48 protein-coding genes (1 of these 48 running past the window's edge) are annotated in these 57,671 nt (G+C 63.5%); 29 read left to right on the top strand and 19 right to left on the bottom strand.

Going from position 1 to position 57,671, the window contains the following annotated elements; translation table 11 throughout:
* The 3 genes from dnaX to hrcA all read right to left on the bottom strand — a co-directional run.
* Positions 1 to 1,203 (bottom strand): DNA polymerase III subunit gamma/tau (gene dnaX, locus JHD59_RS10875; RefSeq protein WP_233164003.1); only part of this gene is annotated, 1,203 nt, incomplete at its 3' end.
* 96 nt (positions 1,204 to 1,299) lie between these two features.
* Positions 1,300 to 2,340, bottom strand: a complete 1,041-nt coding sequence (mltB, locus tag JHD59_RS10880; RefSeq protein ID WP_199154248.1) for a lytic murein transglycosylase B — start codon at positions 2,338 to 2,340, stop codon at positions 1,300 to 1,302.
* Between the two features lie 52 nt (positions 2,341 to 2,392).
* Positions 2,393 to 3,412, bottom strand: coding sequence for a heat-inducible transcriptional repressor HrcA (hrcA, locus tag JHD59_RS10885; RefSeq protein ID WP_233164004.1), 1,020 nt, complete (start codon positions 3,410 to 3,412; stop codon positions 2,393 to 2,395).
* A 161-nt stretch (positions 3,413 to 3,573) separates the two neighbouring features.
* Here hrcA and recA point away from each other — a divergent pair, with 161 nt between their 5' ends.
* The 6 genes from recA (at position 3,574) to JHD59_RS10915 (ending at position 10,078) form a co-directional block, all read left to right on the top strand.
* Complete coding sequence (recA, locus tag JHD59_RS10890) at positions 3,574 to 4,629, top strand: recombinase RecA (RefSeq protein ID WP_071110136.1); 1,056 nt, start codon at positions 3,574 to 3,576, stop codon at positions 4,627 to 4,629.
* On the top strand, positions 4,629 to 5,084 hold the full coding sequence (gene recX, locus JHD59_RS10895) for a recombination regulator RecX (protein ID WP_199154249.1): 456 nt from the start codon (positions 4,629 to 4,631) through the stop codon (positions 5,082 to 5,084). Before recA ends, recX begins: the two co-directional genes overlap by 1 nt.
* A 3-nt stretch (positions 5,085 to 5,087) precedes the next feature.
* Positions 5,088 to 5,546 carry an SRPBCC domain-containing protein gene (locus JHD59_RS10900; RefSeq protein ID WP_199154250.1) on the top strand — a complete coding sequence of 153 codons (459 nt, stop codon included), beginning with the start codon at positions 5,088 to 5,090 and terminating at the stop codon, positions 5,544 to 5,546.
* A gap of 63 nt (positions 5,547 to 5,609) precedes the next feature.
* Positions 5,610 to 8,243: an alanine--tRNA ligase gene (gene alaS, locus JHD59_RS10905; RefSeq protein WP_199154251.1), complete on the top strand. Its 2,634-nt coding sequence runs from the start codon at positions 5,610 to 5,612 to the stop codon at positions 8,241 to 8,243.
* Positions 8,244 to 8,355: 112 nt separating this feature from the next.
* A complete protein-coding gene (locus JHD59_RS10910) occupies positions 8,356 to 8,838 on the top strand; it encodes a GNAT family N-acetyltransferase (protein ID WP_103318761.1) in 483 nt (160 codons plus the stop codon).
* A 487-nt stretch (positions 8,839 to 9,325) separates the two neighbouring features.
* Positions 9,326 to 10,078 carry an ABC transporter substrate-binding protein gene (locus JHD59_RS10915; protein WP_199154252.1) on the top strand — a complete coding sequence of 251 codons (753 nt, stop codon included), beginning with the start codon at positions 9,326 to 9,328 and terminating at the stop codon, positions 10,076 to 10,078.
* A 6-nt stretch (positions 10,079 to 10,084) separates the two neighbouring features.
* On the opposite strand, the gene JHD59_RS10920 is transcribed toward JHD59_RS10915, so the two are convergent.
* Positions 10,085 to 10,852 carry a sulfite exporter TauE/SafE family protein gene (locus tag JHD59_RS10920; protein WP_103318758.1) on the bottom strand — a complete coding sequence of 256 codons (768 nt, stop codon included), beginning with the start codon at positions 10,850 to 10,852 and terminating at the stop codon, positions 10,085 to 10,087.
* Positions 10,853 to 11,202: 350 nt separating this feature from the next.
* Between JHD59_RS10920 and JHD59_RS10925 the strand changes: the two genes are divergently transcribed.
* The 7 genes from JHD59_RS10925 to kdpE all read left to right on the top strand — a co-directional run bounded on the left by JHD59_RS10925 (position 11,203) and on the right by kdpE (position 20,133).
* Positions 11,203 to 11,391, top strand: coding sequence for a hypothetical protein (locus tag JHD59_RS10925; protein ID WP_011135152.1), 189 nt, complete (start codon positions 11,203 to 11,205; stop codon positions 11,389 to 11,391).
* Between the two features lie 410 nt (positions 11,392 to 11,801).
* The gene (gene kdpF / locus JHD59_RS10930) at positions 11,802 to 11,891 is read left to right on the top strand and encodes a K(+)-transporting ATPase subunit F (RefSeq protein WP_021476355.1); all 90 of its coding nucleotides are present in this window, start codon (positions 11,802 to 11,804) and stop codon (positions 11,889 to 11,891) included.
* A 2-nt stretch (positions 11,892 to 11,893) separates the two neighbouring features.
* A complete protein-coding gene (gene kdpA, locus JHD59_RS10935) occupies positions 11,894 to 13,702 on the top strand; it encodes a potassium-transporting ATPase subunit KdpA (protein ID WP_103318755.1) in 1,809 nt (602 codons plus the stop codon).
* Positions 13,703 to 13,803: 101 nt separating this feature from the next.
* Complete coding sequence (gene kdpB, locus JHD59_RS10940) at positions 13,804 to 15,849, top strand: potassium-transporting ATPase subunit KdpB (RefSeq protein WP_199154281.1); 2,046 nt, start codon at positions 13,804 to 13,806, stop codon at positions 15,847 to 15,849.
* A gap of 127 nt (positions 15,850 to 15,976) precedes the next feature.
* The gene (kdpC, locus tag JHD59_RS10945; protein WP_368671574.1) at positions 15,977 to 16,555 is read left to right on the top strand and encodes a potassium-transporting ATPase subunit KdpC; all 579 of its coding nucleotides are present in this window, start codon (positions 15,977 to 15,979) and stop codon (positions 16,553 to 16,555) included.
* Positions 16,556 to 16,708: 153 nt separating this feature from the next.
* Positions 16,709 to 19,396: a DUF4118 domain-containing protein gene (locus JHD59_RS10950; RefSeq protein WP_103318751.1), complete on the top strand. Its 2,688-nt coding sequence runs from the start codon at positions 16,709 to 16,711 to the stop codon at positions 19,394 to 19,396.
* Between the two features lie 20 nt (positions 19,397 to 19,416).
* Positions 19,417 to 20,133, top strand: a complete 717-nt coding sequence (gene kdpE / locus JHD59_RS10955) for a two-component system response regulator KdpE (RefSeq protein ID WP_199154254.1) — start codon at positions 19,417 to 19,419, stop codon at positions 20,131 to 20,133.
* 25 nt (positions 20,134 to 20,158) lie between these two features.
* Here the strand turns inward: kdpE and JHD59_RS10960 are convergent, their stop codons facing one another.
* Positions 20,159 to 20,752 (bottom strand): TetR/AcrR family transcriptional regulator, encoded by a 594-nt coding sequence (locus tag JHD59_RS10960; RefSeq protein WP_199154255.1) that lies wholly within the window; start codon positions 20,750 to 20,752, stop codon positions 20,159 to 20,161.
* A 1,044-nt stretch (positions 20,753 to 21,796) separates the two neighbouring features.
* Between JHD59_RS10960 and JHD59_RS10965 the strand changes: the two genes are divergently transcribed.
* The 9 genes from JHD59_RS10965 (at position 21,797) to JHD59_RS11005 (ending at position 30,930) form a co-directional block, all read left to right on the top strand.
* Positions 21,797 to 22,876 (top strand): hydroxymethylglutaryl-CoA synthase, encoded by a 1,080-nt coding sequence (locus JHD59_RS10965; protein WP_199154256.1) that lies wholly within the window; start codon positions 21,797 to 21,799, stop codon positions 22,874 to 22,876.
* Positions 22,877 to 22,899: 23 nt separating this feature from the next.
* Positions 22,900 to 24,096, top strand: coding sequence for a thiolase family protein (locus JHD59_RS10970; RefSeq protein WP_199154257.1), 1,197 nt, complete (start codon positions 22,900 to 22,902; stop codon positions 24,094 to 24,096).
* An 11-nt stretch (positions 24,097 to 24,107) separates the two neighbouring features.
* The gene (locus tag JHD59_RS10975; RefSeq protein ID WP_199154258.1) at positions 24,108 to 24,548 is read left to right on the top strand and encodes a Zn-ribbon domain-containing OB-fold protein; all 441 of its coding nucleotides are present in this window, start codon (positions 24,108 to 24,110) and stop codon (positions 24,546 to 24,548) included.
* A gap of 89 nt (positions 24,549 to 24,637) precedes the next feature.
* The gene (locus JHD59_RS10980) at positions 24,638 to 25,687 is read left to right on the top strand and encodes a type III polyketide synthase (RefSeq protein WP_199154259.1); all 1,050 of its coding nucleotides are present in this window, start codon (positions 24,638 to 24,640) and stop codon (positions 25,685 to 25,687) included.
* A gap of 165 nt (positions 25,688 to 25,852) precedes the next feature.
* Entirely contained in the window at positions 25,853 to 27,133 is a 1,281-nt protein-coding gene (locus JHD59_RS10985) for an MFS transporter (protein ID WP_199154260.1), read from the top strand.
* Positions 27,134 to 27,440: 307 nt separating this feature from the next.
* Complete coding sequence (locus JHD59_RS10990) at positions 27,441 to 27,740, top strand: hypothetical protein (RefSeq protein WP_199154261.1); 300 nt, start codon at positions 27,441 to 27,443, stop codon at positions 27,738 to 27,740.
* A 69-nt stretch (positions 27,741 to 27,809) separates the two neighbouring features.
* Positions 27,810 to 29,207 carry an MATE family efflux transporter gene (locus tag JHD59_RS10995; protein WP_199154262.1) on the top strand — a complete coding sequence of 466 codons (1,398 nt, stop codon included), beginning with the start codon at positions 27,810 to 27,812 and terminating at the stop codon, positions 29,205 to 29,207.
* A complete protein-coding gene (gene murB, locus JHD59_RS11000) occupies positions 29,204 to 30,229 on the top strand; it encodes a UDP-N-acetylmuramate dehydrogenase (protein ID WP_199154263.1) in 1,026 nt (341 codons plus the stop codon). Before JHD59_RS10995 ends, murB begins: the two co-directional genes overlap by 4 nt.
* A 92-nt stretch (positions 30,230 to 30,321) precedes the next feature.
* Complete coding sequence (locus JHD59_RS11005; RefSeq protein ID WP_199154264.1) at positions 30,322 to 30,930, top strand: HAD family hydrolase; 609 nt, start codon at positions 30,322 to 30,324, stop codon at positions 30,928 to 30,930.
* 28 nt (positions 30,931 to 30,958) lie between these two features.
* On the opposite strand, the gene JHD59_RS11010 is transcribed toward JHD59_RS11005, so the two are convergent.
* Both JHD59_RS11010 and JHD59_RS11015 read right to left on the bottom strand, forming a co-directional pair.
* Entirely contained in the window at positions 30,959 to 31,342 is a 384-nt protein-coding gene (locus tag JHD59_RS11010; RefSeq protein WP_199154265.1) for an MAPEG family protein, read from the bottom strand.
* An 11-nt stretch (positions 31,343 to 31,353) separates the two neighbouring features.
* Complete coding sequence (locus JHD59_RS11015) at positions 31,354 to 32,028, bottom strand: energy-coupling factor ABC transporter permease (RefSeq protein ID WP_199154266.1); 675 nt, start codon at positions 32,026 to 32,028, stop codon at positions 31,354 to 31,356.
* A 119-nt stretch (positions 32,029 to 32,147) separates the two neighbouring features.
* Between JHD59_RS11015 and nadC the strand changes: the two genes are divergently transcribed.
* Together nadC and JHD59_RS11025 are read left to right on the top strand one after the other, a co-directional pair.
* Positions 32,148 to 32,990, top strand: a complete 843-nt coding sequence (gene nadC, locus JHD59_RS11020; protein ID WP_199154267.1) for a carboxylating nicotinate-nucleotide diphosphorylase — start codon at positions 32,148 to 32,150, stop codon at positions 32,988 to 32,990.
* 83 nt (positions 32,991 to 33,073) lie between these two features.
* A complete protein-coding gene (locus tag JHD59_RS11025; RefSeq protein WP_199154268.1) occupies positions 33,074 to 34,942 on the top strand; it encodes a diguanylate cyclase in 1,869 nt (622 codons plus the stop codon).
* 88 nt (positions 34,943 to 35,030) lie between these two features.
* Here the strand turns inward: JHD59_RS11025 and JHD59_RS11030 are convergent, their stop codons facing one another.
* The 4 genes from JHD59_RS11030 to trxA all read right to left on the bottom strand — a co-directional run bounded on the left by JHD59_RS11030 (position 35,031) and on the right by trxA (position 38,053).
* Entirely contained in the window at positions 35,031 to 35,630 is a 600-nt protein-coding gene (locus JHD59_RS11030; protein WP_103318723.1) for a CoA pyrophosphatase, read from the bottom strand.
* A 13-nt stretch (positions 35,631 to 35,643) separates the two neighbouring features.
* Positions 35,644 to 36,255 (bottom strand): trimeric intracellular cation channel family protein, encoded by a 612-nt coding sequence (locus JHD59_RS11035; RefSeq protein ID WP_233164005.1) that lies wholly within the window; start codon positions 36,253 to 36,255, stop codon positions 35,644 to 35,646.
* Positions 36,256 to 36,346: 91 nt separating this feature from the next.
* Positions 36,347 to 37,603: a transcription termination factor Rho gene (gene rho / locus JHD59_RS11040; RefSeq protein WP_103318719.1), complete on the bottom strand. Its 1,257-nt coding sequence runs from the start codon at positions 37,601 to 37,603 to the stop codon at positions 36,347 to 36,349.
* Between the two features lie 123 nt (positions 37,604 to 37,726).
* Entirely contained in the window at positions 37,727 to 38,053 is a 327-nt protein-coding gene (gene trxA, locus JHD59_RS11045; protein WP_043625554.1) for a thioredoxin TrxA, read from the bottom strand.
* Between the two features lie 194 nt (positions 38,054 to 38,247).
* Between trxA and fabI the strand changes: the two genes are divergently transcribed.
* Entirely contained in the window at positions 38,248 to 39,033 is a 786-nt protein-coding gene (fabI, locus tag JHD59_RS11050) for an enoyl-ACP reductase FabI (protein ID WP_043625557.1), read from the top strand.
* A 14-nt stretch (positions 39,034 to 39,047) separates the two neighbouring features.
* Here the strand turns inward: fabI and JHD59_RS11055 are convergent, their stop codons facing one another.
* The 3 genes from JHD59_RS11055 to JHD59_RS11065 are packed head-to-tail and all read right to left on the bottom strand — an operon-like array spanning position 39,048 to position 46,824.
* Positions 39,048 to 41,453 (bottom strand): response regulator, encoded by a 2,406-nt coding sequence (locus tag JHD59_RS11055; protein ID WP_199154269.1) that lies wholly within the window; start codon positions 41,451 to 41,453, stop codon positions 39,048 to 39,050.
* The gene (locus JHD59_RS11060) at positions 41,450 to 43,150 is read right to left on the bottom strand and encodes a chemotaxis protein CheB (RefSeq protein WP_199154270.1); all 1,701 of its coding nucleotides are present in this window, start codon (positions 43,148 to 43,150) and stop codon (positions 41,450 to 41,452) included. Before JHD59_RS11060 ends, JHD59_RS11055 begins: the two co-directional genes overlap by 4 nt.
* Positions 43,147 to 46,824, bottom strand: a complete 3,678-nt coding sequence (locus tag JHD59_RS11065; protein WP_199154271.1) for a response regulator — start codon at positions 46,822 to 46,824, stop codon at positions 43,147 to 43,149. Before JHD59_RS11065 ends, JHD59_RS11060 begins: the two co-directional genes overlap by 4 nt.
* A gap of 125 nt (positions 46,825 to 46,949) precedes the next feature.
* On the opposite strand from JHD59_RS11065, the gene JHD59_RS11070 reads away from it, so the two are divergent.
* Both JHD59_RS11070 and JHD59_RS11075 read left to right on the top strand, forming a co-directional pair.
* Positions 46,950 to 49,094, top strand: a complete 2,145-nt coding sequence (locus JHD59_RS11070; RefSeq protein ID WP_199154272.1) for an EAL domain-containing protein — start codon at positions 46,950 to 46,952, stop codon at positions 49,092 to 49,094.
* 73 nt (positions 49,095 to 49,167) lie between these two features.
* The gene (locus tag JHD59_RS11075) at positions 49,168 to 49,908 is read left to right on the top strand and encodes a 3'(2'),5'-bisphosphate nucleotidase CysQ (RefSeq protein ID WP_199154273.1); all 741 of its coding nucleotides are present in this window, start codon (positions 49,168 to 49,170) and stop codon (positions 49,906 to 49,908) included.
* Positions 49,909 to 49,929: 21 nt separating this feature from the next.
* Here JHD59_RS11075 and JHD59_RS11080 read toward each other — a convergent pair whose 3' ends face one another.
* Together JHD59_RS11080 and metE are read right to left on the bottom strand one after the other, a co-directional pair.
* Positions 49,930 to 51,399, bottom strand: coding sequence for a cobyric acid synthase (locus JHD59_RS11080; RefSeq protein WP_199154274.1), 1,470 nt, complete (start codon positions 51,397 to 51,399; stop codon positions 49,930 to 49,932).
* Between the two features lie 138 nt (positions 51,400 to 51,537).
* Entirely contained in the window at positions 51,538 to 53,832 is a 2,295-nt protein-coding gene (gene metE, locus JHD59_RS11085; protein WP_199154275.1) for a 5-methyltetrahydropteroyltriglutamate--homocysteine S-methyltransferase, read from the bottom strand.
* A gap of 111 nt (positions 53,833 to 53,943) precedes the next feature.
* Here metE and JHD59_RS11090 point away from each other — a divergent pair, with 111 nt between their 5' ends.
* Together JHD59_RS11090 and bluB are read left to right on the top strand one after the other, a co-directional pair.
* The gene (locus JHD59_RS11090; protein WP_233164006.1) at positions 53,944 to 54,837 is read left to right on the top strand and encodes a LysR family transcriptional regulator; all 894 of its coding nucleotides are present in this window, start codon (positions 53,944 to 53,946) and stop codon (positions 54,835 to 54,837) included.
* 55 nt (positions 54,838 to 54,892) lie between these two features.
* The gene (bluB, locus tag JHD59_RS11095; protein WP_199154277.1) at positions 54,893 to 55,534 is read left to right on the top strand and encodes a 5,6-dimethylbenzimidazole synthase; all 642 of its coding nucleotides are present in this window, start codon (positions 54,893 to 54,895) and stop codon (positions 55,532 to 55,534) included.
* A gap of 74 nt (positions 55,535 to 55,608) precedes the next feature.
* On the opposite strand, the gene JHD59_RS11100 is transcribed toward bluB, so the two are convergent.
* From JHD59_RS11100 to JHD59_RS11110, 3 genes are all read right to left on the bottom strand, one after another.
* A complete protein-coding gene (locus JHD59_RS11100; RefSeq protein ID WP_368671575.1) occupies positions 55,609 to 55,941 on the bottom strand; it encodes a cysteine-rich CWC family protein in 333 nt (110 codons plus the stop codon).
* 76 nt (positions 55,942 to 56,017) lie between these two features.
* Positions 56,018 to 56,440, bottom strand: a complete 423-nt coding sequence (locus tag JHD59_RS11105) for a hypothetical protein (RefSeq protein WP_199154278.1) — start codon at positions 56,438 to 56,440, stop codon at positions 56,018 to 56,020.
* Between the two features lie 106 nt (positions 56,441 to 56,546).
* Positions 56,547 to 57,671: the 3' portion of a branched-chain amino acid ABC transporter substrate-binding protein gene (locus JHD59_RS11110; RefSeq protein ID WP_199154279.1), read on the bottom strand. It continues 99 nt past the right edge of the window; 1,125 of the gene's 1,224 nt are visible here — the last part of the coding sequence; its start codon lies beyond the right edge, outside the window; its stop codon occupies positions 56,547 to 56,549.

Genomic DNA, 57,671 nt, shown 5'->3' on the forward strand with positions numbered 1-57,671 from the left:
CCCCCCCCCCCCCCCCCCCCCCCCCCCCCCCCCCCCCCCCCCCCCCCCCCCCCTTTTTGAGTCTCGTGGGCTCGGAGATGTGTATAAGAGACAGGGCGCGGCGCTTTCCGCCGGCGCGCGGGCCGGATGGAAGGCCAGCATGCGCAGCAGCGTCATATTGAAGCCGGCATGTTCGTCCGGCGCCAAGGCCAGGTCTTTGCGGCCATGGATGGCAATCTGATAGTACAACTGCACGTCTTGCGGCGCGATGGCGTCGGCCAGCGCGAAAATCGCCTCGCGCTCCGGCTCGTCGTCGGCCAACGCGGCCGGCACCGTCTGCGCCAGCGCCAGTTGCTGCAGCAAAACCGCCAATTCGGACAAGGTGGCGTCAAAGCTGATGCCGCGCTCTGCCAGCTTGTCGGCCTCAGCCATCAGCGCCGCGCCATCGGAGGCGGCCAGCGCCTGCAGCAGGCTGAACAGATAGCGGCGGTCCACCGCGCCCAGCATGGCGCGTACGCCGTCTTCCCTCACTTCGCCCAGGCCATAGGCGATGGCCTGATCCAGCAGCGACTGCGCGTCGCGCATGGAGCCGGACGCGGCGCGGCCCAGCAAGGCCAAGGCCGGCGCCTCGTACGGAATGCCTTCGACTTCCAGCATATGGGCCAAGTGCGTCGACACCTGCTGCGGCGTCATATTGCGCAAGGAGAACTGCAGGCAGCGGGACAGCACCGTGACCGGCACTTTTTGCGGATCGGTGGTGGCCAGGATGAATTTGACGTGGCCGGGCGGCTCCTCCAGCGTCTTCAGCATCGCGTTGAAGGCGCTTTTCGACAGCATGTGCACTTCGTCGATGATGTAGACCTTGAAGCGGCCCATGGTCGGCGCGTACTGGGCGTTTTCCAGCACTTCGCGGATATTGTCGATGCCGGTATTGGACGCGGCGTCGATTTCCAGCAGGTCGACAAAGCGGCCGGCGTCGATCTGGCGGCAGGCCTGGCACTCGCCGCAAGGCTCGGCGGTGGTGCCGGTTTCGCAGTTCAGGCTTTTCGCCAGGATGCGGGCGATGGTGGTCTTGCCTACGCCTCGGGTGCCGGTCAGCAGATAGGCGTGGTGCAGCCGCTGCTCTTTGAGGGCGTTGGACAGGGCGCGCACCACATGCTCTTGGCCGACCAGGTCGGCGAAGCGCTTGGGACGCCACTTGCGGGCAAGGACTTGATAGCTCATGGGGGCGGATTTTAATGGCAATTGCCGCGCAAGGCGACAGGTTTCGCCGGCGCGGCCGCGATGGACGGCGCCGGTGGAAAAGAGAGCGGCTGCGGCTTACATGCCGGCCGAGGCCGGCTCCTGCTGCCGCGCCAGTTCGGCGAAGTAGCGCTGGCGCAGCTGGCTGGCGATCTCCTGCACCGCCTTGGCGTACAGCGTGCTGCGGTTGTAGCGGGTGATCGCGTAGAAATTGTTCAGGCCCAGCCAGTACTCGGTGACGCCCGGCGCCGACTCCAGCGAGAACAGCACGGCCGGCACGTCGTCGGCCAACGGCGCCTGCGGCGCCACGCCCATCTTGCGCAGATCGCCCACCGTGTAGTGCAGATTGAATTTGTCGGCCAGCAGCTGATCGATCTGCGGACCGGCCACCACGCTGGCCGGCACCACCACGTCGTCGCCGGGCTTCCAGCCGTGCAGCTGGAAGTAGTTGGCCACGCTGCCGATGGCGTCGTGCGGATTGTTCCAGATGTCGCGGTGGCCGCTGCCGTCAAAGTCCACCGCCCACTTGCGGTAGCTGGACGGCATGAACTGCGGCAGGCCCATCGCGCCGGCGTAGGAACCCTTCAGCGTCAGCGGGTCCTTGCCCTCTTCCTTGGCCAGCAGCAGGAATTGGGTCAGCTCGCCGCGGAAATACGCGGCGCGGCGTGGGTAGTCGAAACCGATGGTGGACAGCGAATCCACCAGCCGGAAGCTGCCGGTGTTGCGGCCGTAATGGGTCTCCACGCCGAGGATGGCGACGATCACCTCCGGCGCCACGCCGTATTGGCGCTCGGCGCGCGCCAGCGCGTCGGCATTGGCCTGCCAGAAGGCCACGCCGTCGGCGATCAGCCTCTCGTTGACGGTGGTGGCGCGGAATTGGTACCACGGCCGCGAGGTGGACGGCTTGTCCAGAATGCGGATGATATTCGGCTTCAGTTCGACATTGGCGAACACCGCCTCCAGCTCGGGGCGGTTGAACTGGCCGCTGGCCACTTGCTCGTCGATATAGCGCTGCACATCGGGGCGGGCGAGGAAGTCGGCGTCGGCGAAAGCCGGGGCGGCGGAAAACGCCAGCGCGGCCAGGGCAGCCGCGGCGGCTAGTTTCTGCATGATTTTCATGGTGTATTGTTTTCCAGTTGGATATCCCAAATTCCGGGCGCAGGCGCCAAGCTCACTCACGGAACGACAACGCGTTGCTGACCAGCCGCGCGGTGATGTCGACAATCGGAATGACGCGTTCGTAAGCCATGCGGGTGGGGCCGACCACGCCCAGCGTGCCGACCACCTGGCCGTTGATGCAATACGGCGCGGTGACCACCGAGCATTCGTCCAGCGTCACCACGCCAGACTCCTCGCCGATGAAAATGTTCACCCCGCTCGCCTCCCGGCCCTGCGCCAGCAGCTTCAGCAACTCGGTCTTGCGCTCGAACACGCCGAACAGCTCGCGCAAACGCGACAGGTCGTCGGACAGGTCATGCACCTGCAGCAGGCGCGAGCCGCCGGTCACCACCACGTCCTCGCCGCTTTGCGCCAGCGTCTGACGCCCCAGCATCACCGCGGCGGACATCAATTCGGCGATATCGCCCTGCAGCTGCTTGAGCTCGCTCTCCACCCGCTGCGCGACGGCGCTCAGCCCCTGGCCGGCGTAATGCTGGTTGATGAAATTGCCGGCCTCGATCAGCTCGCTCGGCGTGTAGTCGCGCTCGGTCACCAGCAAATGGTTCTGCACATCGCCGTCCAGCGTCACCAGTATCATCAGCACCCGCCGTTCGGACAGGCGCAGAAATTCGATCTGACGAAAAGCGACATCGCTGCGCTGCGGCGTCAGCACCACGCCGGCAAAGCTGGTCAATTCGGACAGCAGGGACGAGGCGGCCTGAGCGATGCGCTGCGGGCTGTCCGGCTGCAGATTATGCTCCAGTTCCTGCAGCGACACCTGGTCCAGCGGACGGATGGTCAGCAGGCGGTCCACGAACAGCCGGTAGCCGCGCGCGGTGGGCACCCGCCCGGCCGAGGTATGCGGCGAGGCGATCAGGCCCATGCCTTCCAGATCGGCCAGCACATTGCGCACGGTGGCCGAAGACAGTTCCACGCCGGGCAGCAGCGACAGGGCCTTGGAGGCCACAGGCTGACCGTCGGCGATGTAGCGCTCGATCAGCGCTTTCAGCAGATGTTGGGCGCGTTCGTTCATCATGTCTCCCATTGTACACATCCTGAACCGCGCCAAAAGGGGGCGGCGCGCGGGTTTACGACTATGGCACGCGCCGGATGGCCGGCAAGCTGCTGTTAGCCCTCTGGTTTTCTGCGATAATCGCCCCATTATTGGTCCGACCTACCCCATTTGGAGACAGCATGGCATCCGAAGACAAGAGCAAGGCGCTGGCCGCGGCCCTGGCCCAGATTGAAAAGCAGTTCGGCAAGGGCTCGATCATGCGCATGAGCGACAACCAGATCAACGAAAACCTGCAGGTGGTCTCCACCGGTTCGCTGAGCCTGGACCTGGCGCTGGGCGTCGGCGGCCTGCCGCGCGGCCGCGTGGTGGAAATCTACGGCCCGGAATCGTCCGGTAAAACCACCCTGTGTCTGCAAGTCGTGGCCGAAGCGCAAAAGCTGGGCGGCACCTGCGCCTACATCGACGCGGAAAACGCGCTGGACCCGATTTACGCGCAGAAGCTGGGCGTAAACGTGGAAGACCTGCTGATCTCGCAGCCGGACACCGGCGAACAGGCCCTGGAAATCTGCGACATGCTGGTGCGTTCCAGCGGCGTGGACGTGATCGTGGTGGACTCGGTGGCCGCGCTGGTGCCGAAGGCGGAAATCGAAGGCGAAATGGGCGACAGCCACGTCGGCCTGCAAGCCCGACTGATGAGCCAGGCCCTGCGCAAGCTGACCGGCAACATCAAGCGCACCAACACCCTGGTGATCTTCATCAACCAGATCCGCATGAAGATCGGCGTGATGTTCGGCAACCCGGAAACCACCACCGGCGGCAACGCGCTGAAGTTCTACGCCTCCGTGCGTCTGGACATCCGCCGCACCGGCGGCATCAAGAAGGGCGAGGAAGTGATCGGCAACGACACCCGCGTCAAAGTGGTGAAGAACAAGGTCTCGCCGCCGTTCCGCCAGGCTGATTTCGAAATCCTGTACGGCGAAGGCATTTCGCGCGCAGGCGAAATCATCGAGCTGGGCGTCAAGCACGGCTTCATCGACAAGTCCGGCGCCTGGTACGCCTACAACGGCCAGAAGATCGGCCAGGGCAAGGACAATACCCGCGAGTGGCTGAAGGCCAACCCGGCCATCGCCGAAGAAATCGAGCGCAAGATCCGCGAAGCGGTGGGCGTGAAGGTGGAAATCACCGAAGGCCAGGCCGACGAAGAAGAATTCGTCGACGACGCCCTCGACGCTTGATGGCCTCAAGCGGCAAAAGCCTGAAGGCGCGGGCCGCCGATCTGCTGTCGCGCCGGGAGTATTCCCGGCGCGAGCTGGTCCGGCGGCTCGCGCCTTTTGCCGAAAGCATGGAACAGCTGGAAGCCGTGCTGGACGAGCTGGCGGCCGCCAACTGGCAGTCGGACAGCCGCTTCGCCCAGCAATTCGCCGCCAGCAAGGGCGGCAAGTTCGGCAGCCGCCGGCTGTCGCAGGAAATGCGCCAACGCGGCGTGGACGATGACACCATACGCCAGGCCCTGGCCGGTCAGGACGATCTGGCCAGCGCGCGCGAACAGTGGCGCAAGAAATTCGGCCGCCCGCCGGCCGACGCCGCGGAAAAAGCCAAACAGTACCGTTTTCTGGCGCAACGCGGCTTCCCGACGGATGTGATCCGCCAGGTGATCGCCGGCGCCGACGACGACTTCTACGAGGACTGAGCCATGGCCAAGCGCAGCATCGCCACCGAGATCGACATCGCCGCCGCTCCGGATCAGGTATGGCGGGTGCTGACCGACTGGCCGCGCTACCCGGAATGGAACCCGTTCATCGTCGGCCTGCACGGCCGCCGCGAAACCGGCGCCAGCCTGGTGGCCACCATTCATCCGCCCGGCGGCCGGCGCATGACCTTCCGGCCGCGGCTGATGGCGTTTGCCGCCGCGCAGCAACTGCGCTGGCGCGGCAAACTGCTGCTGCCGGGCCTGTTCGACGGCGAACACTACTTCCGGCTGGAAGCGCTGGCAGACGGCGGCACCCGCTTTCATCACGGCGAGGATTTTTCCGGCATCCTGCTGCCTCTGATCGGCGGCGCGCTGCTGGACAACGCCCGCAGCGGCTTCGTGCTGATGAACCAGGCGCTGAAACGGCGCTGCGAAGCGCTTGCCAGCCAGGCTCCAGCTTGACACAATCGACGGATTCGTCTTGGCACGGCGCCCGGACCAGATTTTGAAAATTGACCAAAAATCATGAAAACCTCTGAAATTCGCCAGAAATTCCTGGATTTCTTCGCCTCCAAAGGCCACCAGGTAGTCGCCTCCAGCAGCCTGATCCCGGGCAACGACCCGACGCTGATGTTCACCGTCGCCGGCATGGTGCAGTTCAAGGACGTGTTCCTGGGCTTTGAAAAGCGCGACTACACCCGCGCCACCACCAGCCAGAAATGCCTGCGCGCAGGCGGCAAGCACAACGACTTGGAAAACGTCGGCTACACCGCGCGCCACCACACTTTCTTCGAAATGCTGGGCAACTTCAGCTTCGGCGACTACTTCAAGCGCGACGCCATCACCTTCGCCTGGGAATTCCTCACCGGCGAACAATGGCTGGCCCTGCCGAAGGACCGTCTGATGGTGACGGTGTACGCCAGCGACGACGAAGCCTACGACATCTGGCACAAGACCGTCGGCCTGCCGGCCGACAAGATCGTCCGCATCGGCGACAACAAGGGCGCGCCGTACGCGTCCGACAACTTCTGGACCATGGGCGACACCGGCCCCTGCGGCCCGTGCACCGAAATCTTCTTTGACCACGGCGCAGACGTGGCCGGCGGCCCTCCGGGCAGCCCGGACGAAGACGGCGATCGTTTCATGGAAATCTGGAACAACGTGTTCATGCAGTTCAACCGCGACGAATCCGGCGTGCTGCACCCGCTGCCCAAGCCGTCCGTCGATACCGGCATGGGCCTGGAGCGCCTGTCCACCGTGCTGCAACACGTCAAGTCCAACTTTGAAACCGATGGCCTGGCCTGCCTGGTGCGCGCCGCCGCGCGCGAAACCGGCGTGGCCTACAGCCAGGACGTGCCGTCGCTGAAAGTCATCGCCGACCACATCCGCGCCTGTTCCTTCATGATCGCCGACGGCATCCTGCCGTCCAACGAAGGCCGCGGCTACGTGCTGCGCCGCATCGCCCGCCGCGCGATCCGCCACGGCTACAAGCTGGGCCAGAAGGGCCTGTTCTTCCATAAGATCGTGGCCGACCTGGCGGCAGAGATGGGCGACGCCTATCCGGAGCTGCGCGAGAAGCAGGCTCAGATCGAAGACGCGCTGCGCGCCGAGGAAATCAAGTTCGCCGAGACGCTGGAAAACGGCATGGCGCTGGTGGACGCCGCGCTGGAAGGCGGCAAAAAAGAGCTGGATGGCGAAACCATCTTCAAGCTGTACGACACTTTCGGCTTCCCGGTGGACCTGACCGCCGACATCTGCCGCGAACGCGGCATCCACGCCGACCTGGAAGGCTTCGAGCGCGCCATGGAAGCGCAACGCGAGCGCGGCCGCGCCGGCTCCACCTTCAAGATGACCGGCAAGCTCAGCTACAGCGGCGACGACACCTGCTTCCACGGCTACGACAAGAGCAGCGTGGAAGCCAAGGTGCTGGCGCTGTACAAGGGCACCGAGCCGGTTGAGGCGCTGTCCGCCGGCGACGAAGGCATCGTGGTGCTGGACAACACCGCCTTCTACGCCGAAGGCGGCGGCCAGGTCGGCGATGTCGGCGAAATCTCCGCCGTAGGCGGCATCGACGCGCTGTTCGACGTGGCCGACACCCAGAAGATCCAGGGCGCGGTCTTCGGCCACAAGGGCGTGCTCGCCCGCGGCGCGCTGAAGGTCGGCGACAGCGTCACCGCCACCATCGACCTGCACCAGCGTCTGGCCAGCGCCCGCAACCACTCCGCCACCCACCTGCTGCACGCGGCGCTGCGCCATGTGCTGGGCAGCCACGTGGCGCAAAAGGGTTCGCTGGTCAATCCGGAACGCACCCGTTTCGACTTCGCCCACGGCGAGCCGGTAACGGCGGAACAGATCGCCGAGCTGGAGCGCGTGGTCAACCGCGTGATCGCACATAACGTCGAGGTCAAGGCCGAGCTGATGAGCATGGCAGACGCCCAGAAATCCGGCGCGATGATGCTGTTCGGCGAAAAATACGGCGAGGAAGTCCGAGTGCTGACCATGGGCAACTTCTCCGCCGAACTGTGCGGCGGCACCCACGTCAAGCGCACCGGCGACATCGGCCTGTTCAAGATCGTGGCCGAAAGCGGCGTCGCCGCGGGCGTGCGCCGGATCGAAGCCGTGACCGGCGAAGGCGCCGTCGCCTGGGTTCAGGCCCAGGAAGCGGAGCTGAAAACCGCCGCCAGCGCGCTGCAAGCGCAGCCGGGCGAGCTGATCGCCAAGATCGAACGCCTGCAAGCCGAACTGAAAGCCGCGCAAAAGGAAGCCCAGCAGCTGAAGGGCCAGCTGGCCTTCGGCCAACTGGACGAACTGGTCAGCGTCGGCATGCGCACCATCAACGGCGTCAAGTGCGTCGGCAGCCGCATCGACAACGTCGACGCCGCCACCCTGCGCGAGATGAGCGACAAGCTGATGGACCGCCTGGAAAGCGGCATCGCGCTCTTGGCTTGCGTCAACGAAGGCAAGGTCAGCCTGATCGCCCGCGTGTCCAAGGACCTGACCGGCAAGGTCAAGGCCGGCGAGCTGGTCAACCAAGTCGCCACGCAAGTGGGCGGCAAGGGCGGCGGCCGCCCGGACATGGCCCAGGCCGGCGGCACCCAGCCGGAAAACCTGCCGGCTGCGCTGCAAAGCCTGCCGGACTGGCTGATGACCAAGCTGTAAGCCGCGCAAACCGCACGCAAACGAAACGGCCGCATGACTATCATGTGGCCGTTTTTTATTCGGTAACAATTCGATTGCAAAATGCGCTCAATCCCGTCAATAGGAGCCTGCCATGGAAACCATCGAATTCCGCCTTGCCGACTGGGATGACCTACCGGCCGTCTGTCACCTGATCCAGCAGGCATTCGCCCCGCTGGCCGCCACGCTTCCCAGCCGCCCCACCGCGCTGGACGAAACCGTCACCAGCCTGACCGGCCACCTCGCCAGCGGCAGCCAGATCTTCCTGGCCTGGCAGAAACGGCAACTGGCCGCCTGCCTGTTGGTGCTGCCGCCGGACGATGGCTGCGCCGAGGTCAAACGCGTCTGCACCCACCCGGAACTGCAAGGCCTAGGCCTGGGTTCCGCCCTGCTCCACCACGCCGAAGCGCAGCTGCGGCAACAAGGCGTGCAACGCATACGGCTGGCAACCCGCCGCCGCCTGCCGGGCAATCTGGCGTTCTATCAGCGCCTCGGTTATCAGGAGATCGAGCGCCAGCCTTACGCCGCCGAGGTGGATGATGAGCGCGTGGTATTGAGCAAGCAGTTAGCCGCCTGAACCTGTTAGGGGCTGTTGGCGTTTGGAGAGCGGTCGCGCCGGGATGCGTTTTGCGCCGAATCGAGGCGTTTCGCGCGCCGCATAGTCATTCTCTGCCAGCGCGGAACAACGAAGAGTCGGCGCGAAAGGCGCCCGGCCCTGCGGGTTTGGCCGCTTTGGGCCGGAAGCCACGTTGCCCAGCCCTTGCGTAGAATGCTATGCGTCGGACTGTGCGCCTTGCTTCCGGTCCAAATCGGCGCAAACGCGATCCACTCACCAAACGTCAACAGCCCCTAATCCTGCCGATCACTAATTTGAAGCAAAGCCCTGTAAGTTTGTTTCATATCAAGCCATGAAAAATCAGAGTTAAATAATATACACATGCTTCTTATGGCTTCTCCTTTGTTGTTTGCTTTGATGCCCCCGGGACCTCCCGGGGCTTTTTTTGCCTGCGCTCAACCGCCTGCTTATAGTGGAAACACGTATCCACTTCGTCGAGGGGAGCGCCATGCGCCTGCCTTTGCTCGCCCTGCTCGCTTGCTGCTGCCAGCTGTTATCCGCCCAGGCGGACCAGCCCCCGCCGGAACTCTACGCGCTGACCGAAAACCTGCCGCCGCTGAGCTATCAGCAAGATGGCGACTACAAGGGCTTCTCCAATGAGTTGCTGCTGATGATGCTGCACGAAAGCGGCCTGCACGCCACCATTGAGATCAAGCCGTGGAGCCGCGCGCTGCGGGAGGCGCAACAGGTGCCGAATACCGTGCTGTACCTGACCGTGCGCACGCCGGAACGCGAAGACTTGTTCAAATGGGTGGGACCGGCGCTGCCCTTGCCGATTGAGCTATTCCGACTGGGCGGCCCCAAGGCGCTGCCGTACACCTCGATAGAGGACGCGCGGCGCGCGCGGGTGGCGGTAGCGCGCGACACGCCCGGGCAAAAGATGATGGAAGACCGGGGGTTTTCAGAAAACCAAAACCTGGTGCTGACCAACGACGAAGGGCAGTCGGCCAAGCTGCTGTACGCGCACCGGGTGCCGTACACGGTTGGGGTGGCGCTGTTCCAGCGCTACGCCGCGCGCCAACAGGGCCAGGACCCGGAGCGGCTGGATTCGGTGCAAGTGCTGGATGACAGCACGCAGTTCTATTTCGCGCTGCAAAAGGATAGCAAGCCGGAATACGTCGCGCGTCTGCAGGCGGCATTGGACAAGATCAAACAGGATGGCCGCTACGCCTCTCTGCTGAAGCGCTACACCCATCCCTGAATCGGCTTATAACACCAGCTTGCCGCCCACCAGCGCCAGCATCACCGCCAGCGCCGGCCTCAGCCAGTGGTCCGCCAGCTTGCCGGTCAGCTTGCTGCCCAGCCAGATGCCGGGCAGCGAGCCGCTGAGCAGTTTCAACAGCAGCAGCCAATCCAGATGCCCCATGCTGGCGTGGCCCAGGCCGGCCACCAGCGTCAGCGGCACCGCATGGGCGATTTCCGTCCCCACCAGACGCGAGGTGGACAGCGCCGGATACAGCATGAACAGCGCCAGCGTGCCCAAGGCGCCGGCGCCGATGGAGCTCAGCGTCACCAGCACCCCCAGCACCGCCCCCACCAGCGCGGTGGGCCACCAGCGCTCGCCCACGCCGAGCTTGGCCACATGGCGCCCACCCACCTTCATCAGCCAAGGCTTGCCCAATATGGCCGCCGCAGTCAGCAGCAAGGCCAGGCCGAGCACAAAGCGGAATATTTCGTCCATGATGCGCGGCGACACATGCAGCCAGGACAGCAGGCCCAGCGTCAACAGCGCCGCCGGCACACTGCCCAGCGCCAGCTGCAGCGTGATGCGCCAGTCGATATGGCGCTGCCTATGATGCACCACCACCCCGCCGGCCTTGGTCAGCGCGGCGTACAGAAGGTCGGTGCCGACGGCCGTGGCCGGCGAAATGCCAAACCACAACAGGATGGGCGTCATCAGCGAGCCGCCGCCCACGCCGGTCAGCCCGACGATAAAGCCAACCGCCAGCCCCGCCACCGTGTATCCCAGATCCATAGCCGTCCTCATTTATCCTGCAATAATCAACTGATGCTACGCGGTTTGCTTATAACAATTTAGATCGTTTTGATACAACAATATATTTCTAAAACATATATCTAGCTTACCCTGCAAGTTTCATCGCGGCATCACGGCGCCGTAACAACAGTGGGCTAAGTTTTAATCGAAACAAAATGACATGGAACGCCACAATCGCCGCCTGATTTACACCCAAGGCCTTTACAAACCGAACAAATCGCGTCAACTTGATACAGTCAGGGCGCAGCCCGCCCAGCTTGCCGGCCACGTCCGCGCCAGCCGTCAGGATCGCCCTGAGAAGTCCACGTTTCGAGATCGAAAGGTGCAGGATGATTTCTCGTATCCCCCTGAGCGTTCGTAGAAAACAGGCCCGAGACCAGCATGAAAGCTTCCTCTATGCCGTGGCCAAACCGCAGCTGAGCGACGAGGAAAGGTCGCGCCAGCAGAAAGTGCGGCAACGGGCCCACGACCGCGACGACGCCCGCTTCCTAGCCGACCGTTGCGACGATCTGTTCTGAAACCTTGACGGGGCCGCACGGCCCCGCCCACCTGCCTCCGCCCACAATGGCGGCGCGCCTCATGTATTTTTCTTTACACCATCCCATCCCGTTCTTGCACCCCGGAAATCACGTATCCGCAAAGCGTTGACTTGACGCAGCGCGCCGCTTTTCGCCTAAAAAAATTCCAACAATACGACGACAGAGGAATTTTTTTCCTAAAAAATGGCCAATAAAGATAATTTTTATACTTTCTTTACACGAGGCATCTCGCTTTTATCAGGTTTTTGACGCCGGTTTGATTACCTTCCACATCGCACATTACGCATGGAGATTTTCACTATGGATTGGCTTTATCTGGGCCTGGTCGCGCTGTTCTGCGCACTGACCTGGCTGCTGATCGCAGCCTGTGACCGACTGGGAGGCAAGCAATGACTGCCTGGTACCTGATCAGCGCCCTGCTGGCGCTTGGACTGTTCGTCTATCTGATCTACGCATTGGTCAAACCGGAGAATTTCTAATCATGACAACACCCGCCATGCTCCAACTGGGGCTGTTCCTGGCCGTGCTGGTCGCACTGGCCTGGCCTCTGGGCGCGTATATGACGCGCATCATGCAGGGGGAAAACGTCGGTCCGGTACGCTTTTTCGCGCCGCTAGAACGCGGTTTCTATCGCCTCGCCGGCATCAAGCAGGATGAGGAAATGGGCTGGCGCGGCTACACCGTGGCCTTGATCCTGTTCAACGTGCTGGGCGCGGTCGCCGTCTACGCCTTGCAGCGTCTGCAAGGCGCGCTGCCGTTCAACCCGCAGGCAATGGCCGCCGTATCGCCGGATTCGTCGTTCAACACCGCCATCTCCTTCATCACCAATACCAACTGGCAAGGTTACGGCGGCGAAACCACGATGAGCTATCTGACCCAGATGCTGGGTCTGACCGTGCAGAACTTCCTGTCGGCCGCTACCGGCGCCGCCGTGGTGATCGCGCTGATCCGCGGCTTTGTCCGCCACAACAGCAGCAAGATCGGCAACTTCTGGGTGGACATCACCCGCCTGACCATGTACATCCTGCTGCCGCTGGCGCTGGTACTGGCGCTGGTCTTCACCCAGCAGGGCGTCATCCAGAACCTGTCCGCCTACAAGGATGTGCATACGCTGGAAGTGACCAAGTACCAGCAGCCCAAGGTTGACGCCAAGGGCAATCCGGTGACCGGCAAAGACGGCAAGCCGGTGATGGAAGACAAGTCCACCCAGACGCAGACCCTGCCGATGGGCCCGGTGGCCTCGCAAGAAGCCATCAAGATGCTGGGCACTAACGGCGGCGGCTTCTTCAACGCCAACTCCGCCCATCCGTTTGAAAACCCGACTCCGTTCGCCAACTTCCTGCAGGACATCGCGATCTTCCTGATTCCGGCCGCGCTGTGCTTCCTGTTTGGCCGCATGGTGGGCGACCGTCGCCAAGGCTGGGCCATCCTCGCCGCGATGACCATCATGTTCGCCACCGCCGTAGTGGTGGAAACCAACGCCGAGCAAGCCGGCGTGCCGCAGTACAACGCGCTGCACATCGACCAGCAAGCCAGCAGCCTGCAGTCCGGCGGCAATATGGAAGGCAAGGAAGCGCGCTTCGGCATCATCGATACCTCGCTGTTCATCGCCGTGACCACCTCCGCTTCCTGCGGCGCAGTGAACGCGATGCACGACTCGCTGACGCCGATCGGCGGCATGGTGCCGATGTTCCTGATGCAGCTGGGCGAAGTGGTGTTCGGCGGCGTGGGTTCCGGCCTGTACGGCATGCTGATCTTCGCCATCCTGGCCGTGTTCATCGCCGGCCTGATGGTAGGCCGCACGCCGGAGTACCTGGGCAAGAAGATCGAAACCTACGAGATGAAGATGACCGCGATCACCATCCTGGTGACCCCGACCCTGGTGCTGGCGCTGACCGCCATCGCCGTGAGCATGGCAGCGGGCAAGGCCGGCATCGCCAATCCGGGCGCGCACGGCTTCAGCGAAATCCTGTACGCCTTCACCTCCGCGGCCAACAACAACGGCAGCGCCTTCGCCGGCCTGTCCGCCAACACGCCGTTCTACAACATCGCCACCGGCATCGCCATGTTCTTTGGCCGCTTCTTCATGATCGTGCCGATCCTGGCCATCGCCGGTTCGCTGGCAGCCAAGAAGCGCCTGGCCGTCACCAGCGGCACCCTGCCGACCCATGGTCCGTTGTTCGTGGTGTTATTGATCGGCACCGTGCTGCTGGTAGGCGCGTTGAACTATGTTCCGGCTCTGGCACTGGGCCCGGTAGTCGAGCATCTGCAAATGCTCGCCGTCCACTAAGCGCCAGTCAGTCAAGGAAACTCGAGATGAACGACAAGAATCATTCAAAGACCCTGGTAGCGGAACCTGCCGCTGCCGGCCACAAGAGCGCGAGCAAGGGCATGTTCGATCCGGCGCTGGTGAAACCCGCCATCGTCGATTCGTTCAAGAAGCTGTCGCCGCGCACCCAGTGGCGCAACCCGGTGATGTTCGTGGTGTACGTGGGCAGCATTCTGACCACCGCGCTGTGGCTCCAGTCGCTGGCCGGCCAGGGCGAGGCCTCCTCCGGCTTCATCCTGGGCATCGCCTTGTGGCTGTGGTTCACCGTGCTGTTCGCCAACTTCGCCGAAGCGCTGGCCGAAGGCCGCAGCAAAGCCCAGGCCGCCAGCCTGCGCTCCGCCAAGAAGAATGTGGTGGCCAAGAAGCTGGCCGGCGGCAACCACGGCGCCGCCAAGAGCATCGTGGACGGCACCAGCCTGCGCAAAGGCGACTACGTGCTGGTGGAAGCCGGCGACGTGATCCCGGTGGACGGCGAAGTGATCGAAGGCGTGGCCTCCGTTGACGAATCCGCCATCACGGGCGAATCCGCGCCGGTGATCCGCGAATCCGGCGGCGACTTCTCCTCCGTCACCGGCGGCACCCGCGTGCTGTCCGACTGGATCGTGGTGAAAATCACCGTCAACCCGGGCGAAACCTTCCTCGACCGCATGATCGCCATGGTGGAAGGCGCCAAGCGCCAGAAAACGCCGAACGAGATCGCGCTGACCATTCTGCTGGTGGCCTTGACCATCGTATTCCTGATCGTCACCGTCACCCTGCTGCCGTTCTCCTTGTTCAGCGTGGACGCGGTCAAGGCCGGCTCGCCGATCAGCATCACCACCCTGGTGGCGCTGCTGGTCTGCCTGATCCCGACCACCATCGGCGGTCTACTGTCCGCCATCGGCGTGGCCGGCATGAGCCGCATGATGGGCGCCAATGTGATCGCCACTTCCGGCCGCGCGGTGGAAGCCGCCGGCGACGTGGACGTGCTGCTGTTGGACAAGACCGGCACCATCACCCTGGGCAACCGTCAGGCTTCCGCCTTCATTCCGGCGCCGGGCGTCAGCGAGAAAGACCTGGCCGACGCCGCGCAACTGGCCTCCCTGGCCGACGAAACGCCGGAAGGCCGCTCCATCGTGGTGCTGGCCAAGCAGAAGTTCAATCTGCGCGAGCGCCAACTGGCCAGCCATGAAGCCAGCTTCATCGCCTTCAGCGCGCAAACCCGGATGTCCGGCATCGACTACGACGGCCGCCAGATCCGCAAGGGCGCCATCGACGCCATCCGCCGCCACATCGCCGAGCAAGGCGGCCAGTTCCCGGACGCGCTGTCCAAGAGCGCCGACGAAGTGGCCCGCCGCGGCTCCACCCCGCTGCTGGTGGCCGAAGGCAACCGCGCGCTGGGCGTGATCGAGCTGAAGGACATCGTCAAGGGCGGCATCAAGGAGCGTTTCGCCGAGCTGCGCCAGATGGGCATCAAGACGGTGATGATCACCGGCGACAACCCGCTGACCGCGGCCGCCATCGCCGCCGAAGCCGGCGTGGACGACTTCCTGGCCGAAGCCACGCCGGAAGCCAAGCTGAAGCTGATCCGCAGCCATCAGGCCGAAGGCAAGCTGGTGGCGATGACCGGCGACGGCACCAACGACGCCCCCGCCCTGGCCCAAGCCGACGTAGCCGTTGCCATGAACACCGGCACCCAGGCGGCCAAGGAAGCCGGCAATATGGTGGACCTGGACTCGAACCCGACCAAGCTGATCGAGATCGTGGAAATCGGCAAGCAGATGCTGATGACCCGCGGCTCGCTGACCACCTTCTCCATCGCCAACGACGTGGCCAAGTACTTCGCCATCATCCCGGCGGCGTTCGCCAGCACCTACCCGCAGCTGAACGCGCTGAACGTGATGGGCCTGAACAGCCCGTCCTCGGCCATCATGTCCGCGGTGATCTTCAACGCCATCATCATCGTGTTCCTGATCCCGCTGGCGCTGAAGGGCGTGAAGTACCACGCCAAGAGCGCGGCCGAGCTGCTGCGCAGCAACTTGCTGGTCTACGGCCTCGGCGGCCTGCTGGTGCCCTTCGTCGGCATCAAGATCATCGACATGCTGCTGGGCGCGCTGGGTCTGGTGTAACAGGCAATCTAAGGTTCCCGGACCCGGTCCGGGGCATCACCCCGGCATGCCGGGAACCGGGCGCGGGCCAGCCCGCCGCCGCCAAGATGGCGACGGGCGCCGCGCCAAGAGAATGGAAAGGATTATCGTGAAAATCATTCGTCCCCTGCTGGTGATCTTCGGCGGCTTGTCGCTGCTCACCGGCTTGGCCTACCCGCTGGTCACCACCGGCATCGCCCAGGCGGTGTTTCCGGCGCAGGCCAACGGCAGCCTGATCGAAAAAGACGGCAAGGTCGTGGGCTCGCGCCTGATCGGCCAGAACTTCAGCGGCGAGCAGTATTTCTGGGGCCGTCCGTCGGCCACCAGCCCGATGCCGTACAACGCCGGCAACTCCGGCGGCTCCAACCTGGGCCCGACCAACAAGGCCCAATTGGACGCGGTGAAGGGCAATGTGGACAACATCCGCAAGGCGCACCCGACCCAGACCGGCCCGGTGCCGGTGGACCTGGTCACCGCCTCCGGCAGCGGCCTGGACCCGGAAATTTCCGTCGCCTCGGCTTACTATCAGGTTGACCGCGTGGCCGCCGCGCGTAAACTGCCGGCAACGGCCGTGCGCAAGCTGGTCGATGACCATATCATCGGCGAGACCTTCGGCCTCTTGGGCGAGCCGCGCGTCAATGTGCTGGAGCTGAACCTGGCGCTGGATCAGTTGGCCCGCAAAGTCTGACCGTCCGGTTCTTTTAGCCACGGAAACACACGGAAGGACACGAAAAGGCTCCCCCAAGGCGGCTCGCCTGGCCATTTCGTGTCGTTTCGTGGATTTCGTGGCTCATTTACGTGTGATTCCGTGTGTTTCTGTGGCTGAACAATAGGATGCCTCATGTCTGATACCCGTCCTGATCCCGATGCGCTGCTAGATGAACTCAAACGCGAGGAGGAGCAGGCTAATCGCGGCCGGCTGAAAATCTTCTTCGGCTCCTGCGCCGGCGTCGGCAAGACCTTCGCCATGCTGGCCGCCGCTCGCATCAAGCAACAGGAAGGGGTCAAAGTGCTGGTCGGCGTGGTGGAAACCCACGGCCGCAAGGAAACCGCGGCGCAGTTGGACGGGCTGGAAGTGCTGCCGCCCAGCCAGATCGAGTACAAGGGCCGCACGCTGTCGGAATTCGACATCGACAAGGCGCTGGAACGCCAGCCGCAACTGATCCTGATCGACGAGTTCGCCCACTCCAACGTGCCCGGCTCGCGCCACCCCAAGCGCTGGCAGGACGTGGAGGAGCTGCTCGCCGCGGGCATCGACGTCTACACCACTCTCAATGTGCAGCATCTCGAGAGCCTTAACGATGTTGTCGGCCAGATCACCGGCATCATCGTCAGGGAAACGCTGCCGGACCATGTGTTCGACATGGCCGACGAAGTCTCGCTGGTGGACTTGCCGCCGGACGAACTGCTGTCCCGCCTCGCCGCCGGCAAAGTTTACCTGCCGCACCAGGCCGAGCGCGCGGTCAAGAACTTCTTCCGCAAGGGCAATCTCCTGGCGCTGCGCGAGCTGGCGCTGCGCCGCACCGCCGACCGCGTGGACGCGCAGATGCGCGCCTACCGCGCCGATCAATCCATCGCCCCGGTCTGGCATGCCCGCGAGCGGCTGCTGGTCTGCGTCGGACCCGGCCCCGGCACCGAGAAGCTGATCCGCAGCACCAAGCGGCTGGCCGCCAACCTGGACGCCGACTGGATCGCGGTCTATGTGGAAACACCCAATCTGCAGCGGCTGCCGGAAGAGCAGCGGGCGCGCGTGCTCAAGGGGCTGAAGCTGGCGCAAGAACTGGGCGCCGAAACCACAGTGCTGGGCGGCAGCGAGCTGGCCGCCACCCTGCTGGCTTATGCCCGCACCCGCAATGTGTCCAAGCTGGTGGTAGGCAAATCGGTGCGCAATCCGCTGGTCCGGCTGTGGCAAGGCTCGCTGGTGAACGAGCTGACCCGGCTGTCCGGCGATGTCGACATCTATGTGGTGGCGCATGAGCTGGAAGACGAATCAAGCCGCCGCGGCAAACGCGTGCGCAGCCTGCTGTTCAGCGAGGACGACGAAGGCAAGGCCAGACGCGGCTATCTGGCGGCGTCCGCCATCTGCTTCGCCACCACCGCCGTCAATCATCTGCTGGTGCCCTATTTCGCCTTGTCCAACGTCATCATGGTGCACCTGCTGGCGGTGGTGCTGATCGCTACCCGCTACGGCCGCGGGCCGGGCGTGCTGGCGTCCTTCCTGTCGGTGGCGGCCTTCGATTTCTTCTTCGTGCCGCCTCGGCTGTCGTTCGCGGTATCTGACACCCAGTATCTGCTGACCTTCATCGTGATGCTGGTGGTGGCCTTGATCATCAGCCAGCTGACGGCGCGCTTCCGCTTCGAAGCCACCATCGCCACCTACCGCGAACGCCGCACCCGCGCGCTGTACGACCTGGGCCGCGAGCTGGCCGGCGCGCTGACCGCCTCGCAGATCATCGAAACCGCCGTCGGCCGGCTGGAGCCGCTGTTCCGCGCCAAAGTGATGCTGTTCATCCCGAACAGCGAGGACCAGCTGCGCACCGCCACCGATTACGGCAGCGCCGCCGATACCGGCGTGGCGCAATGGGTATTCGACAACCTGCAGCCGGCCGGCCTCGGCACCAATACCCTGCCGTCCAATCCCGCGCTGTATGTGCCGCTGAAAGCGCCGATGCGTACCCGCGGCGTCATCGCCTTGCTGCCGGAGGAAACCATCCATGCCTTCCTGCCGGAGCAGCAGCGGCTGCTGGAAACCTGCGCCGCACAGATCGCCCTGGCGCTGGAACGGGTGCACTACGTCGAGGTGGCGCAAGACGCCATCGTGGCGATGGAGTCCGAACGGCTGCGCAACAGCGTGCTGTCGGTGGTGTCGCACGACCTGCGCACCCCGCTGACCACCATGCTGGGCCTGGCCAATATGCTGAATTCGCCGAATCTGCCGCCGGAACAGCAGGCCGACATCTCGCAGTCCATCCAGGACGAGGCGATGCGGATGAACAAGCTGGTGACCAATCTGCTGGACATGGCCAAGCTGCAGTCAGGCGTCAAGTTGAACAAGGAATGGCAGTTGCTGGACGAAGTGGTGGGCAGCGCGGTGCGCGCCTGCGAGCACACCCTGCGCAACCATAAGCTGGAGCTGCAGCTGGGCAACGATCTGCCGGTGCTGGAGTACGACGCGGTGCTGATCGAACGCGTGCTGGTCAATCTGCTGGAAAACGCCGGCAAGTACACGCCGGCCGGCTCGCATATTCAATTGGCCGCCCGGCATGAGGGCGACAAGATCCGCATCTCGGTCAGCGACGACGGCCCTGGCCTGCCGGCCAATATGGAACAGAAAGCCTTCGACAAATTCTCGCGCGGCACGCCGGAGTCCACCACGCCGGGCGTCGGCCTGGGCCTCGCCATCTGCCGCGCCATCATCGAAAACCACGGCGGCACCATAGACGCAGGCAACCTCCATCCGCACGGCGCCCGCTTCTCCTTTACCCTGCCGGCCGGCACGCCGCCCGCGCTGCCGCCGGAAGACGCCTGAACCCACAAGAGCGACAAGACATGAACGACGCACCTATTTCCGTAGTGATCATCGAGGATGAAAAGCCGATACGACGTTTCCTGTCCTCGGCGCTGGAAGAAGAAAATCTCACCGTCTACGAGGCGGAAACCGGCAAGCAGGGCCAGATCGAAGTAGCCACTCGCAAGCCCGACATGGTGATCCTCGACCTGGGCCTGCCGGACATGAACGGCATAGACGTCATCAAGAGCCTGCGCGAATGGACCGACATCCCGGTCCTGGTATTGTCCGCGCGGACCCAGGAAACGGAAAAAGTCGCCGCGCTGGATGCAGGCGCTGACGATTACCTGACCAAGCCGTTCGGCGTGGCCGAATGCCTGGCGCGCATCCGGGTGCTGCTGCGCCGCCGTATTCAGGGCAGCGCCGCGCCGCAGCAGAACTTCCAGTTCGGCGACATCAAGATAGACCTGGTCAACCGGCTGGTGCACAAGGGCGAAACGCCGGTACACCTGACGCCGATCGAATACCGGCTGCTATCCACGCTGATCCGCAACGCCGGCAAGGTGATCACCCATCGCGAGCTGCTGCTGGCGGTGTGGGGGCCATCGTTCTCCGAACACAACCAGTATCTGCGCGTCTACATGGGCCATTTGCGGCAAAAGCTGGAAGACAACCCGGCCATGCCGCGCCACATCGTCACCGAAACCGGCGTCGGCTACCGACTGGTGGAGCAGGAGCTGCGCCCCCAGGCCGAATAAAAAACCGAACCGATTAGAGCGGCCGTCAACGCGCGGCCGCTCCGGATAAAAGCAAATCAATGAAGGCATCGATATCGCGTTCTGCGCTCAGCTGTTCGGTCAGCAAACGATACCAACAGAAGCCGAAAATCATGTCCAGCAGCAATTCCTGATCGACCCCCTCCGCCAGTTCGCCGCGGCGCATCGCGCTTTCCAGAAGCTGGCGCGGCATATCGCGGCGACGCACCATGAATTCGTTCTTCATCTGAGCCAGCGTATGTGGATCAAGCTGCGCCTCGGCAATCACGCTGCGAAAGGCCTCGCCACAAATCGTGGAGCGCCATACCCTCCAAAGGTTATGCAGTAAAAAGGACAGATCGTCCCGTAGTGATCCCAACGCCGGAAATTGCCTCACCTGTTCACTTTCACATTCATACACTTCGGCAATCAGCGCCGCCTTGTTGGGCCACCAACGGTAAATCGTCGGCTTGCTAGCGCCCGCGCGGCGAGCAACCGATTCAATGCTGACCCCACAGTAGCCGGCCTCCTTCAGAATTTCTATCGTGGAGGCCAGAATGGCCTGATGCGTTTGTGGATTACGTGTTGCACCGGTAGAGCTTCTTGTCCGATTCTGCGGCATGAGAAACTGTCCTCCTATTCTGTTTTGAAATGAAATGACGTTGCCGACGTCCCAACCACACCTCCACCTCGTCATCGTCCAGCACCACCGCGACCAATCCTGAAGGCTATGCAGACGCATCAATGAGAAGGATGGGCAAAAAGCTCAACAAAACGAAACGTTTCGTTTTATCTAGAGATAGATATAGCCCTTGTTTTCTCATCACTTACAAGCAACGCCTGAATCCACAACGGGAAATCAAAAGTAAAAGACACTAATGAAGCGCATTGCAAACCGTGGACGACACTTTGCAACAAGCGCCAAGCCTTTAAAAAACATTCCCAAATGCATTCCGACTCGTACTCGATAGCAACATATCACTGAACCTCTCGCCAGCCATACCAATACCGTTTTCCGACATCCTATTTTGCAGAAAAACAACAGTACAGGCCAACCCAACAACAATACAGCCATACAAGTACATGAAAAATCAAAACAAGAACAATAAATTTAAATATTAAATTTAATGCTACATATCAAATCATGACCATCTATGATCTGATGTATCAGGACAATACTTTCACGCAGACAAAATTAAGAAAAGCGCGAAGAATCCATGCTCATAAATAAGAAACCTGTTTAATAACTTACACAGATAAAATCAAATGCCCTGTTAATTTCTCAGTTTTAGCAATTAAATAACAAAAATTTCTCCCTCATTTAATCATCATCAAAGCATCCATCACTCCTGTAAAACTGGCTGAAACAGTCTCCTCCCTTCTTTCAATACTTACCTGAACAAAACTTATTTAGATTTTCAATTTTTGAAAAATCTTGCTTACTCCACTAAAAGTGCAGCAATCAAATTGGCATGGCCATGAAATTATAAATTCACGGAATTTATTATTGACATCAAATGCCAACGGCATGTTAACTAAAAAAAGGAAACGGAACGTTTCGTATCTTTCTCGCGGCATGCAAGGCGCCACATCCTCAAAGCGGAGGAAACAGGCGCGGGTTGGCCGCCAGCAGAAAACTCCTGTTACTGATAAAGGAAGGGCCATGATGAAAGCAGGCATAGTGAGCTACGGCAGTGCCATCCCGGTTTGCCGACTCAAAATCGAAGACGTCGTCAGCGTCTGGAAGAACACCGAAACAGCGCTGATTCGCGATCATCTCGGCGTCAGCGAGCGCGCAGTTTTGCAAGCGGATGAAGACGTAATCACCCTAGGCGTCTTGGCAGCACAACACGCCCTGGAGCATGGCGGCCATCCCAATCTGGATGCGCTCTATCTGGGCACTTGCACCAATCCGTATGAGTCCCGCGCATCTGCCGCCGTGATCCTGGAAATGCTGGGCCAAGGCTATGACCTGTATTGCGCCGACATCCAGTTCGCCGGCAAATCCGGCACCAGCGCCCTGCAGATCGGCCAGGCGCTGGTGCGCGCCGGCATGGCCGGCCATGCCCTGATCATCGCCGCCGACACCATCAACCGCCACACTGCGCCGGGCGATCTGACCGAGTCTTACGCCGGCGCCGGCGCAGCAGCGCTGGTGCTGGGTTGTGACAAGATCATTGCCGAGATCGACGCCACCTTTTCCTGCGCCGCCGACGTGGCCGACAACATCCGTCCGCAAGGCGAACGGTACATCCGCTCTGGCATGGGGTTGGGTTCGGACAAAAACAGCATCGGCCTGGAAGAGCAAACCCATCGTGCGGTGCGTGGCCTGATGGACAAACTGAAAACGTCCCCGTCCGATTTCGATTATGCGGTTTTCCAACAAAACGTGACCGCCACCCCTCGCGCACTGGGTCGGCACCTGGGCTTCCGCGATGAGCAAGTCGAACCCTCCTTGTTCGCAGACAGCGTAGGCGATACCGGCGCCGCCAGTCCCTTGCTGGGACTGTTCCAGGTACTGGATCAAGCCAAACCAGGCCAGCGCATCCTGCTTGCCTCCTATGGATTCGGCGCCGGCAGCGACGCAATTGCCCTAACAGTGACCGACGCCATCGCCGAACATCAGCGCCGCGCGCGGCCACTGACAGCTCAACTAGCGGCTAAGCGCTATGTCGACTACGGCACAGCCATCAAGTACGAGTTCAAGTACCTGCGCCCGGATTACGCCTTGACAGCCTACCTCTGAGATCGCGAAACAGGAGAAACAATATGAGCGCACGTCGCGTCGCCATCGTGGCGGCAACCTATACGCCCAAGCCAGGCAGCAGCCGGGTCCGCCAAAGCTTCAAGGAAATGATTGTGGAATCAGCCTACCAGGCCCTGAGCGACGCCAAAATGGATGCTCGGGAAATCCAGGGTGTGGCTTACGGCTACCACGGCGAAGGCATTTCGGAATACGGCGGCCTAGGGCCGACCATCTCCGATGCCCTTGGCGTTAGTCCCGCCCCCACCTTCATCACCAGCTCGAATTGCACCAGCAGCTCGGTCTCGTTTCAGATGGGACATCAGATGGTAGCCTCCGGCGAATACGACATCGTATTGTGCGGCGGCTTCGAGAAAATGACCGACCACTTCAACTACGCCGAATATATCGGCTCCAGCACGGAGTGTGAATACGACTACTTCCTCGGCATCTCGCACACCGATGCTTTCGCGCTGGCCACATCCGAATACTTTCACAACTACGGCTACGCTGGACGCGAAGCCGATGTGCTGGCGGCCTTCGGCCGGCAGATGCGCATCTACGCGCACAATACCCCTTCCGCCACCCGCTACGGCCAGCCCATTCCCTCGCTGGAAGAACTGAAACGGAGCGAAGCCCATGGTTCTATGCTGGCTTGGGGCGAAGCCAGCGGCTGCACGATCCTGGTGGCCGAGCACCTGGCGCACAAGTACACCGACAAGCCGGTCTTTGTCAAAGGCTGCGCCTACACCGGCGTATCGCACTACTTCGGCACCCGCTATCACAACCCCACGCTGCGCCACCCCGGCCTCGCCACGGATACCGGCATGGCGCTGTCCGCCAACTCGGTCGCCTGCGCCGAGATCGCCTACAAGAAAGCCGGCATCAGCGCCAAGGACATCGACGTCGCACAAGTCTACGACCTGCTGGGCGCCGGCCTGATCCAGATGGAGTCGATGGGCATCTGCAAACCTGGCCAAGCCGGTCACTTCGTGCTGGAAGGCGGCATCGCCATCGACGGCGAAGTGCCGCTGAACACCGACGGCGGCAACATCGGCCGCGGCCACGCCTCCGGCTGCGACGGCATCCTGCACATCACCGAACTGTTCCGCCAGTTGCGCGGCGAGTCCGACAACCAGGTGAAGAACGCGCGCATCGGGGTATCGCAGAACCTTGGCGGCTATGCCGCCCATAACTCGGTCATCGTCTTGAGCAACGAATAAGGAGCGTCAGCATGTCCCTGTATCCGGAACATATTCATCGCATGACCACGGCCAGCATGCTGCGCGAATGGCGCGAGCATGGCGGCAAGTACCGCCTGGAAGGCAGCCGCTGCCAGGAATGCGGCGAGATATTCTTCCCGCGCCGCAGCGTATGCGGCGCCTGCAACTCGCTGCGCGTGGAGCCATACCGCTGCGCTCGCACCGGCACCATCGTGGCGATATCAGAGGCCGCCAACCCCATTCTCGCCGGCATGGGCTACGGCGAAACCATGCCGCGCCATATGGTGATGCTGAAACTGGACGATGGCATCGGGCTTGCCTCCGAGGTCGTCGACGTGCTCGATCCGTCCCAGCTAAAGATCGGCTCCCGCGTGCGCATGGTGATCCGCAAGCATGTGCGGGAGAGCAATCTGGCATGGCAGTACGCCTACAAATTTGTCTTGGAAGACTGATTGCGGCAAGGCGGCGCTTGACGCCGTTCCCTTGCGCTGACTGACCCGATCCGACGCTAACACTCAAACCCTGCATAGAGGTATGAATCATGTCCACACTTTGCCAACCGTCCGTGCTGTTCCCGCAATACAAGATCACCCAGGCCCAGATGATCGAGCATCTGGAAGAACTGCATGGCGATCATCCCCGCCTGCCGCTAGCCCGCAGAATGATCCAGAACACCGAAGTGAACACCCGCCACTTGGTGCTGCCCATCGACGAGCTGTCGGTGCATACCGGCTTCACCCACCGCAGCATCGTCTATGAGCGCGAGGCGCGCGCCATGTCTTCACAGGCCGCTCTGGAGGCGCTGGACAGCGCCGGACTGACCCCGCAAGACATTCGCATGGTGATCGTCACCTCGTGCACCGGCTTCATGATGCCGTCGCTGACCGCCCACCTGATCAATGACCTGAACATGGCGCAATCGACCATCCAGCTGCCCATTGCTCAACTTGGCTGCGTGGCCGGCGCCGCCGCCATCAACCGCGCCAACGACTTCGCCAGCCTGGACAGCCGCAACCATGTGCTCATCGTGTCGCTGGAATTCTCGTCGCTGTGCTACCAGCCGGACGACACCAAGCTGCACGCCTTCATCTCGTCTGCGCTGTTTGGCGACGCGGTCTCCGCCTGCGTGGTGCGCGCCGACGACGAAGCCGCCGGCTTCCACATCAAGGGCACTCGTTCCTTCTTCCTGCCCAACAGCGAGCACTTCATACGCTACGACGTCAAGGACACCGGTTTTCACTTCACCTTGGACAAGGCAGTGATGAATTCCATCAAGGACGTTGCTCCGGTCATGGAGGAGCTGAACCAAAAGGTATACAACCAGCAATGCGCATTTAACGACTTCTTCGTGTTCCACACCGGCGGCCGCAAGATCCTGGATGAACTGGTGAATAAGCTGGAACTGCCGGAAGACAAGGTGGCGCACTCCCGCACCAGCCTGTCTGAAGCCGGCAACATCGCCAGCGTAGTAGTGTTCGACGTGCTGCGTCGCCGCTTCGCCGCCAACACCGAGGAGGGTTCGATCGGCATGCTGGCTGCCTTCGGCCCAGGCTTTACCGCCGAAATGGCAGTAGGCCAGTGGGCGGCCTGAGATCGCCTGTTCGGTAAGCGTGGGTCTCTCCGCGCTTACCTCTCCCTCCGTTTCATCCCAAATCGCAACGCTTGCCGCGCATCGCGCCGGCCATCGGCATTCCTGCAATCGATCGCGGGAAGCCCCGTACCCGGCCGCGCACGCAGCAAAGCCTGAGGAAAAACGATGAAAAAGGCAATGCAGCTCGGTCCTGGCGCCGGACGTCACGAGACCATCATGGTGGTACTGCTGTCCCTTGGCTTTGGCCTGGTGGGGCTGGACCGTTTCATCATACTGCCGCTGTTTCCGGCCATCATGAGCGACCTGCAGATGAATTATCAGGACCTTGGCAATCTGTCGGCCGCGCTCGCCATGGCCTGGGGGCTGGCGGCATTGACAGTGGGCAGCATGATCCGTCGGCTAGGACGCAAAACCGTACTGGTCGGCTCCTTGCTCCTGGTCTCTGTATTGTCCGGCCTCTCTGCCTTAGCCGGTGCGCTGGCCAGCCTGCTGTTGCTGCGCGCGCTGATGGGTATTTGCGAAGGCTTGTTCACGCCTGCGGGCATTGCCGTAGCCACGGAGGTGTCACACCCAGATAGACGTGGCTTGAACCTGGGCATTCAACAGGCGCTGTTTCCCGTGCTCGGCCTGGCGCTTGGACCGCTGATCGCAGCTTGGCTGCTGGGGGCGATGCACTCTTGGCGCGGCGTATTCGCCATCGTCGCGCTGCCAGGCTTCATCCTGGCTTGGCTCATACATCGCCATTACGAACCGGCGCTGAGCCACAGCCTGCCGTCCTCTAACCAGGACGACGCGCGCCTGCCCTGGTGGCAATTGCTGCGTTTGGGCAATATCCGTCTCAACGTACTATTAATGTTCTGCATCTTGGCCTGCCAGTTCGTATTGTGCGCGATGCTGCCGAACTACCTGACCGATCACCTTCACCTGTCCACCATAGAAATGGCGTCTGTAATTTCAGCCATCGGCGTCGGCGGCTTCGTCGGACAACTGGTTGTACCGGGCCTGTCCGACCTGTATGGACGCAAACCGGCGGTCGTCTTGTCGTTCGCTGCCAGCCTGGCATTGGTGATACTGCTGAAACTGGCTCCGGCTCAACCCTGGCTGCTGTTTGCCTTGCTATTTGGCATTTCCTTTTTCAACTGCAGCCTCACCTGCCTCACTGTCGGCCCCCTCACCGGGGAATCCGTGCCTGCCGAGCTGATACCGGCGGCAACCGGCATCGTAGTGGGACTGGGAGAAGTGCTTGGCGGCGGGGCCGCGCCGGCCCTAGCCGGTTTCGTCGCCACCCACTTTGGTCTGCCGGCCATCCTGTATGTGGCGATGGGGGGTAGCATGGGCGGACTGGCGCTTTCTTGTCTGCTGAAGGGTCCGCAGGAGCAGCTATCCGATCTGCCAATACCCGATGAACTGCCCCTGGCCGCTCGGGCGCTGACAGAAAGAAACTGAGCGCGACCTACGCTATTGACAGTCCTCCGCCATCGGCATAATCTAACCGACATGCGCCGATTTGACACAGCTTGCGGGCGCTTAACAAATGCCAGCTAAAGCGTATCCGGATCAACCCGCTTGCGCTTACTCGGCCAGCGGGTTTTTTCTTGGCTGACTGACTGGCACCGTTCTCCCGCAAGCCGTCCCGATCGGCTCGGGCGCCGAGTTAATGACAACTTGCAGGGCGCCTAAAAATCCTGCTAAAGCGTCGCCGGCGGACTCAAGCCCGGCACGCACAGCGCGACCGAACTTGGGAGAGCCAAACATGTACGACTGCCTGCAAGACAGCTATACCGATTTCTCTTTTGCGATTTTTGATGCCGTGGGAAGACCTCGCCCCCTGTGTGGCAGCCTGAGCGCCACCCCCCTGCCGTCCGGCGACGGCCATGCGCTGCATGAGCTAGCCGCCTTCGCCCGCGATCAAGGCTATGACGTGGAACACCGCGATCAACAACTGACCGTAAGCGACATCAGCCTGGCCGATGCGCTGGCGATCAACGCCCGCTACGGCGACACGCTGATCATCAGCTGCGACCTGCGCCGCGATCCGCCGGTGAGGATTTGAGCCGACGCGACAGCATATGGCTCGCGCGTCTATAATTGGCGTTTTCCGCCGAAAATCCCGCCAAAGCCCATGCTGTTTGAACTCAATCGCGCCCCGCGCCACGAAATCATGGCCGAGGCGCGTCAGATCGCGCGCCTCGCGCTGCCGATGATGATCGCCCAGATCGCCCAAGTGGCGACCGGCTTCGTCGACACCGTGATGGCCGGCCGCGTCGGCACCGACGATCTGGCCGCCGTCTCGCTGGGCGCCAGCGTGTTCATCACCGTCTATGTGACGCTGATGGGGGTGGTCGCGGCGCTCAATCCCATCCTGTCCCATCACCTGGGCTCCGGCCAGACCGGCGACTTCAAGCGCGACGCCGCGCAAGGACTGTGGTTCGGCTTGCTCCTGGGCGCCTTGGGCGCGCTGTTGATGCTGCTGCTGGAAGCGCCGCTGCGCCATGTGCTGAACTTGCCGCCGCAAGTGATAGACAAAGTGATGCTGTTCATCACCGGCGCCGCCATCGGCATGCCTGCCGCGATGGCGCACCGCGCGCTGCACGCCTACGCCTCCAGCCTGGGCCATCCCAAACCCATCATGGTCGTCAGCCTGCTGGCGCTGGCGCTGAACATTCCGCTGAATTACATCCTGATCCACGGCCTGTTCGGCCTGCCCAAAATGGGCGGCGCCGGCTGCGGCTGGGCCACCGGCATCGTGTTCTGGTTCAACTGCCTGGCGCTGCTGGCCTATGTCAGCTGGCACAAGGCCTTCCGCGACAACCGGGTGCTGGCGTCCTTGTCCGCCCCCGACTGGCGCCGCTTCGCCGCCTTTCTGAAGCTGGGCACGCCCATCGGCCTGTCTTTCTTTGTCGAAGTCAGCCTGTTCTCTTTCATCGCGCTATTGATCGCCGAGTTGGGCACCGTGGTGGTGGCCACCCACCAATCGGTGCTGAACTTCTCCAGCCTGATCTACATGCTGCCGCAAAGCGTGGCCACTGCGCTGTCGGTGCGCGTCGGCCACCACGCAGGCGCCGGCGATTACAAAGCCGCCCGCTTCATTTCCGGCGTCGGCCTGGCCATGGGGCTGGCCATGGCCGGCGCCGCCATGATTCTGGTGCTGCTGCTGCGCGAACCCATCATGCGCATGTACAGCCAAGACCCGCGCGTCATCGCCATGGGCACGACGCTGCTGCTGTTCGCCGCCGTCTACCAGTTGACCGACGCCGCCCAGACCATCGCCTCCGGCGCGCTGCGCGGCTACAAGCTGACCGCCATCCCGATGGCCATTCACATTACCTCGTTCTGGATCGCCGGACTGGGGCTGGGCATCTTGCTCGGACTGACCGACTGGATCGTGCCGCGGATGGGCATCTACGGTTTCTGGACCGCGCTGGTAATCAGCCTGACGCTGGCCGGTCTGCTGCTCACTTATTATCTGGCCCGCGCCAGCCGCCAACGGCTGCGCCGCGACCAAGGAATCATGCTATGACCCTGCAGTTTCAAGCAGACGTCGATCTGCGTCCGTACAACACCTTTGGCCTGGCCGCGCGCGCCGCGCATTTCTGCCGGCTGGACGATCTGGCCGACCTATCCGCCCTGTTGACCCATCCGCTGTACCGCCAGGGTCCGGTGCTGTGGCTGGGCGGCGGCAGCAATCTGCTGCTGACGCGCGACTACCCTGGCCTGGTAGCCAAGGTGGCGCTGACCGGCATCCGCCTGTTGCGCGAAGACGGCGACCACGTGATCGTCGAGGCCGCCGCCGGCGAAAACTGGCACGATTTTGTGCTGCATACCCTGGCGCAAGACTGGTACGGCCTGGAAAACCTCAGCCTGATTCCCGGCACCGTGGGCGCCAGCCCGGTGCAGAATATCGGCGCTTACGGCGTGGAGGTGAAGGACCATCTGCACGAAGTCGTCTGCGCCCAATTGGACCGCGACGGCGCGCCGCTGGTGCTGTCCAATGCCGACTGCTGTTTCGGCTACCGCGACAGCGTATTCAAACACGAGGCTGCAGGCCGGCTGCTGGTGACCGCCGTGCGCTTCAAACTGTCGCGCACCGCCAGCCTGCGCACCGGCTACGGCGACATCGCCCGGCAGCTGGCTGCCGACGGCATCACGGCGCCGACCCCGAGCGACATCAGCCGCGCGGTCATCGCCATCCGCCAGAGCAAACTGCCGGACCCCGCCGTGCTGGGCAATGCCGGCAGTTTCTTCAAGAACCCGGTGGTATCCGCGGCGCTGGCCGACAAGCTCCTTGCCAGCCACCCGCAGCTGCCGCACTACCCCGCCGCCGACGGCCGAGTAAAGCTGGCCGCCGGCTGGCTGATCGACCAATGCGGCTTGAAGGGCTACCGCGAAGGCGACGCCGGCGTGCACGCCAAGCAGGCGCTGGTGCTGGTCAACTACGGCCAGGCCAGCGGCGCGCAACTGCACGCGCTCGCCCGCAAGGTTCAGGAAGCCGTGCGGGCGCGATTCGGCGTGGCGCTGGAGCCGGAACCGCTGATTTTGTAGTTTTTCTGCGGGAACCGATCCTGCGAAAGCCACTCTAGCCATCATCCTGCGGCGGGATTTGACCGCCGATAATCGAAATCAAAGAGGGCGCGATGAGCAGCAAACCAAGCGTGTTGGTGTTTGATCTTGGCGGGGTGCTGGTTGACTGGAATGGCATCGATCCGCTGATGCGGCTGTCCGGCGGCACCTTGCCGCGGGAAGACGCACGCCGGTTCTGGATAGAGAATCCCTGGGTGGCGCGGCTGGACCTGGGCGAATGTACGCCGCAGGCATTCTGCGCGGCGATGGTGGATGCGCTGCATCTGGGCCTCTCCCAGCAAGCGATGCAGGAGCAATTATCCGCTTGGCTGGCGGGCTGCTACCCAGGCGCCAGCGAATTGCTCGACACCCTGTCGCAAACCTTCCCGCTGGCTGCGCTCAGCAACAACAACGCGTTGCATTGGAACAAGATAGAGCGGGAATTTGGACTGCTGGGCCATTTCCAGCACACATTTGCCTCTCACCTGCTGCATTTGCGCAAGCCCGATCTGGCGATCTATCGCCATGTCGAGCAGGTGCTGGATCTGCAAGGAGAGCAGATCGCCTTCTTAGACGACAACATCGAATGCGTGGAAGCTGCCCGCGCCATCGGCTGGCAAGCCTTCCACACAGTCGGTTTCGAGCAACTGCAAGCCACGCTGCGCGTACAAGGCTGGCTGTAAACGCAGGGCGGCGGCTTGCCGCCCGGCCTCAGCCTATCACGCCGCCGGCGCGCAGGAACAGATACAGCGCCGCCAGTATGCCCACCAGCCAGGCCAAGGAACGCAGCGAGGCCTGGTTGGCGATATACAGCAGGCCATGGGCGACGCGCGCCAGCACGAAGACGGCCGCGGCGGCATTCATCGCCGCCTCCGGCACCTTCATCAGCCAGGCGGCCACGACGGCCGCCGTCCAGGTCGGCAAGGCCTCCCAGGCGTTCTGCTGCGCCCAGCCCGCGCGCTGGCGATAGCCCTCCGCCCTGGCCGCCACTTCGCGCGGCTTATGATTGTCGTAACGCGCCCCGGCCTTGGACACCCCGGCCCAGATCAACGGCAACACAGCCGCCAGCAACAAGCTCCATAAGACGAACGGCATCGCGATTCTCCTCAATTTTTGCCCGGCCAATCGCCGAGATAGCGCTCATCATCAAAGGTAGCGACCCAATGCGGTCGATACACCACCAACACCGCCAGCAACAAGCCAGTCGTAAAGGCCTCGGACCACGACAGCAGGAAATAATACGGCAAAGCCTCTTCCAGCAAGGCATCCCACGGGTAGATCCCGGCCAGCCCCAGCGCCAGCAAGCCGCACCCCGCGGCGCAAACCAGGCTGGCGCCGCCGGCCAGAAAGCCGTTGACAAACACATAGACAAAGAAATGCGGCGGCAGGAAACGCCGCGCCAGGCTCAGCGCGACGCCGGTCAAGGCGACTGCCGGCAGCGCCGTCAACAGCCAGTTCAAGCCCAGGGCAAGCCAATCGGCATGGCCGCCGGCCGCCAGCCCGATCTGCACCGCGGCCAAGGCCAGCAGCGCCAGCCACGGCCCCATCAACAAGGTGAACAGCGCGGCGCCGAGCATATGAAACGACAAACCAAGCTGCAAGCCCGCGCGCAGCAACCACAGCGCCAGATCGAACACGCAGGCGCCCATCCAGGCATTCAGCGCCGCGGCGTCCAATTGCCGCCACGGCACGCGCCAGGCGGCCAAGCACAATCCGGCCAGCGCCAAAGCGTTGGCCAGCCAGGCAATCCAGGGACCAAACAGGGAAGCCGACAAATCCATGACATTGAGCTTGCGGTTCGATGCCTGCCAGCATACCAGATGCCAAGCCCCGTTCGCGCCGCGCCGCGCGCCTTTTTCGCAAGACTGCCGTTACAATACGCTTTTGGATGGAGACCCGCATGACCGCCCTACCCGCCCCCCACCTGATTGCCCAGCAAGTTGGCCAGGCGCTGGCCGAAGACATTGGCCAGTGCGACTGGACCGCCCGCCTGATTCCCGCCGACAAGATCGGCTCCGCCCGCGTCATCGCGCGCGAGGACGCGGTGATCTGCGGCCAGGCCTGGTTTGATGAATGCTTCCGTCAGGTAGACCCGCGCTGCGAGGTGGAATGGCGGGTGAAAGAGGGAGACAAGGTCTCCGCCGGCAGCGAGCTGTGCCGCATCGCCGGCCCGGCGCGCGCGCTGCTGACCGCCGAGCGCAGCGCCTTGAACTTCCTGCAGCTGCTGTCCGGGGTGGCCAGCGAAACCCGCCGCTATGTCGACGCCGCAGCCGGCCACCGCGCGCGCATCCACGACACGCGCAAGACCGTTCCCGGCCTACGGCTGGCGCAGAAATACGCCGTCACTGTCGGCGGCGGCGCCAACCAGCGCATAGGCCTGTTCGACGGCATCCTGATCAAGGAAAACCATATCATGGCGGCCGGCGGCATTGCCGCAGCCATGGCCCAGGCGCTGGCGGACCTGCCGCCCGGCGTGACGCTGCAGATCGAAGTGGAAACGCTGGCCCAGCTGGAAGAAGCGCTGCGCCACGGCGCCACGCTGATCCTGCTGGACAATATGAGCACCGAGCAGATGCGCCAGGCGGTGGAGCTGACCGCCGGCCGCGCCCAGCTGGAAGCCTCCGGCGGCATCGACCTGGACACCGTGCGCGCCATCGCCGCCACCGGCGTCGACCGCATCTCGGTGGGCAAGCTGACCAAGGACGTCCGCGCCATCGATCTGTCCATGCGCTTTAACCTGTAAGCAACTACGCAGCGGCGGCTTTAGATGTCATACTGAAGACCTTAGAACAATAGACAACGCATACCCTCCGCCCTGATATGGAAATGACCAACCGCAAGCACGTGTACCGCTCCGCCCGCCATGCCAAGTGGGGCGCCGCATTGCTGCTGTTGGTCACGCTGAGCCTGGTGCTGCTGGACCTGGTCATCAGCTATCGCCAGGTGGAAAACGAGGCCAGCCACCAGGCCAACGGCCTGAGCCAGCTGTTGTCGGAGCGGCTGAGCTCAGGCATCCATGAAGCCGGCCTGATCCTGCAGAGCAGCAACCAGATCCCGGAAGTGCAGAAACTGCTGCGCAGCGGCAGCCTGCCGCTGGACGCCCAGCAGGATCTGCAGCAGAAGCTGCAGCAACAATTGCGGCTGGCGTCCTACCTGAGCCAGATCGAAATCGTCGACACGGCCTGTCAGACCATCTTCAGCAGCAAGCCCAACACCCCAACCCACGCCCGCCACAATGAATTCTGTCGCTGGCTGCATCGCAGCGAGCCGCAGGAGAGCAAATACACCGCAGTCATGCACAGCCCCACCGCCGGCGGCATCGTGCTGGCCAGCAAGCTGTACGACGCCGACGGCAACCTGATCGGCATGGCTACCGGCCTGATCAATCACAACTTTTTCCAGGATGAGGTCAGCCGCCTCACCGTGGGCGAACACGGCGAAATCTTGGTGCTGGATCAGCGCCAGCTGACCGTGGCGCGCTGGCCCAAAGTGGAAGGTCTCGACCCGCAAAGCTATCGGCCCTTGCAGCCGCACATCATGCTGTCGCGCGATGCCAGTCAGATGCTGTTCAGCGCGCCATCCAGCTTTGACGGTTCGATGCGGCTGTACAGCGTGCGCCAGACCGGCAATTACCCGTTCCAGGTGGCGGTGGGCATCTCGCGCGAGGATTTCACCCGTTATGTCTGGGACAAGGCCTGGCTGGCGCTGCCGGGCTGGCTGTTCGTGGCCGCGCTGACGCTGCTGGCGCTGCGCAAGCACCTGTCCAACCTCAATCAGCATCAACAACTGCTGCGCGGCAACGAGCGCATCCGCGAAAGCGAGGAGCAGGCGCGCCGCATTCTCGACACCGCCCCGCTCGCCCTGCTGCTGGTGAATCCTCAAACGCTGCGCATCCAGCACGCCAATGCGCCGGCGCGGGAGCTGCTGCGCTTGCCGCCGCAGCAGCCCGAGGCCGCCGGCCGCGAATTGAACCTGCCGCTGAAACTGCAGCCGGTGGAGCGCTGGCTGCTGGACGGCGAAGACGCGCTGCAACGCGAGATCGAACTGGAGCTGGAAGACAAGAGCCGCCTGTGGGCGATCGTGTCGCTGCAACAGCTGAACCGCGAAGGCGCGCCATCCTCGCTGATCGCCATGTACGACATCTCCGGGCGCAAGCAGCTGGAACAACAGCTGCATGAAAGCAATCTGCAATTGGCGGAAATGGCCATCACCGACCCGCTGACCCGGCTATACAACCGCCGCCACGGCGATATGGTGCTGAAAGACGAGATCAGCCGCTGCGAGCGCTACGGCCAGACCATGGCGATTGCGGTATTCGATATCGACCACTTCAAGAAATTCAACGACCAATACGGCCATCAGGCTGGCGACGATGTGCTGGTGGCCGTCGCCAACGCGCTGCGCGATTCGACGCGGAACACCGACATCAACGCCCGCATCGGCGGCGAAGAATTCATGGTGGTCTTCCCCTATACCCGGCTGCGCGACGCCCACAAGGTGATGCTGCGGATGCAGATGGCGCTGACCCACACCACCTTCCCCTTCGTCGAACAGCGCATCACGTTCAGCGGCGGCATCACCGACTGGCGGCCCGGCGACACGCCGGCCACCATGGTGTCGCGCGCCGACAAGCTGCTGTACGAAGCCAAGCTGTCCGGCCGCAACATCATCCTGTGCGATCAGGACACGCCCTGAGCGACAACCTGTTCCAACGGCCCCAGGCGGCCCAAGAAGCCTCCGCCAGCGCCCGGCGCAGAATCCGGCAACCACCCACCATGCCCGCTCAAGCCAGCGCGTCGGCCAGCATCCACATCATGGCCGCGGTGGCGCCCCAGATGGTATAGCGCCGCCACTCCAAGGCCAGATATTGCCCGGCCACGCCATCGCGCACATAGTCATGCCGGCTATAAGCCGACTTGTCCAGCAGATTCCGCAGCGGCACCTCGAACACCTCGGCCACCTCATCCGGCGCCGGCGACAGCGCCAAGGGCGGCTGCAGCATGCCCACCACGGGAGTCACCACGAAGCCGGTCACCGTCACGTAATCCGGCAGGCAACCCAGCACCCTCACCTCGGACTCCGGCAAACCGGTTTCCTCGCGCGCTTCGCGCAAGGCCGCCGCCTCGGCGGACGCATCGTCCGCCTCCCGCTTGCCGCCGGGAAAACTGACCTGCCCCGGATGGCTGGGCAGGTGATCCGCGCGCCGGGTGAACAGCACTGTAGGCTCGTCCGCGTGCCACACCAGCGGAATCAGCACCGCGGCCGGGCGCAAGCCTTCGCGCACGGGACGACACGGCAAGTCGCCCGCCTTGCCGGTGAAATCATATGCGCGCAGCCGCTGGGCAATCCGCCCCGCGGCTTCTTCTGCCTCCATCGACCACATTTTATTTTCCTTTTTACTGCTCGCGCCTGCCTATCTTGGGCAGCGTGATCTCGCGGGAATGGGCCAGCATGCGCAACGCCAGCCCCAGCCAGAACAGCAATTGCAAGGACCAGATTCCCACCCAGCCGAGTTTGTCGAACAGCCACAGCCCGCCTGCCACCACGATAGCCACCGTGCCGTAGAAATCCCTATGCAGGATGAAGGGCACGTCGTTGACCATCATGTCGCGCACCACCCCGCCGCCGACCGCGGTGATGAAACCCAGCGCCACCACGCCAAAGGCGTTGAGATCGAACATCAGGCCCACCTGCGCGCCGGTCAGGCTGAACGCCACCAGGCCGAGCGAATCGGCTACCACGAACAGCCCTTCCAATGCCCGGCTGCGCCGGCGGTGCAGGCCCAGCAGCCAAGCCAGCAGCACCGTCGCGGCGATGATGGCCAGATTGGTGTAATCGAAAAACACCCGCGGCACCCGATTCACCAGCACGTCGCGGATGATGCCGCCGCCGATGGCCGTCACCACGGCCAGAATCAGGATGCCCAGCACATCGAGCCGCTTGCGGATGCCCACCAGATAACCGGACACGGCGAAGGCGGCGGTGCCGATCGCCGAGAACCACTCCATTTGAAAAACGCGGCTTGGCAAATCCATGTCTCAATGTACCAAAAAAAATGCCAGACCGGCATGGTCTGGCATGTTTTGCGACGAGGGCCGCTTAACGGCGCATCGAGTCGAAGAAGGCCTGGTTCGACTTGGTGGCCTTGATCTTGTCCTGCAGGAATTCCATCGCCTCCAGGTCGTCCATCGGGTACAGCAGCTTGCGCAGCACCCAGATCCGCTGCAGCTGGTCCTGCGGGATCAGCAGCTCCTCGCGGCGGGTGCCGGAGCGGTTGATGTTCATCGCCGGGAAGATGCGCTTTTCCGCCATCTTGCGATCCAGATGGATTTCGCAGTTGCCGGTGCCCTTGAATTCTTCGTAGATCACGTCATCCATGCGGCTGCCGGTGTCGATCAGCGCGGTGGCGATGATGGTCAGGCTGCCGCCCTCTTCCACATTGCGCGCGGCGCCGAAGAAGCGCTTCGGACGTTGCAGCGCGTTGGCGTCCACGCCGCCGGTCAGCACCTTGCCGGAGGCCGGCACCACGGTGTTGTAGGCGCGCGCCAAACGGGTGACGGAGTCCAGCAGGATGACCACATCCTTCTTGTGCTCGACCAGGCGCTTGGCCTTCTCGATCACCATCTCGGCAACCTGCACGTGACGGGTCGCCGGCTCGTCGAAGGTGGACGACACCACTTCGCCGCGCACCGAGCGTTGCATCTCGGTCACTTCTTCCGGACGCTCGTCGATCAGCAGCACGATCAGCACCGCGTCCGGATGGTTGGCGGTGATGGCGTGCGCGATATGCTGCAGCATCACGGTCTTGCCGGACTTGGGCGGCGCCACCAACAGCGCGCGCTGGCCGCGGCCGATGGGCGCGATCAGATCGATGATGCGGCCGGTGATGTTCTCTTCGGCGCGGATGTCGCGCTCCAGCTTGAACTGCTCGGTCGGGAACAGCGGGGTCAGGTTCTCGAACAGGATCTTGTGCTTCGAGTTCTCCGGCGCTTCGCCATTGACCTTATCCACCTTCACCAGCGCGAAGTAACGCTCGCCGTCTTTCGGGGTGCGGATCTCGCCCTCGATGGAGTCGCCGGTGTGAAGATTGAAGCGGCGAATCTGCGACGGGCTGACGTAGATGTCGTCCGGACCAGCCAGATACGAGGTGTCCGGGCTGCGCAGGAAGCCGAAGCCATCCGGGAGCACTTCCAGCGTACCCTCGCCGAAGATGCTCTCGCCTTTCTTGGCCTGGTTTTTCAGAAGCGCGAAGATCAGATCCTGCTTGCGCAGACGGTTTGCGCCTTCGATCTCGTTGGAAATCGCCATTTCCACGAGCTCGGAAACATGAAGATGTTTGAGATCAGATAAGTGCATAGCGGTCGTGAGGTCGACTCGGTAGTATTCAGGCGGAACGCCGTCGGGGGTGTGGAAGCGTAAACGGAGCGGGCGGCTTTTTATGCCACCCGCCTTGAAGATTGTGCGTGGAGAATAGACGCTTTACAGTTGGCTGTCAATGAAGGCGGTCAGCTGGCTCTTGGACAGCGCGCCAACCTTGGTAGCCACAACCTGGCCATCCTTGAACAGCATCAGGGTCGGGATGCCGCGGATGCCGAACTTAGGCGGAGTCTGCTCGTTCTGGTCGATGTTCAGCTTGGCCACTTTCAGCTTGCCGGCGTAGGCGGTCGCCACTTCGTCCAGAATCGGAGCGATCATCTTGCACGGACCACACCATTCGGCCCAGTAGTCAACCAGCACCGGGGTGTCGGCCTTCAGCACGTCTTGTTCGAAAGAATCGTCGGTTACGTGATGGATCAAATCGCTCATGGCTTCCTCGTCGAAATTAAATAGCTTGCCTAATCCCCGATGGTAGCAAGCGCAGCCGCTTGCGGCAACCGCAGGCTGCGCGGAAGAATCCCTGCCTATCATCGGGTTATATACTGCATCCAGCGCATGGATGGCTGCTGCAAATGGCTGCCATTCGGTATAATGTCGCGCTGTTTACATGTGAAGGACACCAAATGGGCTTTCTGCAAGGCAAGAAAATCCTGATCACCGGCATGATCTCCAACCGCTCCATCGCTTATGGCATCGCGCAAGCCTGTCATCGCGAAGGCGCCGAACTGGCTTTCACCTATGTGGTGGACAAGCTGGAGACTCGCGTCCGTGAAATGGCGGCGGACTTCGGCTCCAAGCTGGTCTACCGCTGCGATGTGCAGAACGACGACGAGATCAATCAACTGTTCGTCGAGCTGGGCAAGGAATGGGATGGCCTGGATGGTCTGGTGCACTCTATCGGTTTTGCCCCGCGCGAAGCGCTGGAAGGCGACTTCCTGGATTCGCTGAGCCGCGAGGCCTTCCAGATCGCGCACGACGTGTCGTCCTACAGCTTCCCGGCGCTGGCCAAGGCCGCCCGCCCGATGATGCAGGGCCGCAAGGCCGCGCTGTTGACGCTGTCCTACCTGGGCGCGGTGCGGGCGATTCCGAACTACAACGTGATGGGCCTGGCCAAGGCCAGCCTGGAAGCCTCGGTCCGCTTCATGGCCGCCAGCCTGGGCAAGGAAGGCATCCGCGTCAACGGCATCTCCGCCGGCCCGATCAAGACCCTGGCCGCCTCCGGCATCTCCGGCTTCTCCAAGCTGCTGAACATGGCGGCCGGCCAAGCCTGTCTGCGCCGCAACGTGACCACCGAGGAAGTGGGCAACGCCGCCGCCTTCCTGCTGTCAGACCTGTCCTCCGGCATCACCGGCGAGATCACTTACGTCGACGCCGGCTACAGCGTCAACGCGCTGAACGTGCCGGAGTAAGCAGGCATCCCGCGCTACTCTTCGCGCAGCGCCTTCAGCGCTTCCTGCGAGTGGTAGAAAACCTGATCCAGGTCTTCTACCACACTGGCCGCATCCACCAGATCGTCGGCTTTGCCCAGCTGCTCCAGCAGCTGGCATAGCTCGGCCAGACGCTTCGCGCCTACGCTGCCGGCGCCGTTCTTCAGCGCATGAGCCGCGCGGAACAGTTCCTTGCCGTCGCCGCTCTTGGCCGCCTGATGTATGGCGGCCAAGAGCCGCGGCCCTTCCGCCAGCCAGGCCGCCACCATCCGCGGCAACAATCCGGGATCGATGTCGCGGATGCCTGCCAGCGCCTGCGGATCGAGCCAGCCCTCGTCTTTCTTGTCAGACGATCCCTCATCCGGGCGATCCGCCCCCGGCTTCATCCAGCGCGCCAGCACTTCCAGCAAGGCATTCTGCGTGAAGGGCTTGGCCAGATAGTCATCCATGCCCGTCTGCAGGCAGCGCTCACGCTCGCCGGCGCCGGCATTGGCGGTCAGCGCGATGATGGTCAGCCGTTCGCCGCCGGCTTCCCGCTCGCGAATCGCGCGGGTGGTCTGCCATCCGTCCAGCACCGGCATTTCACAGTCCATCAAAACCAGATCGAAGCGGCTCTGCGCGCAACGCGCCAAGGCCTCCTCGCCATTGCGCGCCAGCTCCACCTCGCACCCCAGATTGCGCAACATGGCCTGCGCCAGTTCCTGATTGACCAGATTATCCTCCACCAGCAACACCCTGCCGCTGAGCGTCTGCGGCGGCGCGCCATGCGCCCCCTCTGCGGCAACGGTCGGCGCGCGCGCCTGCAACAAGGCATTGTAAAGGTCGGATCGGCGCACCGGCTTGGTCAACACCTGGCGCGCCAGCTTGGCGGCGGCGTTCAACTGCTGGAAATCATCGGCGGCGGAGCTCAGGATGATGGCGGGCGGCATGACGCCCCGCATGCGCTCGCGCGCCGCCTCCAGAAACATCCGTCCATCCATCTCCGGCATCATCATGTCGGACAGGATCAGGTCGAAGCGTCCTTCCGCCGCACCCAGCAAGCTCAAGGCTTCGGCCGGATGCTGACAGACGCTTACCTGGCAGCGCCACGACTCCAGCTGGCTGCGCAGGATTTCCAGATTAGTGGCGTTGTCATCCAACACCAGCACGCGCAGCCGGCTCAGCAGTTCGGTCGGCTCGGCCGGCAGGCTGCGCGGCGCGCGCGGCAGCCGCAGAACGAAATGAAACTCCGTGCCGACCCCGGGCTCGCTTTCCAGATCGATGGCGCCGCCCATCATGCCCACCAGCCGCTGCGAAATCACCAGCCCCAAACCGGTGCCGCCAAAACGGCGGGTGGTGGAGCTGTCGGCCTGAGAGAACGGCTGAAACAACCGGCTGCGCTGCTCCGGCGAGATGCCTATGCCGGTATCGCGGACGCTGAAGCGGCACGCCACCTCGGTCTTGTTTTCCTCCAGCCGGTCCACCCGCGCCACCACCTGGCCGGACTCGGTGAATTTCACCGCGTTGCCGACCAGATTGGTCAGCACCTGGCCCAGCCGCTTGCCGTCGCCAAACACATCCACCGGCTCCAGGGGCAGCGCGCACATCAGTTCCAGGCCCTTGCCGCAGGCCACCGGGGCCAGCCGCTCGACGATCTCTTCCACCAGCTGATTGAGGCAGAACGGCTGGCTGTCCAGCTCAAAGCGACCGGATTCGATCTTGGAGAAGTCCAGGATGTCGCTGATGATGGACAGCAGGTTCTCGCCGGAACGATGCACCACATTGACGTAATGGCGCTGCTGTTCGTCCAGCCGGGTGCGCAGCAGCAGGTCGGTCATGCCGATCACGCCATTCAGCGGCGTGCGTATCTCATGGCTCATCACCGCCAGAAAATCGCTCTTGGCGCGGTTGGCGGCCTCGGCGGCGTCTCGCGCTTCCGCCAGCTCGGCGCTGCTGCGCTGCAATTCGCCCAACGCCTCGGTCAGTTGGGTGTTGGCCTGCTGCAGCGCCAGGCTGCGCGCGTGCAGCGCCGTCTCGCGCTCATGCAGCTTCTGGTACAGCCGCACTCGGTTCAGCAGCAGATTGTCGTCTAGCGGCTTCATCAGATAGTCCACCGCGCCCAGGCCGTAGCCGCGGCTGATGAACTCCTCGGCCTTGAAGATGGCGGTGACGAAGACGATGGGGATGCCGCGAGTGCGCTCGGTCATCTGCAGATGGCCGGCCGTCTCGAAACCATCCATGCCCGGCATCTGCACATCCAGCAGGATCAGGTTGACCTCGTGCTCCAGCGTGGCCATCAAGGCCTCTTCGCCGGAGGCGGCCTCCCGCACTTCGCAGTCGGACAGCCTGGACAACAAGGCGCGCAGCGTGACGCGGTTGTTGGGATTGTCGTCCACCACCAGAATGGCGAAGCTGGCGCTCATCGTTCCGCTCCTCTGCCGACGCGATAGAGGTAACTGCCGCTGCAATACGGCTCGAAGCCGGCATCCAGCGCCTGGCGGTGCAAGCCGTCCTGCGGCCCCAGCGCCAGAAAGCCTTCGGCATGCAGCGAGCGGGCGAAGCGGCGCAGCACTTGGCGCTGCAGCTCGGCGTCAAAATAGATCAGCACATTGCGGCAGACAATGAGCTGGAATTCATTGAAGATGCCTTCGTCGGTCAGCGAATGGCGATAGAACAGGATGCGCTGGCGCAGCCTGTCTTCCATTTTCAGGAAACGGCCGTTGGCGGCCAGATAGGCGTCGAACAGCCGCGGCCCGCCGCTGGCCAGATAGTTTTCGCGATTGGCCGCCAGCGCGCCGGCCGGAAACAAGCCGCTGCTGCCCAGCTCCAACAGGTATGGATTCAAGTCGGTGGCGAACAGATGGCTGCGGTCGAGCAGGCCCAGCTCCTCCAGCACGATGGCCAGGGAATACGGCTCCTCGCCGGTGGAGCAACCGGCTGACCACAGCTTGATCAGCGGAAAACTGGACAGATAAGGCAGAATCTCATCGCGCAGCAGCTTCATCTGCTGCGGATGGCGGAAGAAGCTGGTCACCCCCACCGGCAGCTCGGCGCACAGGCGCTCGAACAGCGCCGCGTCGGTCAGCACCGCCCGCTGGAAATCGCAGAAAGCGCGCAGATTGAACTGGCTCATCAGATTGAGGATGCGGCGCTTCAGGCTGTCGCGCTGGTAGTGGCGGAAGTCGTAGCCATAGTGGCTGGCCAGCGCCTCCAGAAACAGATCCAGCAGCGCGCCGTCCGGTTCCGCCTCTGCGCCGGCCGCGGCCGAGGCGGCCAGGCTGGCGATGGCCGGCAGCTTAAGGACGAAATCGTAATGCCCGTCGTTGCGCGCGGCGTCCGGCATGGCCCGCGCCGGCGCGCACTCGTCGCCATCCTGCACGATGACGCAGCCGCCTGCCTGGCGCAGCTCGGCGCAGCCATCGGCGCCGTCGCGTCCATAACCGCACAATAAAACCGCCAGCGCGCTGTCGCCATACTCCGCGGCCAGCGACTGGAACAGCACGTCGATGGAGGGCCGGGCAAACTGTATCTGGCGGTCGCGCGTCAAATAGACGTAACCGTGCGCCACCTTCATATGGTGGCCGGGCGGCGCCACATAGACCGTGCCCGGCCGCACCGGCGTCATCTGCTGCGGCATTTCCACTACATAGCCGGTGCGCGTCTTCAGCAGCTGATCCAATAGATTGGCCTGATCCTCCTGGACATGCTGGGCGATGAACGCCACCACGTCCGACAACGGCAACGCCTCGACGATGCGCAGAATCGGCTCCAGGCTCTGCGCGGAGCCGGCCAGCGCCAGCGCGCGCAGCGGCGGCCTTTCGCCCGGCTCTTCCACCTTGGCCGCCACCTGCCGCGTCGGCAGGCTCAGCCGCGCCAGGCTGTGAGCCAGCAAGGCGTGATAGGCCTGTATTTTCAGTTTGCCGCCTGCGTCCAGCCGGTCCGCGATGGCCAACAGCACATCCGGCGGCAAGATATCCGCATCGTAGAAGCACAGTTCCAGCGGCTCGGCCGGCTCCGTTCGCAGCAAGGCCAGCAGCGCCGAGCGGTCCTCATGCGTGTCCAGCCGGCCCAGCACCGCCGCCTTGCACTGCCCGCCGCGCTGCTGAACCGTCACGCTCATTTGGCGCGGCCCTCGCACCATTGCGCCGCCTTGGCCACCAAAACGTCGTAGTCCACGGGCTTGGACAGATAGTCATCGGCGCCGGTAGCCAGTATCTTTTCCCGCTCCGCCGGCAGCGCCTTGGCGGTGATCGCCACCACCGGCAGATCGACCCAGGCCGGGTTGGCCCGGATCGCCGCGATGGCCTGATAGCCATCCATCTCCGGCATCATGATGTCCATCAGCACCAGATCCGGCCGCTGCTGCTCCAGAAACTCCAGCGCGCGCCGGCCGTTGACGGCGCTGGACAATTTGGCGCCGTGCCGCTCCAGCGCGGCCGTCACCACGAACAGATTGCGCGGATCGTCATCCACCACCAGGATGCTGCGCCCCTCCAGCAGCCGGCTGCCCGTTGCGGCGGGCGGCGCTTTCAAGGCCGCCTGCTGCCGCGGCACGTCGCGCAGGAAGCGCTCCACGTTCTCCAGCAGCCTTTGCCCCGCCTGCGGCGTCTTGACGATGATGCAGTCGGAGTAGGCGCGCAGCTCCGCCTCGTCCTCGTCGTCCGGGCTCTGGCTGGCGTAAAACACCAGCGAGATAGCCGGATCGGCCTCGCGCAAGGCGGCGGCGACACCCAGGCTGGCCGCGACCGGCGCCGCGCCCAAGTCGATGATCGCCAGCCGGCAGCGGCTCTCCCGCAGCAAGGCCGGCCAGTCAGCCTCGGGGCCGACGCCGACGATGGCGCCGCCGGTTTCGCCCACCAGCTCTGCCACTTCGTCTCGGCTGATCCCCCCGCGCTCCACCACCAGAATCCCGCCGGCGTGCCCCCCCACCGCGCGCACCAGCTCGGCCTCGGCCGCCGCCAAGAGCTTGTCGCTGGCGGGTTTGCGCAAGAAGCCGATGGCGCCCTGCTGCAGCAAGGCCTCGTCGCGGTCGCGCGCGGAGACGATGTATACCGGAATCGAAGCCAGCGCCTGACGCGTCTTCAGCTCGTGCAGCACCTGGGTGCCGTCCATGTCCGGCAAGCCCAGGTCCAGCAGAATGCCTGCCGGCTGATGGCGCTCGGCCAATTCCAGCCCCTCGCCGCCGGTTCCGGCCAGCAAAGTCTTGTAGCCCAGCCGCCGGTTCATCGTCAGCAGCATCTGGCCGAACACCGGATCATCGTCGATCAGCAGCACCGCGCGGTCTCCCGGCTGCAGCGCGTCCCTATCGTCGCGCGCCATCTCCAGCCGCGGCGGCGGCGTCAGGCTGGCCGCCTCGCGCGAGGCGGCCGCGCTTTCCGGCAGCCAGACGCTGAACTCGCTGCCTTCGCCCGGCTTGCTTTCCAGCTCGATGGTGCCGCCCAGCATCTGGGCGAAGCGCAGGCTGATGGTCAGGCCCAGCCCGGTGCCGCCGAATTCGCGCGAGGTGGAGCCGTCGGCCTGCTGGAAGGCCTCGAAAATCACGCCCTTCTTGTCTTCGGAAATGCCGATGCCGGTATCGCGCACGCTGAGCCGGATCGGCAGCGCCGTGTTCGGATGGTGGCTGAGCCGGAAGGTGACGCTGCCCTGGCGGGTGAACTTGATGGCATTGGTCAGCAGATTGCGCAGAATCTGCGACAGCTTGTCTGGATCGGAAACGAAATCGCGCCGCAGCTGGTCGTCGATGACGAAGTCCAGGCCCTTGTCGCGCGCCAGATGCTCGAACATGCCCTGCAGCTCGAAGCACAGGTCGCGGCTGCTCAGCGTGGCCAGATGCACGTCCATCCGCCCTGCCTCCACTTTGGACAGGTCCAGCACGTCGTTGATCAGCCGCAGCAGGTCTTCGCCGGAGCGATGGATCACCTGCGCCCACTTCTGCGCCTCGCCCTGCACCTCGCCGTCTTCGGAGCTGACCATCATCTTGGACAGCAGGATGATGGAGTTCAGCGGCGTGCGCAGCTCATGCGACATATTGGCGAGGAATTCCGATTTGTACTTGCTGGCCTGGTCCAGCTGCCGCGCCTTGGCCTCCTGCTGCCTTTTCGCCTCTTCCAGCTCCTGGTTTTGCTGCTCCAACTGCTGCTGCGATTCCTCCATCTGCGCATTGGTCTGCTGCAGCTCCTCGGTCTGCTGCCGCAACAGCTGCTGCGCCTCTTCCATCTGGGCATTGGTCTGTTGCAGCTCTTCGGCCTGTTGCTGCAGCTGCTGTTGCTGCTCCTCCATCCGGGCGTTGCTCTCTCGCAGTTGCTCGCTCTGCGCGCGCATCTCGCGCTCGGACTCCTCGCTGGCCGCCAGCAGCTTGCGGATATGCACGCGCTGCTCGGCGGCGAACAGGAAGGAGGCCAGCATGCCGGTGATGTTGGACAGGTATTCCAGCTTGCGTTCGTCGAAATGCTCGAAGCTGGCCAGCTCGATCACGCCGACCAGTTCTTTCTCATGCAGCAGCGGATAGGTATAAGTGAAGCGCGGCAGCGCCAGCATGGTGCCGGTGACGATGGGCGCGGCGTCGTCGTCGGTCACCTCCAGGATGATGGGTTTGCGCTCGCGCGCCACCTGCCCCACCGCGCCCTGGCCCAAGGCAAAACTGGCGCCGAGATTGTTGCGCTCGGTGTACATATAGCTGCCGATCAGGTCCAACCGCTGTTCGGCCTCGCGATACAGGTAGAACACGCCGCGGCCGGCATCGAGATAACGGCCGATCAGCCCGATGGCGGCATCCGCCAGCTGCTCGGTGGCCAGATCGCCGGTCAGCGCCGCGGAAACCTGGCTATAGCCGTCCTTCAGCCAGTTGCGCCGCTCGTCCTCGGCGCGGGCGATGCGCAGCATCCGTATCATCTCGTTGATGGCGATGCCCAGTCGGTCCTTGGACGAGGCCAGCTTCACTTCCTGGCTCAGATCGCCCTGGCCGATGGCGTAGGCGCGGTTGGCCAGGTGCTCCAGCGACTCGGTCAACTGCTTGATCCGCGCCATCAGGCTGCTCTGGTCGCCCGTTTTCAGCTGGATATCGCTGGCCAGATCGCCCTCGGCCAGCCGGGCGGCGATCTCGGCCGCTTGCGATGGCTCGCCGCCCAGTTGCCCCAGGATCGACCGCGTCGTCCCGTAGCCGATTACGGCGATGGCCAGCAGCATCAGGCCGCAGATCAACAAAGTCATCAAGATGGCGTTACGCTTGGTCACTGCCGCCTCGTCAGAAAAACGCTTGGCGATGACGATGTTGTAATCAATATGCCCATCAATCAACCTGAGCATATTGTCGGACACAGGGTCCAGTTGCAGCAGCAATTGATGGGCCTTTGCCACGCTTTGCTCGCTAGAGCCTTTTTCCTGCAGCATTTTGTCCAGAATCATCTGGTATTGCCGCCAAATCGGCTTTTCTTTTTCCAGATAGGCCTTGTCCGCCTCATCAGCAAAACAACTGGTGCCCGCGCAGCCATCGTTTTCATAAGCATGGAGCGCATTGCTGACATTGTCGCGCGCCACCTGCAACCTCTCCTCCACCCGGTTACGCTCGGCCGTGTCCGCGCCATAATCCAGCCGCCCTGCCTCGGTACTGATTTCCTGAAAATTGCGGCGCAGCTCACCAAGAATTTTCAAGCTTGGCACCGCATTGATATTGGCGTTATTGGCGCCTTCGTACACCTTCTCCATCAGGTACTGTTCCAGCCCGGTCAACACGGCCAAGCCCAGCAGCGCAGCCAGCACCAGCAGCGCCATATTCTTGCCAACGGTCAATTTCACGCGAATCTCCCGGCATGGCCGCAAACGCGACATTAACTGTTGCAGTTTAGACAATTAACAAAATCACTAAATAAAGAAAAAAGACTAGACTGGAGACATCGGGCCTATTCCCGAGGAGGGGATGCATGCAGCTTACTGGCAACATTCTGGTGGTCGACGACACCATGACTACGCTGATGATGCTGCTGGCTCTGCTATCGACCCAGGGCTTCCAGGTCAGCTCGGCGCAAAGCGGCGCCGAGGCGCTGGATTTGGCGCAAAAACAACCGCCGGACCTGATCCTGCTGGACTTCAGCCTGCCGGACATGGATGGTGTCGCTGTTTGCCGCGAGCTGAAGCTCAATGTCCGCACCCGCGACATTCCGGTGCTGTTCCTCAGCTCCATCTCCGACGCCGATATCCGGGTGGAAGGCTTCGCCGCCGGCGCGGTGGACTTCATCGCCAAGCCATTCGAACGCAGCGAGCTGCTGGCCCGCGTCAACACGCACCTGGACCTGTCCCGCCTGAAACAACGGCTGAGCAAGCTGGTGGAGGAAAAAACCGAATCGCTGCGGCTGAGCGAGCAACGCTTCCGCGCGCTGATCGAACAGGCGCCGGAGGCCATCATGGTGTTCGACAAGGATACCGGCCGCTTTGTCGACGCCAACCGCCAGGCCGAGCGGCTGACCGGCCGGCCCTTGCAAACGCTGATAGGCCTGACGCCGGGCGACCTGTACTCCGCGGAGCAGCCCGATGGCCTGCCGGCCATGGAGACCGTACGCATGCATGCCGCCCGCGCCATGCAAGGCGAGGTGCAGGTATTCGAACGCGTCATACAGCGGCCGGACGGGGAAACGGTGCCGTGCGAGGTCAGGCTGAGCAAGCTGCCCAGCGAAACCGGCCATCTGCTGCGCGTCAGCTATATCGACATTTCCTCGCGCATGGCAGCCCAGGAAAAAATCAACCGGCTGGCTTATTTCGACAACCTGACCGGCCTGTACAACCATAGCGGCCTGCTGGAGCAGCTGAACGCGCTGTGCGCCCTAAGCGATGAGGAAAGGCCGCCGTTCGCGCTGCTGCTGATCGACCTGGGCGACTTCAAATACATCAATGACGTCTACGGCAACCGCATCGGCGACTTGCTGCTCAGCTGCGTGGCCGACCGGCTGCGCCAACTGGCGGGCAGCACCGGCCATGCCGGCCGGCTGGGCGGCATTGAGTTCGTGCTGCTGCAAACCGGCATCGCCAATGCCAAGGCCGCGCAGGCGCTGGCCAGCCAAGTGCTGGATACCATCACCGCGCCGTTCGCCGTGGATGAGATGATGCTGAGCATTGCCGCCAACATCGGCGTCAGCCTTGGAGCGCCGCATGGCTGCAACGGCCAGGAGCTGCTGCGCGACGCCGACATGGCGCTATACCAGGCCAAGCAGCGCGGCACGCGGCACATCGAACTGTATCAAGCGGAAATGGGTAAGCAGATGCGCGAGCGCATCGAGCTGGAGAAGGAGCTGCGCCACGCCATTGAAAAAGGCCAGCTGGTGCTGCATTACCAGCCGCAGATCGAACTGGCCAGCGGCCAGGTGGTGGGCGTGGAGGCGCTGGTGCGCTGGCAGCATCCGAAGAAGGGCATGATTTCGCCAGGCCAGTTCATTCCCATCGCCGAACAATCCGGCCTGATCCTGCCGCTGGGGCGCTGGGTGCTGCGCGAGGCCTGCCAGCAGCTCAGGCGCTGGCACGACAAACGCTGCGGCCTGGACATCAAGATGGCGGTCAACCTCAGCGTGGCGCAATTCACCGACCAGGAGCTGCCGGAGTTCGTGGCCGGCGTGCTGAAGGAAACCGGCATCGCGCCGGCATCGCTGGAGCTGGAAATCACCGAATCTTGCACCATGCTGTCGCCGCAGCAATCGATCCGCATGATGCAACAGTTCCGCGCCATGGGCGTTCACAGCTCGATAGACGATTTCGGCACCGGCCACTCCTCGCTGTCCTATCTCACCCGTTTCCCGGTGGACACGCTGAAGATAGACCAATCGTTCATCCGCAATATCGCCAGCGACGAAAAAGACACCGCCTTGTGCGACACCATCGCCTATCTTGCCCATCGCATGGATTTGCGGGTGGTGGCGGAGGGCGTGGAAACCAAGGAGCAGCTGACTTTCCTCTCCAGCATCCAGGTCGACGTGGTGCAGGGCTACCTGCTGTGCAAGCCGGTGCCTGCCGCGGAGGCGGAAGCCTTCATCCTGCAGCGGGCGAGTTTGAGTCCGCAGGCCGGCGTCGAATATTTCTGATACCAAGCCATCCATTGCCAGCCTCGCCTAGGCAATGGCACACTTTTCCCATCTCTATTGCCAGGCCAGCGCCATGCCCGACGACCACAGACTGACGGCCATCACCGCCGCCCACGCGGCGGAACTGCTGAACCATCTGCGACAAGGCAGCGTGAACAGTCCGCAGCAGCTGGGCGCGCTGGCGGACGCAAACGCCAACGAGCTGATCCTGGACCTGCTGCAAGCCGCCCGGCCCGAAGACGGTTTTCTGTCGGAAGAATCCGCCCCCGATCCCTCCCGCCTGTCGAAACACCGCGTCTGGATCATCGACCCGCTCGACGGCACCCGCGAATACTGCGAACGCGGCCGCGATGACTGGGCGGTGCATGTCGCGTTGACCGAGGGCGGCGCGCCCACCGCCTGCGCCGTGGCGCTGCCGGCATTGCATCTGCTGTACAGCACCGCAGCGCCACCGGAACTGGCCCCCGCGCCGTCCGGCAAACTGAAAATACTGGTCAGCCGCAGCCGGCCGCCGGAACTGGCGGCGCGGGTGGCCGCCAGGCTGGACGCCGAGCTGGTGCCGATGGGATCGGCCGGCGCCAAGGCGATGGCGGTGCTGCGCGGCGAGGCGCATGCCTACCTGCACAGCGGCGGCATGAACGAATGGGACACCTGCGCGCCGGTCGGCGTGGCGCTGGCCGCCGGCCTGCACGCCTCGCGCATAGACGGCAGCCCCTGCCGCTACAACCAGGCCGAACCGAGCATGCCGGATCTGCTGATCTGCCGACCGGAGTGGGCGGAGACGCTGCTAGGGGCAATCGCGGCCGAACAATAGGTCGCCTGTCTCTAGGCGCTGTTAGCGCGGCTCGGGCAAGCAGTGACGGATCGGGCCCAAATCCAGATGCGCTTCCAGCATGTCCGCCAGCTTGTCGATATTGGCCTCGCGCAATGCCGGATAGTCCAGGGCAGCTGGTTCGACCAAGCCGGCCCATTGCAGGACGGCCAGGCTGGCAGCCGGCTCATCGAACAGGCCATGCAGATAGGTGGCCAGAATCTGGTCGTCTTCCGAGCGCGCGCCGTCGCACCCGCCATCGGCAAAACGCAATGCAGGTCTGGCCAAGGCCGGTCCCTCGCTGACGCCCATGTGGATTTCGTAACCAGCCGCTTCCGCATCGTCCAGCGCCAAACGGCCTCGCCTCCGCGTCAGACGCTTCTCCGACGCCAGCGTGGTTTCCAGATCCAGCCAGCCCAGGCCGTCGCCGCTGCCCGGCGTGCCCTCCAGCCCGTGCGGGTCATGCAGCTTGCGTCCCAGCATCTGCAGGCCGCCGCAAATACCGATCAGCTTGCCGCCATAGCGCAAGTGACGGCGGATCGCCTCTTCCCAGCCCTGCTGGCGCAGCCAAGCCAGGTCCGCCAACACGCTTTTGCTGCCGGGAAGGATGATCAGGTCGGCCGGCGGCATGGCTTGACCCGCGCGCACCAGTCGAAAATCCACCTGCGGATGCAGGCGCAGGGGGTCGAAATCGGTATGGTTGCTGGCAAAGGGCAAAGCCGGCACCGCCACCGTCAGCTTGCCGCCGCTCCTGGCCGCAGCCGGCGCGCCGCAAGACAAGCTGTCTTCGGCTTCCAGATGCAGATCGTGCAGATAGGGCAGCACGCCCAGCACCGGCTTGCCGGTATAGGCTTGCAACCAGTCCACGCCGCTTTGCAGCAGCGCCGGATCGCCGCGGAAGCGGTTGATCACCAGCCCGACGACGCGGGCGCGCTCGGATTCCGACAGCAACGCCAAGGTGCCGGCCAAATGGGCGAATACCCCGCCGCGCTCGATGTCGGCCACCAGGATCACCGGGCAGTCCACCGCCTCGGCGAAACCCATATTGGCGATGTCGCCGTCGCGCAGATTGATCTCCGCCGGGCTGCCGGCCCCCTCGGCCACAATGCACTGGTACTGCGCCGCCAGCCGCGCGTGCGATGCCAGCACCGCCCGCATGGCGATGGGCTTGTAATCGTGATAGCCGCGCGCCTGCATATTGCCGATGGCGCGGCCCTGGATGATGACCTGGGCGCCATCGCGGCTGGCCGGTTTGAGCAGCACCGGGTTCATGTCGGTGTGCGGCTCCAGGCCGCAAGCCTGCGCCTGCACCGCCTGCGAGCGGCCGATCTCGCCGCCATCCACCGTCACCGCGCTGTTCAGCGCCATGTTCTGCGGCTTGAACGGCGCCACCTTGACGCCGCGACGCGCCAACAGCCGGCACAAGCCGGTGGCCAGCGCGCTCTTGCCGGCATCGGACGTCGCGCCCTGGATCATGATGGTTTTGGCGCTCATGCGGCCTCTCTTGCGCGCGGAATCAAGGTCGCCATTATACCGGGAGCGGCAACGGCTCAGCCGCCGGGAAAGCAAGGCCATGGAGTGCCCCGGTCACGGCCAGCGTGGGCCGCAACCGGGGCCGCGCAGCTTCTGCGCTTAAGCCAGCTCGGCGCGCAGCTGCTTCGCCGCGGCAACCATATTGCGCAAGGCCGGAATCACTTCGTTCCACTGGCGCGTCTTCAGGCCGCAATCCGGATTCACCCACAAGCGTTCAGCCGGTATGCGCTCCGCCGCTTTTTGCATCAGCTGGACGATATGCGCCTCGCTGGGGATGTTCGGCGAGTGGATGTCGTAGACGCCGGGGCCGATCTCATTGGGATAGTTGAAATCGTCGAAGGCGTCGAGCAGCTCCATGTCGGAACGCGAGGTTTCGATGGTGATCACGTCGGCGTCCATGTCGGCGATCGAGGCGATGATGTCGTTGAACTCCGAATAGCACATATGGGTGTGGATCTGCGTTTCATCGCCTACGCCATTGGCGGCGATGCGGAACGACTCCACCGCCCATGCCAGATACTCTTGCCATTGCGCCTTGCGCAGCGGCAAGCCTTCGCGCAGGGCCGCCTCGTCGATCTGGATCACCCGCACGCCGGCCTTTTCCAGGTCCAGCACCTCCTCGCGGATGGCCAGCGCCAGCTGGTAGCACGAGACCGCGCGCGGCTGGTCGTCGCGCACGAAGGACCAGTTCAAGATGGTCACCGGGCCGGTCAGCATGCCCTTCATCGGCTTTTGCGTCAGCGACTGCGCATAGCGGATCCATTGCACGGTCATGGCCTTGGGGCGGCTGATGTCGCCGTACAGAATCGGCGGTTTCACGCAGCGCGAGCCATAGGACTGCACCCAGCCGAACTGGCTGAAAGCGTAGCCGTCCAGTTGCTCGCCAAAGTATTCCACCATGTCGTTGCGCTCGGCCTCGCCATGCACCAGCACATCCAGGCCCAGAGCCTCCTGTTCGCGCACGCTGTGTTCGATCTCGGCGCGCATCGCCGCGGTGTAGGCCGCCTCATCGATTTCGCCGGCCTTGAACTGGCTGCGCGCCTGGCGGATGGCCGCGGTCTGCGGGAAAGAGCCTATGGTGGTAGTGGGAAAGGCCGGCAGCTGCAATTGCGCGGCCTGTCTGGCCGCGCGTTGCGCGTAGCCGCTGCGGCGGCGGCCCAGCTGCGCGTCTATCTTGGCGACGGCTGCCTTCACCGCCGGATTGTTGACGCGCGGCGACTGGCGGCGGGCATCGACGGCGGCGCGGTTGGCCGCCAGCGCCTTGGCCACCGCCGCGCGGCCCTGGTTCAACGCCGTGGCCAGCACGCGCAGCTCTTCCAGCTTTTGCTTGGCGAAGGCCAGCCAGGATTGAATCTCGGCATCCAGCTTCTGCTCGCTATGCAAATCCACCGGCACATGCAGCAAGGAGCACGATGGAGCCAGCCACAAGCGATCGCCCAGCGTGTGCGCCAGCGGCTCCAGCCAATCCAGCGCCGCATTCAGATCGGTTTTCCAGATATTGCGGCCATTGATCACGCCGACGGACAGCACGCGGTCGGCCGGCCATTGCGCGGCCAATGCCTCCACTTCATGGCGGGCATTGACGGCATCAAGATGCGCGCCGTGCACCGGCAGCGCGGCGAGCAGCGGCAGATTATCCTGCAGCTGGCCGAAATAACTCGCCAACAGCAGCTTGGGCTTGCCCGTGCCAAGCGCCTGATAAGCCGTGGCGAACGCCTGCTGCCAGCCGGCGTCCAGCTCGGTCGCCAGAATCGGCTCGTCTATCTGCACCCATTCCACGCCCTCTGCCGCCAAGGCGTCCAGCAGCTCGGCATACACCGGCAGCAGGCGCGAGAGCAGCGCCAGCTTGTCGGAGCCGTCCTTGGCCTTGCCCAAGGCCAGATAGGTGACCGGGCCGATGATCACCGGCTTGGCCCGGACGCCCTGCGCCTGGGCCTCGGCCAACTGCGCCAGCAGGCGCGAGGCATCCAGTTGGAAGGTAGTCGCCGCGCTGAATTCCGGGACGATGTAGTGATAGTTGGTATCGAACCACTTGGTCATCTCGCCGGCCGCCACGCCGCCGCAGCAATGGGCATGCTCTTCCGCCGACTGGGCCGAGCGGCCGCGCGCCACGCGGAAATAGTTGTCCAGCGCGTCGCCATGGAAATCGCGCACGCGCTCGGGCAGATTGCCCAGCGCGAAGCTCATGTCGAGCACCTGGTCGTAAAAGGAGAAATCGCCGACCGGCGCCCAATCCAGCGCCGACTGCTCCTGCCAGTGGCGACGGCGCAGCTCGGCGCCGACCGAATTCAACTCGTCGCGAGTGCTCTGGCCTTTCCAATATGATTCGAGGGCGAACTTCAGTTCGCGCTTGGCGCCGATGCGGGGGAATCCCAGGTTATGCGTAAATGCCACGATTTCTCCTTTTCTTAATAACCAAAAGTAGAAACATCGTAGAGCGGCCAATGCATGAAGAAAAATGGTATTGTTTCATCAATCAATGAAAACCATTCATGGAATAACCGCATGGCCACGCTTGAACGCATCCATCTGGCGATCATCCGCGCAGTAGACCAGCACGGCTCGCTGACCGCGGCAGCGGAACAGCTGCACCTGACCCAGTCCGCCCTGAGCCACACCATGCGCAAACTCGAAGACCAATTGGACGTGGCGATCTGGCGCCGCGAAGGGCGCAGCCTGCAGCCAACCCAGGCCGGGGAATATCTGCTGGCGGTAGCCAACCGGCTGCTGCCGCAGCTGAACCACGCCGAAGAGCGCATCAGACAATTCGCCCGCGGCGAAAGCGGCGCCCTGCGCATCGGCATGGAATGCCATCCCTGCTACCAGTGGCTGCTGAAAATCGTCTCGCCCTATCTGGCGGCCTGGCCCATGGTCGATGTGGACGTGAAGCAGAAATTCCAGTTCGGCGGCATCGGCGCGCTGTTCGGCTACGAGATAGACATGCTGGTCACGCCGGACCCGCTCTACAAACCGGGGCTGCGCTTCGAGCCGGTATTCGATTACGAGCAGGTGCTGGTGGTGGGGCCGGGACATCCCTTGCGCCATGCGCCTCATGCGCAAGCGGAACAGCTGGTGGAGGAAACGCTGATCACCTACCCTGTGAGCATCGACCGGCTGGACGTCTATACCCAGTTCCTGATGCCGGCCGGCATCCAGCCCAAACGGCACAAGCCGATAGAAACCACCGACATCATGCTGCAGATGGTGGCCAGCGGCCGCGGCGTGGCGGCCCTGCCGCGCTGGCTGGTGGACGAGTACGCCGCCAAGCTGGACATCGCCGCGGTCAAACTGGGGGAGCATGGCATCGCCAAGCAGATTTTCCTGGGCATCCGCGAAACGGACGCCGACATCGACTACCTCAGCGCCTTTGTCCAACTGGCGCGCGGAGATCGCAGGTAAACCCCGCGGCTGTTCCCGCGATATTGCACAGCCCTCACAGCAAGGTTGCCCAACCATGAACCGTTACCCGCAAGCCGACATCGACGCCGTCTACCGCGCCATCCGCGAGCGCCGCGACATGCGTCACTTCAAACCGGACCCGGTCGATCCCGACATCATGCAGCGGCTGCTAGCCGCGGCCCATTTCGCGCCCAGCGTAGGCTTCATGCAGCCATGGCGCTTCATCCGCATCCGCAGCGCCGAATTGCGCCGCCAGATGCACGCGCTGGTGGAGGAGGAGCGGATACAGACCGCCCGCGCGCTGGGCGAGCGCGAGGACGCGTTCATGAAGCTGAAGGTGGAGGGCCTGCTCGATTGCGGCGAGGTGCTGGTGGCCGCGCTGATGGACGGCCGCGAGCGGCATGTCTTTGGCCGCCGCACCCTGCCGGAAATGGACTTGGCCTCGGTGGCCTGCGCCATCCAGAACATGTGGCTGGCGGCTCGGGCCGAGGGCTTGGGGCTAGGCTGGGTGTCGATATTCGATCCCGCCAAACTGGCCGCTCTGCTTTCCATCCCGCCAGGCGCGCGGCCGGTGGCGATACTGTGCATCGGCCACGTCGAAGCGTTTTACGAGCGGCCGATGCTGGAGCAGGAAAACTGGGCCAGCCGGCAGAATCTGGCCGATCTGGTCTACGATGAGCACTGGCCTGACGCCTGATCAAGACGCCCCAGGCCGGATCTCGCCCAAGCGAGAGGCAAACCGCCAAAGCCAGCACGCGTGAAGCAGCGGTTTTATCGCGGCGCGCCCTGCGCCAGCTGCTTCTGCAGGCACGTGGGGCACAGGCAATCGCTATCGGCCGCCAAGGGCGACAAGTCGCGCGGCAGGTCCGCGCACCAGCAGCCGCCTTGCTCCCCGCCCGCGCCGCAAGTAAAACCGCTGCCGCAACGCGCGCAAGTCTTGCGCTGCACCGGTAGCGGCAACGCCAGCAGCCTCCGCCACACCTGTTCCTTTTGTTCCGCGCGATAACCGGACCAAGCTGCGATCTCGTCCAGCGTGCGATGGCAGCCTGCGCAAACCTGCCCGCTCTCGTCCAAGCGGCAGACGCCTATGCAGGGGGATGGCACCGCCTTGTCTGACTGCTCCAAAACCACACCTCGAATTCCAGCAATGACTGCCGGGATGGTAACGCGGCGGCGCGGATCAGGCCAGCTGCCGCCAGCGCTGGCTCAGCCCCACCGCATGAAACAGGCCGTAGCCAAGACATATCAACGAACTCCAAACAGCGAAAGCATTGACGGCTTCAGGCCGCCAGATCCAAATGGGAAGCAAGGCCAAGCCGCGCAATAGGTAAATGGCGGTGATGATGAGCAAGACCGGCTTGAGCAAAGGCAGCCGCCGCAAGCAGCCCGCAGCGGAGAACGCATACAGCGCCCTGATCGCCAGGATGGCGGCGATGCCCAGTGCCGCCAGCGCCGGCCTCCATTCTCCGCGCTCCGCGGCCCAGGCGTACCGGGCCGGCGCGCCAAAAAATCTATACCATGCCGGCCCGCCAAAGATGATAGCCACATGCAGCAAACTGGCCAGCAGGCTCAAACCGCCGGCGATCAGCAAATTTCGATTCATTCCCCGCCTCCTGACCTTATCGGCAGAATCAATACAACATTGTCATTGCCGGCGCGCATGAAAAACGGCGCGAAATTCGCGCCGTTTTCTTTTCCCTCAAACCTGCTTACTTGGCCGCCGAGGCATCCTTGGCTGCCGCGCCGCCGCCGACGGTTTCCATCACTTTCCATTGGCCGTTTTCGACCTTGTACACGGTGATGCCGCCGTCTTTCAGATCGCCCTTCTCGTCATAGGTCCAGTTGCTGGAAGTCACGCCCTGGTGGGTGATCTTGGCCAGCACCGGCAGGTAGACTTTGGGATCGGCCGAATTAGCCTGCTCCATCGCTTGGATCAGCGTGCGCGCCGCGTCGTAGCCATACGGCGAGTAAGTCGCCACATCGGCCTTGAAGCGCGCCTTGTAACGGGCCTCGTAGTCCTTGCCGCCCGGCATCTGCTCCAGCGGCAAACCAGCCAGCGAGGCGATGGTGCCGTCGGCTTCCTTGCCTGCCAGCTGCAGGAAGGTCGGGGTCTTGGTCATTTCGCCGGAAATCAGCGGCGCCTTCAGGCCCAGGCGCTTCATTTGCTTGACCATGGGCGCGGACTGCGCGTCGGCGCCGCCGTAGAACACCACGTCCGGATTCGCGCCCTTGATGGAGGTCAGGATGGCGGTGAAGTCGGTGGCCTTGTCATTGGTGAATTCACGCTTCACCACGTCGCCGCCGGCGGCGCGCGCAGACTTCTCGAATTCATCGGCCAGGCCCTGACCGTAGGCGGTGCGGTCGTCGACGATGACGATCTTCTTGGCGTGCAGCTTCTCCACTGCGAACTTGCCCATCACGCCGCCCTGTTGGGTGTCGGACGTCATGGAGCGGAAGGTATTCTTGAAGCCTTGCGAGGTAAACACCGGCGAGGTGGCCATCGCGATCATCGGGATGCCGGCGTCGGAGTAGATCTTGGAGGCCGGGATGGAAGTGCCGGAGTTGAAGTGGCCGACGATGCCGGCCACCTTGTCATCGACGAACTTCTGCGCCAGCTGGGTGGCGGTTTTCGGATCGGCCTGATCGTCCTGCGCGTCGAGTTCAAACGTCACCGGCTTGCCGGCAATGGTCGGTTTCTCGGCGTTGGCGTCTTCGATGGCCAGGGTCACGCCGTTCTTGTATTCCTCGCCATAGTGAGATTGCGGGCCGGTGAGCGGCGCGGCGAAACCGATCTTGATCACGTTACCGGCGCTGGCGGCGGCTGGCGCGGAGGC

The organism is Chromobacterium sp. ASV23 (genome assembly GCF_016428945.1).
In the GTDB taxonomy this organism is placed as follows: domain Bacteria; phylum Pseudomonadota; class Gammaproteobacteria; order Burkholderiales; family Chromobacteriaceae; genus Chromobacterium; species Chromobacterium sinusclupearum.

What these genes read in the sequence shown, in the direction of transcription:
- mltB (WP_199154248.1), bottom strand. Translation starts at nt 2,340, where the DNA reads ATGAAAATCATGCAGAAACTAGCCGCCGCGGCTGCCCTGGCCGCGCTG.
- hrcA (WP_233164004.1), bottom strand. Translation starts at nt 3,412, where the DNA reads ATGAACGAACGCGCCCAACATCTGCTGAAAGCGCTGATCGAGCGCTAC.
- recA (WP_071110136.1), top strand. Translation starts at nt 3,574, where the DNA reads ATGGCATCCGAAGACAAGAGCAAGGCGCTGGCCGCGGCCCTGGCCCAG.
- recX (WP_199154249.1), top strand. Translation starts at nt 4,629, where the DNA reads ATGGCCTCAAGCGGCAAAAGCCTGAAGGCGCGGGCCGCCGATCTGCTG.
- JHD59_RS10900 (WP_199154250.1), top strand. Translation starts at nt 5,088, where the DNA reads ATGGCCAAGCGCAGCATCGCCACCGAGATCGACATCGCCGCCGCTCCG.
- alaS (WP_199154251.1), top strand. Translation starts at nt 5,610, where the DNA reads ATGAAAACCTCTGAAATTCGCCAGAAATTCCTGGATTTCTTCGCCTCC.
- JHD59_RS10910 (WP_103318761.1), top strand. Translation starts at nt 8,356, where the DNA reads ATGGAAACCATCGAATTCCGCCTTGCCGACTGGGATGACCTACCGGCC.
- JHD59_RS10915 (WP_199154252.1), top strand. Translation starts at nt 9,326, where the DNA reads ATGCGCCTGCCTTTGCTCGCCCTGCTCGCTTGCTGCTGCCAGCTGTTA.
- JHD59_RS10920 (WP_103318758.1), bottom strand. Translation starts at nt 10,852, where the DNA reads ATGGATCTGGGATACACGGTGGCGGGGCTGGCGGTTGGCTTTATCGTC.
- JHD59_RS10925 (WP_011135152.1), top strand. Translation starts at nt 11,203, where the DNA reads ATGATTTCTCGTATCCCCCTGAGCGTTCGTAGAAAACAGGCCCGAGAC.
- kdpF (WP_021476355.1), top strand. Translation starts at nt 11,802, where the DNA reads ATGACTGCCTGGTACCTGATCAGCGCCCTGCTGGCGCTTGGACTGTTC.
- kdpA (WP_103318755.1), top strand. Translation starts at nt 11,894, where the DNA reads ATGACAACACCCGCCATGCTCCAACTGGGGCTGTTCCTGGCCGTGCTG.
- kdpB (WP_199154281.1), top strand. Translation starts at nt 13,804, where the DNA reads ATGTTCGATCCGGCGCTGGTGAAACCCGCCATCGTCGATTCGTTCAAG.
- JHD59_RS10950 (WP_103318751.1), top strand. Translation starts at nt 16,709, where the DNA reads ATGTCTGATACCCGTCCTGATCCCGATGCGCTGCTAGATGAACTCAAA.
- kdpE (WP_199154254.1), top strand. Translation starts at nt 19,417, where the DNA reads ATGAACGACGCACCTATTTCCGTAGTGATCATCGAGGATGAAAAGCCG.
- JHD59_RS10960 (WP_199154255.1), bottom strand. Translation starts at nt 20,752, where the DNA reads ATGCCGCAGAATCGGACAAGAAGCTCTACCGGTGCAACACGTAATCCA.
- JHD59_RS10965 (WP_199154256.1), top strand. Translation starts at nt 21,797, where the DNA reads ATGAAAGCAGGCATAGTGAGCTACGGCAGTGCCATCCCGGTTTGCCGA.
- JHD59_RS10970 (WP_199154257.1), top strand. Translation starts at nt 22,900, where the DNA reads ATGAGCGCACGTCGCGTCGCCATCGTGGCGGCAACCTATACGCCCAAG.
- JHD59_RS10975 (WP_199154258.1), top strand. Translation starts at nt 24,108, where the DNA reads ATGTCCCTGTATCCGGAACATATTCATCGCATGACCACGGCCAGCATG.
- JHD59_RS10980 (WP_199154259.1), top strand. Translation starts at nt 24,638, where the DNA reads ATGTCCACACTTTGCCAACCGTCCGTGCTGTTCCCGCAATACAAGATC.
- JHD59_RS10985 (WP_199154260.1), top strand. Translation starts at nt 25,853, where the DNA reads ATGAAAAAGGCAATGCAGCTCGGTCCTGGCGCCGGACGTCACGAGACC.
- JHD59_RS10990 (WP_199154261.1), top strand. Translation starts at nt 27,441, where the DNA reads ATGTACGACTGCCTGCAAGACAGCTATACCGATTTCTCTTTTGCGATT.
- JHD59_RS10995 (WP_199154262.1), top strand. Translation starts at nt 27,810, where the DNA reads ATGCTGTTTGAACTCAATCGCGCCCCGCGCCACGAAATCATGGCCGAG.
- murB (WP_199154263.1), top strand. Translation starts at nt 29,204, where the DNA reads ATGACCCTGCAGTTTCAAGCAGACGTCGATCTGCGTCCGTACAACACC.
- JHD59_RS11005 (WP_199154264.1), top strand. Translation starts at nt 30,322, where the DNA reads ATGAGCAGCAAACCAAGCGTGTTGGTGTTTGATCTTGGCGGGGTGCTG.
- JHD59_RS11010 (WP_199154265.1), bottom strand. Translation starts at nt 31,342, where the DNA reads ATGCCGTTCGTCTTATGGAGCTTGTTGCTGGCGGCTGTGTTGCCGTTG.
- JHD59_RS11015 (WP_199154266.1), bottom strand. Translation starts at nt 32,028, where the DNA reads ATGGATTTGTCGGCTTCCCTGTTTGGTCCCTGGATTGCCTGGCTGGCC.
- nadC (WP_199154267.1), top strand. Translation starts at nt 32,148, where the DNA reads ATGACCGCCCTACCCGCCCCCCACCTGATTGCCCAGCAAGTTGGCCAG.
- JHD59_RS11025 (WP_199154268.1), top strand. Translation starts at nt 33,074, where the DNA reads ATGACCAACCGCAAGCACGTGTACCGCTCCGCCCGCCATGCCAAGTGG.
- JHD59_RS11030 (WP_103318723.1), bottom strand. Translation starts at nt 35,630, where the DNA reads ATGTGGTCGATGGAGGCAGAAGAAGCCGCGGGGCGGATTGCCCAGCGG.
- JHD59_RS11035 (WP_233164005.1), bottom strand. Translation starts at nt 36,255, where the DNA reads ATGGAGTGGTTCTCGGCGATCGGCACCGCCGCCTTCGCCGTGTCCGGT.
- rho (WP_103318719.1), bottom strand. Translation starts at nt 37,603, where the DNA reads ATGCACTTATCTGATCTCAAACATCTTCATGTTTCCGAGCTCGTGGAA.
- trxA (WP_043625554.1), bottom strand. Translation starts at nt 38,053, where the DNA reads ATGAGCGATTTGATCCATCACGTAACCGACGATTCTTTCGAACAAGAC.
- fabI (WP_043625557.1), top strand. Translation starts at nt 38,248, where the DNA reads ATGGGCTTTCTGCAAGGCAAGAAAATCCTGATCACCGGCATGATCTCC.
- JHD59_RS11055 (WP_199154269.1), bottom strand. Translation starts at nt 41,453, where the DNA reads ATGAGCGCCAGCTTCGCCATTCTGGTGGTGGACGACAATCCCAACAAC.
- JHD59_RS11060 (WP_199154270.1), bottom strand. Translation starts at nt 43,150, where the DNA reads ATGAGCGTGACGGTTCAGCAGCGCGGCGGGCAGTGCAAGGCGGCGGTG.
- JHD59_RS11070 (WP_199154272.1), top strand. Translation starts at nt 46,950, where the DNA reads ATGCAGCTTACTGGCAACATTCTGGTGGTCGACGACACCATGACTACG.
- JHD59_RS11075 (WP_199154273.1), top strand. Translation starts at nt 49,168, where the DNA reads ATGCCCGACGACCACAGACTGACGGCCATCACCGCCGCCCACGCGGCG.
- JHD59_RS11080 (WP_199154274.1), bottom strand. Translation starts at nt 51,399, where the DNA reads ATGAGCGCCAAAACCATCATGATCCAGGGCGCGACGTCCGATGCCGGC.
- JHD59_RS11090 (WP_233164006.1), top strand. Translation starts at nt 53,944, where the DNA reads ATGGCCACGCTTGAACGCATCCATCTGGCGATCATCCGCGCAGTAGAC.
- bluB (WP_199154277.1), top strand. Translation starts at nt 54,893, where the DNA reads ATGAACCGTTACCCGCAAGCCGACATCGACGCCGTCTACCGCGCCATC.
- JHD59_RS11105 (WP_199154278.1), bottom strand. Translation starts at nt 56,440, where the DNA reads ATGAATCGAAATTTGCTGATCGCCGGCGGTTTGAGCCTGCTGGCCAGT.